Source organism: Steroidobacteraceae bacterium (assembly GCA_041395505.1).
In the GTDB taxonomy this organism is placed as follows: Bacteria; Pseudomonadota; Gammaproteobacteria; order Steroidobacterales; family Steroidobacteraceae; genus JAWLAG01.
Genome location: JAWLAG010000001.1, coordinates 2474538 through 2532208 on the forward strand (window position 1 = coordinate 2474538; position 57671 = coordinate 2532208).

Consider the following 57671-nt stretch of genomic DNA (forward strand, 5'->3'; position numbering starts at 1 on the left):
GATAAACGAGCCCCTTGGCTCCGGCAAGCACACCTTCGCAAGCGAGGCGTGGCATCAGGGTAACGCCAAGTCCTGCAGCAACCATCTGGCGCAGCGTCTCAAGGCTCGTCGCGCGCAAATCGCTTGCTTCATCCACTCCGACCGAGCGACACAGCTCGAGCGCCTGGTCGCGCAGGCAATGACCCTCATCGAGCAACAGCAGGTTTTCGCCTTGCAAATCGCGCATACGCAGGCGTCGGCGCACCGCCAGCGGGTGCCGGCGAGGCAAGGCGACCAGAAATGACTCGGCATATAGCGAGCGTGAAACCAGCCCCGTACCGGACACCGGCAGAGCCAGAACCGCCATGTCGATCTGCCCTTGATGCAATGCTTCGAGCAGCGCGTCGGTCTTCTGCTCGATGACCTTGATGGCGAGCTTCGGCAGTGACTTCCGCAGCGGCGTCGCGATTCGCGGCAGCAAATAAGGCGCAATGGTGGGAATCAGGCCAAGGCGCAGATTCCCTTCCAGCGGATCGCGCCGGCGGCGCGCCGCGTCGCGCAGCTGCTCGGCGTCGATGACGATCTGCCGCGCACGGGGTAGCAGCTCCTCGCCCGCTGCAGTCAACATGACATGACGCGGTCGACGCTCGAAGAGGGTCACGCCGAGGTACTCCTCGAGCTTGCGCAACTGTGCCGACAACGTGGGCTGGCTGACATGACAGCGCTCGGCCGCGGCGCCGAAATGCAACGTCTCGCCCAGCGCCACGAAGTACTGCAGATCCCTCAGGTTCATCGACAAATAGTTTATGTCTATCGAAATGCGAAAAACAATCGATTGGCTGGCTGGTGCACATCGCCGGTACGCCTGCGGATCGCGTGGCCTAGAGAACGGCGCGTCAGGATGTGCCAGGCGCGTGCCAGTTAAGGTGCCGGGTCGTGAGCATCGCCAGGGCAAGCGCCGCGAACAGGCCCAGCGCGCCTGTCAGCAAGGCATAGTCCTCGGATAGCACGAGCAGATAGAGCGCGCCATACAGCGTGGCGAAACCGCCGGCAGCAACGCTTCCGGTCGCACGACTGCGCATCACGCCGGCGAGGTAAACGGCAAGCAGCGTGATCATGGCAAGCGATGCCAACCCGTAGGCAATTGCGAAACCGAGCTGCTCGGAAAGCGCGATCAGCAACAGATAGAATACCGCAAGCGCGATACCAACCAGCAGGTAATGCATGGCGTGCAGGCGCGGCGCGCCGGCACGCCGGCCGAGTGTATATTCCCAAAGAAAGAGACTGCCGAAAGTGAGCGCGATGAACAGCACGGCATAGTGAATCGCGCGATAGCTGCGCTGGTAGTGATCGACCGGCCGCAGCAGTCGCACACCGAAGTCGCTCGCACCGAGCTCATCGCAGCTGATCTCCTCATCGAACCAGTTGGGCGGTACTGCGCGGGTAATCTCGGGCACAGACCAACGGGCCGTGAATCCACCGCCCGTTACCTCGCGAAACTGCGGCGCGTAGCCGCCATCGAAGGACGGATGCGGCCAAGGTGATTGCAGGTCGACCTGGACATTCGCCGCGAGCGGCATGAACGAGAAACGCCCGGTGCCGCCAAGCACCAGGTCGAGCTCGAACACCGCGGGTCCCTGCGCGTCCGCCGGGGTCGCATTAACTGCAGCGCTGATACCCGCAAGGTAATTGGTCGGCTCGGGCAGGAGCTTGACCGGAAATCCTGCGAAGTCGCTGCGCGAGAGTTCGCGTATGCCCCGTGGACTCGATATCGGCACGAGGACCTTGGCTTCCTGCCACCGGATCGTTCCCGTGCCCTGGTCCTCGGCCAATTGTGCAAGGCGCGATGGATCGAAGCTCGCGCGTAGTTTCAAAGTAGCTGCGAAAGTCATGACTTCGTAGATCCCGCGAAAGCGAGGCTCCGGCTGCAGCTGGACACTCGCCTCGAGTTCATCCGGCAGGATCCGCAGCAGCCTGCGGTGGCTGACCGTCTTGGCGCCGTAGTAGGCGGGAACGTCGACCGGCACTACGAGCAGCGCTCCGCCCAAGCGCTGCGCCTGGCCGGTGGTGGCTGCGACCGATTCGGCCGCCTCGCTCTGCAACCCGCGCCGCTCGGCCAGGAGGTTTTCCACCTGCCCAAGCGGCAGGAGCAACGCGATCAAAAGGAGTGCCATCAACAACACGCGATTCAAAAGCGGCGGCAATCGGGGCAAGGTCATGCGTTTCACCGTAACGGCTTGCTTTGTTCCGCCCTGTAGAGTGGACGCGCAATACGGCACGGCGGGGGCGCAATCATGACCAATCGAGGCAGGTTCAGGATGCGTTCATTTTCGCTGACCATAATGCGCAGGCGGTCCGCGGGCCGTCGGACGGTCGCCCGGCCTCACGGTAGGACACCACGGAGGTCAGGGCGACCGGACGTAGCTCTCAGTGACCGCCCTTGACGAAAATGCCCGCCCGGCCCAGTGCAATGGCCAGCTCCGCTTCGATCTGCGCAGCGCGCCCGCGCGGCAGCCTCCGCAAATGCATGACCGGACCCGTCAATAGTTCCAGTCCGCGGCGCAGCACCGAACCGGCCGCCCGTATGCCCGCCTTGTGCTGATCGAACCGAAGTGCCGGAGCATAGCTCGTCATGCCAACGTATGCGCCATGAGGCCCCTGGCGACTGTCGCTGTAGTCGAGCAGCACGAGATAAATATTGTGGCGGCCACCCCGACCAGGAGAAAAGGCCGCGCAGACCTCATAGGCTGTGGCTAGCCAGTCGATGTAACGCATGGGCAACCAATCGGGCACGGTGGCTGCGGCGCGACGCCAGATCCGCTCGATACCTGACTCGACGTCGGCCGCTCGCGCACCGCGCATCCATAGCTCGTGCAGATGATGCGCCGCGGCAAGTCCATCAGTCGCATCGATGGCCGCATCGAGGCCAGTTTGTAGCGTGGCCGAAGCAAGAGCGCGCAGCGGCCGCTCGCCAGGGTGCCGTTTGTCCAGATCAGGCCTGACGATGGACTTTGCTGCCCTGGCGCCCTCCCTTTGTTGTGCCACTACAACACTCCCGTGGCCACTAGGTGATCAAAACATGATGACCGGACAAACCGGGTACGGTACCTTTGCAAATTGACACGTTTGGACCGTCGACCAACACCCATAAGAATCCTAGCCGCAGACAGAGGGGGCGTCATGAGATTGACCTGTATTGTTGTAGCAACAGCCATCGCAGCGACCGGCGTCGCCGTGGCCCAGGAATCCGGACTGCAGGAGGTAGTCATCACCTCGCGTAAAGTCGAAGAGAAGCTGCAGGACGTGCCGCTGTCCGTCAAGGCCTTTACGGCTGAGGACATCGTCGAGCGCGGTATCGACGACTTGTACAAGGTCAGCACCTCCACTCCGGGATTTTCCTTCGAGAAGCTGAACCGCTTTGGCGTTCAGGGTGGCGGCAGCCGGCCCGTCATCCGCGGTCAGTCAAATATCCTCGGCGAGGCCAATGCCTCGACCTTCATCGACGGCCTGCAATACAACGATTCGATTCTCTCCTTCCCATTCGACCTGGTGGAGCGCATCGAAGTCATCAAGGGACCGCAGGCGGCGCTGTTCGGCCGCGCCACTTTCGCGGGCGCCATCAACATCATCACCAAGAAACCGACCAACGAGGTCCAGAACTCGGTATCGACGCGACTCGCGCAATACGACGAGTTCGAAGTCAATGCCATGTCGCGCGGCCCGGTCATCGAGGACAAGGTCTTCTACATGGTGCATGCGCGCTACTACAAGTTCGGCGGCATGTACCGCAACATCCTGGATGGCCAGAAAGTCGGCGACGAGCGCTCGGCCAACTTCAACACTTCACTCGAATTTCGGCCGAACGACGCCTGGATGATGCGCTTCAACATGGGCTACGGTGAGGACAATGACGGTGCTGCCGCCATCACCCTCCAGGATCGCTTCTACAACAATTGCTACCTGGAAGTTGCCCGCCAGTACTATTGCGGCGAAGTCGCCGAACTCGATTACACCGAACAGAACCTCGATCTCTTCGGCGACCGCATCGGCATGGACAAGACCGCTTACCGCTACTCGGCCCAGGTCGAATACGACCCAGGCCCTTTCAGCCTGACCTGGAACACCGGCTACTTCGACGCCGACCAGTCCTATGGCTATGACGTCGACGTGACTTCCAACTCCACGGCGCTCAACGGCGACTTCAATCGCGTCGCCGTCAGCGATCGCAAGGAGCTCTCGTCAGAACTGATCCTGCGCAGCAACGAAGAGCGGCGCGTACGCGGTATGGTCGGTGCGTATTTCTACCGCAGCCGCCGCGACTTCCGCGAGGACCGCATCAATGCGACCGGCGTCGTTCGCACGGTCAACAATGGCACGGAACGGGTCGATAACTGGGCGGTCTTCGGCGCCCTCGAGGCGGACTTCTCCGATCGCTGGACCGGTCGCGTCGAGGCTCGTCTTGCCGAAGACACCATCGGCAACAACAACCCTGGCGCGCGCCCGACACTGCCGCTCCTCGAGAAGACTTTCAACAGCTTCTCGCCGCGCGTCACGCTCGACTACAAAGTCACGCCGGATCACCTGCTGTACCTTGCCGTGGCACAGGGCAACAAGCCGGGCTTCATCAATGCCAACCCCTTGCTCGACCCGTCCTTGCTGTTTGCCGACGAGGAAAGCGCCTGGAACTACGAAATCGGCTCCAAGAACACGTTCCTGGACGGCCGCATGACCCTGAATGCTGCTGCGTACTTCATCGACTGGAGCGATCAGCAGTTGACCACCGGGGCGACGCTCTCCACGGGCGCACCGGTCACGGTGGTGGTCAATATCGGCAAGACCGAAGTGAAAGGCTTCGAACTCGAACTGAACAACAAGTTCACGGATCAGTTCAGCGGCGGACTGAGTTTCTCGTACAACGATGCAGAGATCACCGAAGCGAGCGACCCCGAGCAGCTGGCCTTCGACCTGGCCGATGGACTCACCGGGTCAACCGGCTCGGTTGCGGGCAACCAGACGCCGAACTCCCCCAAGACCCAGGCCAGTGCCTACGGCAAGTTCGAGTTCCCGGTCAATGCTTCCGTCAATGGGTTTCTCAGGCTTGACTACGCCTACACGTCGAAGAAGTACTCACAGATCTTCAACCTGGCGCACACGGGTGACCAGAATCTGCTCAACCTGAAGCTCGGCTTCGAAACCGACAAGTGGAACATCACGCTCTGGGGTGACAACCTCACTGACGATCGCACGCCTTCCACGGTCATCCGGTTCGTCGATTTCAAGAATGTCCTGCCGATCGGTACCAGCCAACGCACCTCAGCCTTCGTGCGCGGCTTCCAGTACCCGCTCGCGGACAAGCGCCAGTTCGGCATCACCGCCAGCTACAAGTTCTAGCACACCACTTGCGCAACTCATGGCGGCCGGGTCGACATCGACCCGGCCGTTTTTTCAGGCCCGGTCCTGCAGGCTGGGCGAATCCGCTCGCGCCGTGGCATCCTTGGGTGCATGTCAACACACAATCAGTACGACAGCGCCAGCATCATGACGCTGCAGGCGCATATCCTCGAACAGCAGGCCCATCACCCGGAAGCGACCGGCACTTTCAGCTGGATACTGTCGGCACTGTCGATTTCGGCCAAGGTCGTTGCGGACAAGGTGCGCAGGGCGCGGCTCGAAAACGTTCTCGGCGACATCGGCAACGAGAACGTGCAGGGCGAGGTGCAACAGAAACTCGATGTCATCGCCAATGACGTCCTGCTGCGTACGCTGGGCCGCCGCCAAGGTGTGGCAATCGTCGCCTCGGAAGAAAACGAGGAGCCGGTCATCATTCGCGACGATCACAAGGGCGAGCGGCGCTATTGCGTGCTGTTCGACCCGCTCGATGGCTCTTCCAACCTCGATGTCTGCGGCGGAGTCGGGACGATTTTCAGCATACTGCGCCACGATCGACGCGCCGCGCGCAGCCAGGATTCCCTCCTGCAGCCGGGCCGCGAGCAGGTGGCCGCAGGCTATGTGCTCTACGGTCCGTCAACCGTATTCGTATTGAGCATCGGCCGGGGTGTCGACATGTTCGTGCTCGATCCGGCGGTGGGCGCGTTCATGCGCGTGGCTGAGGGTCTGCGCATTCCGGAACGGAACAAGAGCTATTCCTGCAACGAAGGCAACCGCCGCAGCTTCCCGCAAGGCTACCAGCGCTACCTCGACTGGGCACAGGAGAACGGTTATTCCAGCCGTTATGTTGGCGCGATGGTAGCGGACCTGCACCGCATCCTGCTGAAAGGCGGCGTGTTCATGTATCCACCCACCGCCAAGGCGCCGCAAGGCAAGCTGCGCCTGATGTACGAAGCGAACCCGATGGCCATGATCATCGAACAAGCGGGCGGCACCGCCGTGGCCGGTCCCGGGCAGCCCATACTCGCGATCGAGCCGCAGGGCATCCACCAGCGCACGCCGCTGATCATCGGCAGCCGCGAGGAAGTCGCCCGCGTGGTGGCGCAGCTCAGTTGAAGTAGTTCAGGAGCCCGCGGTACGCGCCGGCGTCCGTCAAGGCAACGAACGCGAGCCCGGTGAGTGCACCATCGAGATGCGCGTCGTGATTGATCCGCCCCCGCCCCTGCCGGCCGAGATACCAGGAATAGCCGACATAGAGCACGCCGAAAAGCGGCGCCGGAATCGGCACGGGAATCAGCAGGATATTCAGGCTCATTCCAGGAAAGTAGACGATCGCCGCGAATAGCACCGCGGAAATCGCTCCCGACGCGCCGAGCGATGCGTACTCGGCATTGTCGCGGTGCTTGAAATACGTGCGCACGTCGCTCAAAACCAGGCCGAGAAGATAAAGCAGCACGAACCTGAAACTGCCGATGCGCCGCTCGAGCGGAAATGCAAAGAACCAGAATGTCAGCATGTTCATTGCCAGGTGCAGGAAGTCCCCATGCACGAAGCCGCTGGTAATGAGTGTATGCCAGTCCTTGTTGCGCGCGACGTTGTAGGGCCTGAACAGACACTGCTGGATGATCTGCGGGTTGCCGAGCAAGCCGAGCGCACTCGTCGCGATCGTGATGATGAAAATGATCCCGGCCAGCGAATTCAATAACTGCACTGCACTCCCCCGTTGGTAGTTCTTGGCCCTTTGGGCGTCACGGCCCGGCCAGGCGCTCTAGCGCTGCCCCTTCACGATGCGTTGCCAGTAGTCCCCAAGATCGCGACGCAGTTCCGGAAGCAGTATGAATACTGCCAGCAAATTGGGTATCGCCATGCAGAAATTGAGTCCGTCGGCGAGATTGACGACCTGGTGCAGCGGGAATGTACCGGCGATGCTCAGCACCCCGCACAAGAGCAGCCGGTAGCCATAACGCGACGCTTTTGTCTCACCCCACAGATAGATCCAGGCCTGTTCGCCGTAGTAACCCCAGCTCAATATGGTCGACAGAGCGAAGAGAATCACGCTGACGGCGAGCAAGACCGGAAACCATGGCACGACAGTCGCAAACGCGCGCGAAGTGAGCGCAACGCCCTCGGCATCGCCGTTGGTTGCAACGCCCGAGACGACGATGACCAGCGCGGTGGCAACACATACCACTATGGTATCGAGGAATGGCTCGAGGAGCGCCGCAAATCCCTGCGACATCGGCTCACGCGTGCGCACGGTAGCATGCGCCATGGGCGCGGAGCCAAGCCCCGCCTCGGAGGAGAACGCCGCGCGCCTGAATCCCTGCAGCAGCGCTCCGACGACACCGCCCTCGACCGCAACGGGGGAAAATGCCTCGCGGACGATGGTCGCAAGCGCGCCGGGCAGGTGTTGCCAATTGGCAAGCAACACGGTCGTTGCGCCCACCAGGTAAAGACCGCACATTGCCGGCACCAGTGCGGAGGTCCAGCGGGCAATTCGCCGCATGCCGCCGAACAGGACGGCCGCGACCCACAATGCCACACCCGTGCCGAACAGCAGGCCGGACTCGAAACCCGTGACTTCGCGAAACTGCGCGTAGGCCTGGTTGACCTGGAACAAGGTCATCGACGCGCCAATCGCGGCGATGCAGAAGAACACTGCGAGCGCGCGGCCGAGCGGCGCAAGGCCGAGTCGAGAGAACGCAACGGGCACATAGTACATCGCGCCCGCAGTGACTGTGCCGTCAGCCCGGGTGCGTCGATATTTCACGCCGAGACTCACTTCGGCAAATTTCGCGCTCATGGCAAAGAAACCAGCGACGATCATCCAAAGTGCCGCGCCTGGTCCACCAATTGCAATGGCTACCGCAACACCCGCGATATTGCCAAGACCCACCGTGCCCGATACTGCGGTCGCGAGTGCTTCGAATGGTGTCGTCTCACCCGGTTGATCGCCTCGACTGTAGCGCCCACGCAATACGGCGATGCCGTGACCGAACCCGCGCAGGTTGATAAAGCCGAACGCAAGGGTCGTGACCACACCGCCCAGTATCAGCCACAGCACGATCAAGGGAATTTGCGTACCGAAGGCCGGAATCGAAAAGAACACGACCGCGGACAGTCCTTCGGCGACTGGCCCCAGCCAGTCGTTGATCAGGGCGTCGAAATCCATCTAGTCGGACATGCCGTTTCGAAAGCTGCGAGGCGTCCTGGCTCAGGCCGGCGCCAGCACCCGCCGTCCGGCACTCGAGAGTGAGAACAGGAAAGCGGCCAACAGCATGCAAAGTGACGCCGCCAGGAAGGCTGCACCCGGGAAATGCACGGGCGCACCGGGTGCCGTGAAGTAGGCGAACAGATTGGCCATGATGAGCGGCGCCACGACCGACGTCAGGCTGCCGACGCTTGCAAGCGTGCCTTGCAGTTCGCCCTGCTCGTTGGCCGGTACGTTCTTCGACATGATGGCGTTGAGTGACGGGCCCACCAGTCCCATCATCGCGAATGGCAACATGAATGCATAGAGCTGCCAACCGCTGGTCGCGAACGCATAGCCGGCAAATCCGACGGCAGCCGACAGCGTACCCATGTAGATCGCGCCGCGCTCGCCAAAGCGTGGCACCACGATGCGGGTAAAGCCGCCGTAGACGATGGACACGCAGATGCCGATAGCGGCCAGTGACAACCCCACCTGGCCCTCGGACCAGTTGAATTTGAGCATCGTATAGTAGCTCCATACGGCCGGGTTCGAATCATGCCCCAGTCGCATGAGCACCATTACCACGATCAGCGGCAGCAGCAAGGGATAGCGACGCACCTGCATGACGGAACCGAGCGGATTCGCACGTCGCAGGTCAAACGGCCGGCGGCGTTCGGGGGGGAGCGATTCGCGCAGCACGAAGAATCCGAAAAGCGCATTGGCGAATGCGAGGCCCGCCGCCACCAGGAACGGCGCACGCGGACCGAAGTGCTCGCCGATGATGCCACCGAGCGCCGGCCCGAGCACGAAACCGACCCCGAAGGCCGCGCCTATCAACCCAAAGCGCGCGGCGCGTTTCTCGGGTGGAGACACGTCGGCGATATAGGCGTTGGCAGTCGAATAGGCGGCGCCCGACATGCCCGACAGGATACGGCCGATGAACAGCCAGCCGATCGTCGGCGCAAGACCAGTAATGACATAGTCGATACCGAGCATGGTGAGGGAGAGAATCAGCACCGGCCGACGGCCGAAGCGATCACTGAGGTTGCCGATCACCGGTGCAAACAGGAACTGCATGAGAGCATAGCTGAAGAATAACCACGAGCCGTACCGTGCCGCAGTGGAAAGATCCGTATCGGTCAAGGACTGGATCAGCTTCGGGGCGACGGGAATCGTCACACCAAGTCCGATGGTGTCGATCAGCATGGTGATGAAAACGAACGCGAGCGCATAGCGGCTCGGCGCCAAGGTTTCGGTCATCCAGAACTGCTCCTGGCGGGCTCGACGAGCCTGCCGTTTCGATAATCGTCGACGGCTTGTTCGATTTCCGCGCGTGTGTTCATGACGAATGGTCCATATTGCACGACGGGTTCGTTGAGCGCACGCCCAGCAAGCAGCAGCAACCGCGCCGCGCCATGCGATGCACGCAGTGCCAGTCGGTCACCGTCATCCAGAACAGCTGCGCCCTGCAATGGTAACGAGCGAGGCGCGCCATCGCTCCCCAGGAGCTCCACTGCACCATCATATGGATAGACAAAAGCGCTCAATTCACGCGCTATCGGCAGCTCGATGGTGGCACCGGGCAGCAAACGCAGGTCGGCGAACAGCGGTGCGGTCGATGGTTGTCCAAGCGTCGCGCCCCGCAATACCTTGCCCTCGATCGAGAGCGCTCCGGCGATCAGTCGCATCTGGCAGCCAGCCGACAGGCTGTACTCGGGAATATCGCTCGCCGGAATGTCACGGTAGGCGGCCGGCTGCATCTTCGCGCTGGCTGGCAGATTGAGCCAAAGCTGAAAGCCGCGCATTCTGCCGGCAGTTTGCTGGGGCATTTCGGAGTGAATGATGCCGCGTGCCGCGGTCATCCACTGCACGTCGCCCGGGCCCAGGTCGCCGCGATTGCCGCAGCTGTCCTCGTGACGCATGCGGCCATCCAGCATGTAGGTTACGGTTTCGAAGCCGCGATGCGGGTGGGACGGAAACCCCGCCAGGTAGTCGTTCGGATCATCGGAGAAAAACTCGTCGAGCATCAGGAACGGATCCACTCTTTGACCCGTCGGCCCCCCGAGACTGCGGCGCAGCCGCACGCCTGCCCCATCCGAGGCGGGTACCGAGGTGATGACTTCCCGTAGATCGCGGTGCCCTTGCATCGTGCGATTCCATCTGAGTCGAGACGCCAAGCATACGCTGGCGAGCTCCGCACCGGCCCTGCGGTTGCATTGGCCAACACAGGGTAATTCCGTATAGACCCTCGCTTAGAACGTGTCTAATCTCGGTTAGACCAAGTCTAAGGAGGGAGGCTTATGTCATCTGGACACCGTATTGTCGCTGCCTGCGCAGCCATCGCCGCCGCCGCTCTATCGCTCGCCGCACCCCTGGGACTACCGCCCGTGCCAGTGCCGGCCACCAACCCGCAAACACCCGAGAAAATCGCGCTCGGCGACAAGCTGTTCAATGACAAGCGATTCAGCAGCACGGGCGCTGTCGCCTGCGCGACCTGCCACGACCCGGCCAAGGCCTTTACGGACAGTCCACTCACGACATCCGAAGGAATCAACAAGCTGACCGGTACCCGCAACGCCCCGACAGTCATCAACGCGGCCTACTTCCAGTCGCAGTTCTGGGACGGCCGCTCGCCGGATCTGGAAGATCAGGCGTTGCACCCATTCGTCAACCCGGTGGAAATGGGACTTGCCGATCACGAGCCCATCCTCGCCATTGTCCGTAGCGACCCGCAGTATGTGGCTGCGTTTGCCGAAGTTTTCGGGACGAACGCCTCGGCGATCAGCATACGCGAAGTGACGCAGGCAATTGCCGCGTTCGAGCGCACGATCGTAGGCGGCGATTCGCCCTTCGATCGCTATTACTTCGGCGGCGACAAATCCGCCCTGTCGCCAACGGCGATCCGCGGTTTCGATCTATTCCTGAACAAGGCGCGTTGCGTATCCTGTCATACCATCGAGCAGGACAGCGCATTGTTCACCGACAGCCGTTTTCACAATATTGGCGTCGGTATCAATCGCATCCAGAACGAGGTCGGGCAGCTGGCGCCCGCCTTCCTCGAGGCTAAAGCCAAGGGTATCGACGTCGACAAGGCCGTGCTCGCGGACAAGCGCAGCTCGGAGCTCGGGCGCTTTGCGATTACCGACTCCCTGGACGAGATCGGTGCTTTCAAGACCTCGACCCTGCGCAATGTCGCGGTAACCGCGCCGTTCATGCACGACGGCAGTCTCAAGACCCTGCGCGAAGTCGTCGAACATTACAACAATGGCGGCGTCACCAGGAAAGAAGATCCGGTAAACGATTTCCTGAGTGGCGGTATCAGGCCGCTCGATCTGACCGACGAGGAAATCTCCGATCTGGTCGCATTCCTCGAGTCATTGACGAGCCCGCAGTTCGCACAATTGCAGGCACAACAGAACGCCCTGAATTCGGGCGCTTGCGATCCGAAGCGGCCAGCTACGGCGCAGCTCGCGAATGTGACGGCCGGCGAGCAAATCGGAGGTATCAACCCATGAACAATGCAATCGATCGCAGGACCTTCCTGAAAAAGACGGCGCTGACTGCCGGGGCAGCGACATTGCCGTTGACGTTGGTGGAAATGGCTTTTGCGAAGTCCGCCGGGAATTTCACTTTTGCCTACATTTCCGACTCGCATATTCAACACATCAAGGGCGCACAGTTCGTCCGCAACTGGGATCGTGGTCTGATCCGCGCAGTCGCTGAAACGAATCTGCTGTCACCGCGACCGGATTTCGTGATGTTCGGCGGCGACCTCGCGCAGCTTGGCACGGTGGCCGAACTCGACCACGGCGCGCAGATGCTCGGCAAGCTTCGAGGCAAACTGCACTGCGTGATGGGCGAGCATGACTATTACCTCGACCTCGGCAAGTACTGGTCCAGGCTGTTCGGACCGCAGTACTACAGCTTCGATCACAAGGGCGTGCATTTCGTGGTCCTTAACAGCATCCTCACCTACGATGACTGGACATTCAATCGCTGGCCGAGCGCCGAGCAGCGCATGCTCGAGATGGCAGGACTCGACAATCCAAATGGATCACCCTTCATGGTCGGCGAGAAGCAGCGCGCCTGGCTTGCGCGTGACTTGTCGCGCGTGCGCAAGGACACGCCCGTCGTCGTGTTCTCGCATTCGCCATTACAGAAGATCTACAAAGGCTGGAATTTCTGGACCGAGGACGCAGAGGAGATACAGAAACTGCTGGCGCCTTTCGAGCGTGTATCGGTACTGTACGGACACGTACACCAGATCCAGTACAACCAGATCGGCAATATCAGTTTCAACTCGGTGATGGCAACCGCATGGCCCTGGCCGTATCCGCAAAGTTACGCCCAGGCGGCCCAGTACCTGCCGAAGCTCACGGTTCCGATGAATCGCGCAGACCCGTTCTTCGAACGCGATGCCACGGGTTGGCAGATGATCAATGTCAATACCGGCCGCGTCGATCTCGCCTACAACCTCTACAACAACCGCAGCCGTACTGTCGCCTTCGATGCCGCCGCTGGTCAGCCGCAGGACATGGCCTTCCAGGCGCCGCAGTCACGTGTGCCGCCGCAAGATCATTACTGATTCGGGGAGAAGCAAATGTCACCACGGAAGATGCTGGGGCTATTGGCAATCGCCACACTGTTTGCGCAATCGGCCATTTCAGATGAGTTCACCGCCGAAGACCTGAAGCGCTAGGATGAGCAATTCCAGCTCGTCGTCAAACAGGGTCGTGCATTGTGGACGGACGGCAAGCTCGGGAGCAACGGTATTGCCTGCGCGCAATGCCACCCCAATGCCGCCAATACCCACCCTGAAACCTATCCGAAGTTCCAGAAACAGCTGGGCCGGGTGGCAAGCCTGTGGGAGATGATCAACTGGTGCCTGCGAAATCCACTGGAAGGCCAGCCGCTCGCGGCGGATGATCCCAAGATGGTGGCAATGCTGGCCTACGCGACCTGGGAACGGCGCGGCGTCGAACTCTCACCCGGCAAACACTGATCGCGTTGTCGGCGCGGGCGTGCGCGCCTGCACACCGGGAATATTCGGCAAATCTGATAACCGCTGCGATGCGAGCCAGGTCACGACGATAGCGGGCTGCTCCAACGCATACTGATCGAGCGCCAATGCTGTGCGATCTGGATGCGCCGCCGTGCAAGTACGTCAATTGATCCTGAACTCCTCAGACTCCCTGCCAGAGCAATTGGAAGCCCTGGCCGACCTCGAGCCACAGCTCGTTCTCGTGTTTGCGGATCCCGATCTGCTGGTCGAACTCGGACTTGCCGCGCGCGTTGCAAGCAGATTGCCGGATGCCATCACCGTCGGCTGCTCGACAGCCGGCGAAATTCACCAGCGTGGCATCGCGAGCAACAGTGCGGTCATCACTGCGGTTCGCTTCGATGATCCCCAGATCTGTACGGCAATGACCCATGTCGAGTCCATGCAGGACTCGGAGACCGCCGGCGAGCGACTGGGCGCCGGGCTCGCAAGCGACCGGCCGCATACCGTCATGGTCCTGGGCCAGGGACTTCATCTGAATGGCAGCGCCGTGATACGTGGATTGCGCAAATCGCTCGGCAACGACGTCGCACTCGTCGGCGGCCTCGCGAGCGATGGCATCAAGTTCGAGCGGACCATGGTGGTGGCAGGGGGTCAATGCGATGCGAACAAATTGGTTGTCATCGGTTTTTGTTCGCCTCGATTGCTGGTGACTGTCGGCAGCATGGGTGGCTGGCGGCCTTTCGGACCGATTCGACGCGTCACGCGCTGCGACGGAAACGTCCTCTACGAGTTGGACGGTGAGCCGGCGCTGGCTGTATACCGTCGCTATCTTGGCGACCATGCCCAGAACCTGCCGGGTTCGGCACTGCTTTTTCCATTCTCCATGTACGACGATGCCGCAAAGGAAACGGGTGTCACTCGCACGATTCTCGGCATCGACGAAGCGAGCGGCGCCATCACGCTCGCCGGCGAAATCGTTGCGGACGGTTTTCTTCGGCTCATGTGTGCATCGCCAGATGAGCTGATCAATGGCGCCGAGATGGCGGCCGAACTCGCCCGTTTGCCCGAGGAGCGGCGGCAGGCGCCGTCCTTCGCCCTGCTCGTCAGCTGCGTCGGCCGCTCCCTGGCACTTGGCGATCGCACCGAGGAGGAAGTCGAGGCGGTAGGATCCATTCTCGGTCCAAATTGTGTGCTGGCCGGATTTTACTCGAATGGTGAAGTCAGCTCCTGCACCGCCTTGCCCGAAACCCAGCTGCACAATCAGACGATGACACTTGCATGTTTCAGCGAGGCGGCCTGACATGCATCGCATCCTGCGGCGCCAGCTGCGCCGCGCACTGAAACTCGAATCCATCGACGCTGTAGAGGAAACGCTGCGGCGGTGGTTGGCCGAAGATTCCGACGCGGCCAAGGGGCCCGATGCGCCTCAGCTGCGCGAGATCCTGCGCAGCCTGATCACCTCGGTCGATCAAAGTTACCTGCAGCTCGAACGCGACCTTGATCTGCGCACCCGCAGCCTCGACATCAGTTCCGCCGAGCTGTTCGAGGTCAATACGCGCCTCAAAAGCGAACTCGATGCGCAACGCTTGGCGGCGGACAGTCTGCTTGCTGCGGCGAAACGGCTGGCGAAGAACTCGGCCCTGCCGCTGCCGACTGCGGACCAGGCCGGTATCCGGCCGTTGACGGAATTCCTGACCCGCCTCGCACACGACCGCGATAGCGCGATCAGCGCCAGGGAGCAATCCGAACAGCGATTGCGCATGGCGCTCGACGCCTCCAATCTCAGCATGTGGGACTGGGACTTCGGTTCAACGCAGATATTCTATGATCGGAATTTCGCCCGTTTCATAGGCACCAAGGAGCAGGACGCAACTTACGATCTCGGCGCCTTGTCGAGGCGCACGGTACCTGCCGACGCACAGGCACTCAGTACAGCCATTCGCGACGTCGTGCTGGGCCACAGGCCCGACTTCGAAGTCGAACTGCGGGTGCGCCACGAACAGGGCCATTGGCTGTGGCTGCAGACTTTCGGCAGCGTGACCGTGCGCGACCCGGACGGTCGCGCGCGCCGCCTGACCGGAATCGTTGCCGATATCAGCAAGCGCAAGCAGCTCGAGAATGAGATCGCGGCCAATCTGAAGCTTCTCGAGACCGTTCTCGACACCATGCCACTGCCGGTACTGATCAAGGACAGGACCGGACAAGTGCAACGTGCAAATTCCGCGTGGGACAAGATGGTGAGCGCCGGGACCGCTGGGGAATCCGGTCACGGCTTGGCCGTCAATTCGCCAGTGCTCGGATCGGTGCATCGGAAATTCGATCTCGAAGTCATTGCCAGTGGCCAACCAGCGCGCTACGAAGCCAGGATCATTGCCCCGAACCAGCGTGAATATGACGTCCTCGTCGCGAAGGCACCGCTCAAGCTCGACAATGGCGAGGTCACCGGCATTATATCGGTGATTACCGACATTTCGGAGCAAAAGCGCACGGCCGGGGAACTCGATCGCGCCCGCCTCGCCGCCGAAGCCGCTGCGCGCGCAAAATCCGGGTTTCTCGCCAACATGAGCCATGAATTGAGAACTCCACTCAACGGCGTCGTTGGCATGGCATCGCTCCTCGAAACCACGCGGCTCGATTCAAGACAAGCGCGCTTCGTGCAAACGCTGAAGTCCTCCGCTGATGCCCTCATCGCCATCATCAATGACATCCTCGATATATCCAAGATCGAGGCCGGCAAACTGGATGTTGCGACAGAACTGGTGAATGTACGCGAGGAGCTGGAACACGTCGTCAACCTGTTCAGTGCGCAGGCCTTCGCGAAAGGCATCGAAATCGCATCGCACCTCGCGCCTGGCGCACCCCCTACTATCCAAAGCGATCGATTGCGTTTGCGGCAAGTACTGTCAAACCTCGTGAGCAACGCAATCAAATTCACCGAACGCGGCGCGGTACTTGTCAGCGCAAGCCGCGGTCGTGCCGCTGCCGATACCGACGCCAACCACATCGAGTTCGCCGTGATCGACTCCGGCATTGGTATTGCGCCACAACTGCAGGAGCACGTTTTCGAAGCCTTTGCCCAGGCTGATGACAGCGCAACCCGGCGATTCGGTGGCACCGGACTCGGCCTCGCCATTTGCCAGCGCCTCGTTGAGCTGATGGGAGGATCGCTGGGGCTCGACAGCGCCCCGGGTCAAGGGAGCCGCTTCTATTTCACCTTGCCTGCAACCGGGGCCGAATCAAGCGCGTCATGGTCAGCAACCGACGATGTTGCCGCATTGGTCGTTGCGCCCGAAGCGATTATCGCCAGTGCGCTCGCCGAAACCCTGGCGTCGCGAAGCGCACTGGCATTGATCGCGTCCGACGGCATCGACGCGGTGACGCAAATCGAATCGCTGCCAGCCAACCTGCGCCATATTCAGATCGTCATCGATTCCGGCGATGATCGCGCAGAACTCGAATCCTGGGTAAGCGCCATGCGACTCGCGGCAGCGGGACGCAGCGTAACCGTTACCCTGCTGCTGCCCCATGGCTGTCAGGATCTGCCACCGATCGGCATCGACCGGTGCATCGGCAAACCTGTCTGCACGGCGGCACTATTCGAGCAAGGAAGCGACACAGGCGCCGCTGGCGCTACGACGCGCAGCCGCTCGCTGATCGGGCCGGTCGCTCGCAAACGAGTGCTCATCGTCGAGGACAATGCGGTCAATCAGGAGCTGGTGGCAGCCATGCTCGAGACCGTGCATATGGACTACTGCATCGCCGTCAATGGCCGCGAAGGCGTTGAGCTCTACGAAAAGGACGGGAATTTTGACCTGGTGCTGATGGACTGCCAGATGCCTGTGATGGATGGCTTCGCCGCCAGTCGCCGCATTCGCGAACTGGAAGACGGCACGCGGCGAGTTCCAATCATCGCGCTTACCGGCAATGCGATGGAGGGCGACCGCGACAGCTGCATTGCGGCCGGCATGGACGATTATCTGCCGAAACCGATCAACCTCGCGCTGCTACGCGACATGCTCGACCGCTGGTTGTGCCCGCCGGCGACGCAATCCGAACCAGCCGCAGGCGCCGCCTGAAGCACGATTCCCAGCTGTCGCGGTAGAATGGCCAATGATCCGGGCCGACAGTTCGTGCCGGCGACAATCGGCAACCATCCACACGGACGACGGCGTCACGCTGGGCGGAGAGTTATTCCTGCCAACCGGTGACCGCATTGGCTGCCTGCTCATCAATTCCGGCACTGGCATACCGCAACGGTTCTATTCGCGCTTCGCCGAACATGCCGCCAGTCGCGGCTGGGTGACGCTGACCTTCGACTATCGCGGTATCGGCGCATCGGCACCGCCACGCCTGCGCGGCTACAAGGCCCGATATCGCGATTGGGGCCGTCACGACATCGCCGCAGCCATCGACTATTTGCGGCAACACTACCCCAATCTGGCGATCGCTGCGCTCGGTCACTCGACGGGCGGTCAGCAGTTGGGACTCGCGCACAACGTTTCCCAGGTACGTGCTGCCCTTTTCGTAGCGGTGTCGACCGGTTACTGGCGCGGCATGGGATTCCTGTACCGCTACTTCACTTTGGCGTTATGGCGCGCCTGGATGCCGCTCGCAATTCGCCTGTACGGCTATGCGCCCGTGAGGAAGATCCGTTGGGGCGAAGACCTGCCTGCCGACGTGGCCCGCGAATGGGGCGCGTGGTGTCTGCAACCGGATTACATGGCAGCGTTCTTCGATGGTACGGGTCGCTTACGCACACCTGATGGCGCGAAATTCGGCCCCATCCATTTCGACGATGTGCGCATTCCGATTCTCTCGTACTACTTCACCGACGATCCGATTTCCGTCGCGGCCAACGTTCCGCCGCTGCTGCAAATCTACCGCCATGCCGCTATCGAAACGCGCTGGATCGATCCGCGGGAGATCGGCACCAGGCATTTGGGTCATACAGGGTTCTTCCACGACCAGCACGGCCGCCCGCTCTGGGACGAAACGCTCGACTGGCTGCAATCACGAATCGCGCGTTAGCGGCATCACGCCTCGGGCGTATCGGTATCGCCCTGCCCGGCGGCGAGCGAATTGCGCGCCTCCCTGGCCAGCACCTGGTAGCGCTTGCGAAAGGCGTCGAGCGATTCCTCTTCGAGCTCTTCGAGGTCGAGCAATGCGTTGTGCGCGCCGCGCGTTGCGCGGATCAGCTCGTCGAGCTTCACCTGCATGGCCTGGGTATCGCGATTCTGCGTGTTCTGGATCAGGAACACCATCAGGAAGGTGATGATCGTCGTGCCGGTATTGATGACCAGCTGCCAGGTATCGGAAAACGCGAACAGCGGCCCGGTGATGACCCAGACCAAGATGACGGCCACCGCAACCACGAAGGCTGCAGGGCGGCCGGAGAAACGGGCGGCGTGCTTGGCGATGGCGGTATACCAATTGCGTGCTGACATGGTTGGCCTCAGGATGTACAGGCACGGCACCGGCCGTGCATCGGAATCTGACACCCATAGTGGTTGGCGAGCCCATTATCGCCCTTGGCGGGAGAGCGGCATGGCGGAAAAAGACTACGCGCTCGGCACGCATGATGCCGAAATTGCACGTCTTGGTTTGCAACACAGGGTCTGGCGCTCACGTACCCTCGCGGCCTGGCACGAGGCGGGTTTTACGGTTGGCCAGAGCCTACTCGACCTTGGTTGCGGGCCAGGTTACGCGACGCTCGACCTGGCAGAAATCGTAGGCCCCGACGGCATGGTCATTGCCGTCGAGCGCTCGCAGCGCTTCCTCGATGCCCTGCAAAAAGCAGCGAGCACGCGCGGACTTGGCAACATCCGGATGATCGAGCAGGATGTCACCGAACTCGACCTGGGTCATGCGACGCTCGATGGTGCCTGGTGCCGCTGGCTGTTGTCCTTCGTTCACGATCCGCAAACCGTCGTTCGGCATCTGCGCACAGGACTCAAAAGGGGCGCCGCCGCCGTCTTCTTCGAGTATGTCAACTACCGCAGCTGGCGCTTTGGACCGCATCTCGCTGCGCACGAGCAGTTCGTCGCCGCGGTCGAGCAACACTGGCGCGCGGAGGGCGGTGAGCCCGATATCGGACTCGCCCTGCCCGCGTTGCTCGCCCATAATGGATTTCAGGTGGAGCGGTTGCGAGCTCATGTGGAAGCCGTGCGTCCCGGCGACTATTTCTGGGAATGGCCGAAGACCTTCCTGCGCGTTGGCGCCGAGCACATGGTCGAACGCGGGCGACTCGATGCAACCGTTGCCCGTCAACTTGACGATGCGCTCGCGGCCGCGGAGTCGGACCCAGGGGCATTCGTGCTGACGCCCGTCGTGCTCGAGGTAATCGCGCGGGCCGTCTAGCCGTCATCGTGGTTGCGGCCGCGTACCATCAACAAACCCGTCATCGCAAGCAGGGCGAAGCTGCCGCCGGCAACAAATGCTGCTGGTGCGCCGAATTTCGCCCAAAGCGCACCCGCAATGGCACTCGCCAGCAGCACCGCCGCAGCGCCGATGAAATTGAATACACCGAAGGCCGTGCCGCGCAAGTCGGCCGGAGCGTGATCGGCGATCAACTTGGCAAAGAGCCCCTGGGTCATTGCCATATGCAGGCCCCAAAGCGCCGCCCCGAGAAGTGCAACCCAGGTCGCTGACGCCGCTGCCAGCACCATGTCGGCGATGACCAGCACGCCCAGGCCGGCGGCGAGAAGAGTACTCGGGCGCATGCGGTCAGCCCAGGCTCCTGCCAGCCAGGCGAAACCGGCATAGGCCAGGTTCATGACGACCAGCACAGCGGGAACGTACGCGAGCGCAATACCAAGACCTTGCACGCGCAATACCAGAAATGCCTCACTGAAGCGCGCCAGCGTGAATACACCGCCGAGCGCCGCGACGCGCCAGAATTTCGCGGGCAACCGAAGCATCGCGGCGCCGCTGACCGGTGCGCCAGTCGCCGCACGCTGCGAAGTCGCCCGTGGTTCGTGCACGGCGAACAACAACACTCCGACCGCAATCCATGCAGGCAGGGTGGCGAGCCAGAGTACGCTGCGAAATTCGCCCGCCAGCCATACCATGAGCGCTATGGCGAATAATGGTCCAAGGAATGCGCCAACGCTGTCCAGGGATTGACGCAGGCCGAATGCCGCACCGCGCAAGTGTGCGGGCGTGAGGTCGGCTACGAGCGCATCGCGCGGCGCACCGCGTATGCCCTTGCCGATTCGATCGATGAAACGGGCCGCGAATACCGTGCCTACCGTAGTCGCGAGCGGGAAGATTGGTTTGCTGAGCGCAGCAAGCGCATAACCTGCCAGTGCAACCGCCTTGCGTCGGCGCAGCCGATCGCTGAGGGCACCGGAGAAGACCCGCACAAGTGCCGCCACCGATTCTGCTGCGCCTTCGATCAGACCGACGCTCACGAGCGATGCACCCAGCGTGACCGTCAGATAGACTGGCAGCAGGCTGTGGATCAGTTCGGAGGAGACATCCATGCACAGCGAAACCGCACCGAGCGCCCAGACACCGCGCGGCAATGTCCGCGCCCGACGGTACGCGGGCTCCAGTTGGAACATGCAGTTGGCAACCAATTCGCTGCACGGCACAGCCAGTTACCATTGTCGCGCGATTTGTCAGCATGCGGCATGATTTCTTGCTGCCATCGTCAAACGGGTGACCGCGTAGCGCTCCTGCCCGCAGGTCACCAACGACCGTGACCTGCATCACATCCCCGCAGGCGCATTGCACCAGGACGGGCTTGAAGTCGCAGACGATTGCGCGGCGTTAGCTTAGTTTCACGCTCGTGCACCCAGGAGGACTCATGGCGCCGGTTTCGAATCGAAGTCTAGTTTGTTTCATCACCTCACTGGTCGTTCTTTTTGCTGGCGACGCCGTCTACGCCCAGTCGACGGGCGCCCCCATCCTGCTCGAACGCGCGCCGCTGCGATCGGCTACCAATGTCGATACCGGATTCGCGAAAGTGACTCTGACGATTGCCGGCCATAATCGCGTGTTCTATCTGCACCGCCCTGCTCCACTGCCGCCGGCGCCCATGCCCCTGGTGCTGGTGTTCCACGGCGGCGCGGGCAATGGCGCGCAGATTGCCAAAATGACGGGCATGGACCGGGCAGCGAACCTGCACGGCTTTGCCGCCGCTTATCCGGAAACGGACCAACACTGGCAGGACGGTCGGGAGACAACCGGCCTTGGCGCGGCCGACATCGACTTCGTGCGCGCCATCATCGACTGGTCCATCAAGACGCAGGGGATCGATCGCAGCCGGATTTTCGCCACAGGCATCAGCAACGGTGGGATATTCACGCTGCGCCTCGCATGCGAGATGAGCCGTGAGATCGCAGGTTTCGCTGCAGTGGCCGGCTCGATGGGCTCGATGCTCGCACCCCGTTGCCGGCCGCAGCGCGCGGTGCCCCTCATGCTGATCCATGGCGATAAGGACGAGTGGGTACGTTGGCAGGGCGGCGCCGTCAAGCAGCTCGCTGGCGGCGGCGCCGGCGGCGACGTAATCCCCGTACCGCAGACGCTCGATTTCTGGCGCGGCATCAACCACTGTGCCGCCAAAGCACCGACAATCGAGAAAATCAATCGCGACAGCCGTGACGGTACGCGCGTCGAAATCCACCGTTACGGCAACTGCGAGAAACCCACCGAGCTCGTGCTGATCAAAGGCGGCGGCCACACCTGGCCGGGCGCGGACAACGGTAATTCGCGGCTATTGCGCCGACTGGTGGGCCGCACCAGCCAGGACATCAACGCCACCGAAACGATACTGGCGTTCTTTGAAAATTCCGGGCGCTACATCCGTTAACCGCCACGAACTATTGCCCGCGTCTTTTGTCGAAGTATACTGGGGCCCACTGTTCGGCCCCGGCGCGAGGCAGGCTTGCTGACGACTCGGCAGCATCTCAAGATCAAGGCGATTCTGCTCGCATTGGTGCTCGTCACTGCGCAGGCGTCTGCGCTGGCGCATACGTATACGCACCTGCGCAGCGGCACGCAGACCTCAACAGAACCCAGCCTGCCCGATCGCCAACTCTGCGGCGACTGCCTCACCGGCAACGCCCTGTTGGGCGCAGCCCCGCCGCCCGCGGATATCACGATCGCCCTGACGCCGCTGCGCTCGACGTATGCACGGCGCGAGACAGCGACCCGTCCCGTCCAACCTGTCTTCAGTTTTCAGGCACGCGCGCCACCACTGCTTCCCGTCGTTTGACTGACTGACCGACTGGCCAAGGGCCAGGCGGTGACCATTGCATCCGATTTGGGAGCCATTCCATGACGATCATGCCGAGCGCATCGATGCGCACCGCAGTGGCGCTTTTGATGGCGCTTGTTACAACCGTTTCTACCACTGCCGAAGCGGCACAGGATGAGGCCGCGAGCTTGCGCGCAGAGCTCGACGCCGTTCGCAGCGAATACACGTCGCGGCTTGCGGCGCTGGAACAACGCATCCTGCAGCTGGAACAGGCCGCCGCAACCGCACCACCGGACTCAGGCGCACCTGCTCCGGTCGCAGCGCAGGCGACGGCCAGCGCCTTCAACCCGGCGACGTCGGTCATTCTGACCGGCAATTACGCAGCCCTGTCAGCCGATCCAGCAAGTTATGCGATCGCGGGTTTCATTCCATCTGGAGGCGAGACTGGGCCGCCCGAGCGAGGATTCAATCTGGCCGAATCGGAACTGACCCTCGCGGCCAATGTTGACCCTTACCTTTATGCCAATCTGACCGCAGCGATTGGCGCAGACAACGAGATTGGCGTCGAGGAAGCCTATCTGCGCAGCCTTGCACTGCCGGCCGGCTTTGGTATCAAGGCGGGGCGATTCTTCTCTGCGCTCGGGTATCTGAACGAAGTGCATGCGCACGCCTGGGACTTCGTTGATCAGCCGCTCGTCTATCAGGCTCTGCTCGCCGGCCAGCGAAGCCAGGACGGTGTCCAGTTGAAGTGGATTGCGCCCTCGGATTTGTTCATCGAAATCGGCGCCGAGCTCGGCAATGGCGCTGCCTTCCCCGGAACACGCCGCAATCGAAATGGCGTAAACGACACGACGCTGTTTGCACATGTGGGTGGCGACATCAGGGATTCCATCAGCTGGCAATCGGGTCTGTCGTGGGCCGACCTGCGCACGCAGGATCGTCAATTTGCAGACGTTGATCTGGCCGGCGATTCCGTTCTCAATGCCTTCACGGGGCGGTCCCGACTGGCGGCAGTCGATGCCGTATTCAAATGGTCACCCGTCGCAGGCAACACGAGTCGACAAGTCAAACTTCAGGCCGAGTACCTGCAACGGCGCGAGAGCGGCACGCTGACCTACGACATCGGTGGCTTGGCGCTGCCTGGCGACTATGCAAGCCGTCAGAGTGGCTGGTACCTGCAAGCTGTCTACCAGTTCAAGCCGCGCTGGCGCGCGGGCCTGCGCTACGACGCGCTCGATTCGGGCACGACGCGCCTGGAACTGGTAGATAGCGGTCAGTTGGCGCTTGCGGATTTTCCGGCATTGCTCGCCGCCTCCCCCGTCCGGTACACGTTGATGCTCGATTGGAATCCGAGCGAGTTTTCACGCCTGCGCGCGCAATTCGCTCTCGATGAGGCGCGAGCGAGCGAGCGAGACCGTCAGCTATTACTGCAATACATCCTCAGCATCGGCGCCCACGGCGCCCACAAATTCTAGGAAACCGACATGAGAAAGATACTTCGCACGGCGCTCATCGCACTATTTGTCGTCGGGACACACTCCGCCTCGGCCGCGGTCAAGATCCTCGCGACCACGACGGATTGGGCGGCACTTGCCAGGGAGATCGGCGGCGACCAAGTCGACATCTACACAGCGACCTCGGCATTGCAGGACGTTCACCGCGTCGAAGCCAAACCCAGCCTGATCGCCCGGGCGCGTTCGGCCGATCTCGTGTTCGCAACCGGCGCTCAGCTCGAGATAGGCTGGCTCCCCGTATTGCTTCAGGAATCGGGCAACGCGCGCATTCAGCCCGGCCAGCCGGGCTACTTCGAGGCCGCATCGCAAGTGGCACTTCTTGAAAAACCCAGCGCTGTCGATCGCGCCATGGGCGATATACACCCTCAGGGCAATCCGCACCTGCAGCTCGATCCGCGCAATATCGCCGCAATTGCGCGTGCACTTTCTGCGCGCCTGGCCGCGATCGACTCGGCCAATGCAGGTCTGTACGCGACTCGCGGCGATGATTTTGCGAAGCGCTGGCAGAGCGCAATGGCGCGCTGGCAAGACTCCGCCGCAAGATTGAAGGGCGTACCAGTGGTGGTCATCCACCGCGATCAGGTCTACTTGTGCCACTGGCTGGGTCTCGAGGAGGTCGCTGCGATCGAGCCCAAGCCGGGGGTGCCACCAAGCGCCGGCTACCTCGCACAGCTGGTCGCGCGACTCAAATCATCGCCGCCGCGGATGATCCTGCGCAGCGCCTACAGCGACGGCAAATCGGCAGAATGGCTCGCCGGAAAAATTGGCGTACCGGTCGTACTCCTGCCCTTCTCCGTCGGCGGCACCAAGGAGGCCGACAACCTCTTTGCATTGTTCGACGACACAATCAACCGCTTGCTGGGAGCCGCCAAATGAACCTGCTCGATCTGCAGAATCTGACCATCCTCATTCCGGCGCTGGTTGCAGGGTTCCTGGTACTTCTCTCCCACGTGCCGCTCGGCCAGGAAGTGCTGCGCAGGGGCATCATTTTCATCGATCTCGCGATTGCCCAGGTCGTGGGTCTCGGTGTCATCGCAAGCCATACCCTGGGCATCGAGCCCGAGGGCTGGGCAGCGCAATTTGCGGCCATGACCGCCGCCTTGCTCGGCGCGTTGCTCCTGACCTGGACCGAACGCAAGACGCCTGAATTACAGGAAGCCCTTATCGGCGTTCTGTTCGTGCTCGCGGCCACCGCACAAATTCTCCTCCTCGCGAGCGATCCCCATGGGAGTGAGGACCTGAAGGACCTGCTGGCAGGGCAGATACTATGGGTCTCGAGCGAACATTTGACTCGCGCCAGTGTTTTGACTGCCCTGTTCCTGATCGTCTGGTTTCGCTGGCGCGAACATCTCGGTCGAGTCGGCTTCTATGTGGCGTTCGCCCTCATGGTCACGGTGTCCGTGCAACTCGTCGGTGTCTATCTGGTCTTTACCACGCTGATCGTACCGGCCATCGCGACCTCGCGCACAACGCCTAAACGCCGTCTGGTCGCGGGCTATGCCATGAGCGCTCTCGGCTATCTGGTTGGCCTCGGGCTATCGGCAGTCTACGACCTGCCGTCGGGCCCGGTAGTCGTTGTCACACTCGCGATCTTCGGCATTGCGGCCTATGCAGTCATGCGCCCCGTGGCGCAGATCCAGGCCACACCGGCGGGAGCTGGCACACACCACTACTGACTGGTGTAGCCGCCATCGACCACGAGTTCGGAACCTGTCATGAATCGTGACTGCTCCGAAGCCAGGAATACGATCGCGTCGGCGATTTCCTCGGGTTTTGCCATCTGGCCGATCGGATGCGCGCGGTCGATCGCTGCACGCGCCTCCTCGGGCGAGGGTGCAAAGCCAACCTCCCCCAACTCCTTCAGGCACTGCGCCGCAAAAGCGGTATCGACGCTGCCCGGATGGATGGAATTTACGCGGATGCGCAATTTCAGGGCAGCCAGTTCCAGTGCAAGGGCCTTGCTGAACATGCGCACCGCGCCTTTGGTCGCGCAATAGGCGGTCTGAAACGGGACGCCAATCAGCCCGCAGATCGAGGACATGTTGATGATGCTCGCGTGCTGGTCATTCGCCAACGCCCAGGCATGCATGTCGCGCGCCAATACCTTTGCGCCGAGGAACATCCCCTTCATATTGACGCGAAAAAGGCGATCCCAGTCCTCGCCCGTCGTCGCAAAGATGTCCTTGACGACGTCGATTCCCGCGTTGTTGACCAGTATCGCGGGCTGTTGTCCCATCGCCGCCAGCACATCTCGCAACCGGTGCCAGGATTGCTCGTCCGAGACATCGAGCGGTTGAAAACTGACCGCCAGATTCTCCGACTGGCAGTCCGACGCAAAGCGCGCGCCAGCCTCAGTCGCAATATCTGCACAAACGACTGCCCTGCCCGTCCTGGCAAGAGCGCGACAGGTCGCCGCACCAATGCCGCCGGCGCCACCCGTAACAACCGCAATGCCTGCCACCGTCGCCTACCTCCCGTTGCCCGAATTTTCGAATACTGCCACGAATCGAGTCGGAGTCGCTCTAATGCCGCCCGGCCGGTGGCGCGCCGTCGGCGTCACCGGCCGGCGCAATCCGGCGCCAGGCCGCAAGAATCGAATTGGCAAGAATCTCCATGTGCGCAATCTCCGTCTCGCCCGAAACCACGGAGACCCGCATGATACGTAGCCCTTTCCAGCTCGCCGGCCCCACGTAGGACCGATTCTCGCGCTGGATTGCCTCGATGACCGCGTCCGTGAGGCGTGCCTGCTCGGACTCCGGTGCGCCAACTGCGAATGCGATTGCCAGTTGATTGAGGACGACGTCATTCAGGATTTTGATGCCTGATTCTACAGCGAGCCTGTCGCGCAAATACCCCGCGCAACGACAATGGTGCATTACCAGTTCGGCGAGGCCGTCACGCCCCAGGGTCTGCAGCATCGTCCAGACAGTGAATCCGCGCGCCCGGCGCGACAATTCGAGCACCAGACTGGAAGGGTTGTAGGCGCCCTCGGGTGGTTGATCGAGATAGCTCGCCGCAATCTGCAATGATTCCTGCTGCGCCTTGGTGTCGCGAACGATTGCGAACGCGCAATCGTAGGGAACCTGCAGCCACTTGTGCCCATCGACCGACCAGGAATCGGCGAGTTCGGCGCCGCGGCACTGTGATTTGAGTGCGGGTGCCGCGCGCGCCCATAGCCCGAAAGCACCATCGATATGCAGCCAGGCTGCGTGCGCTCGAGCGAGCTCGGCAATGCTCTCGAGTGGATCGCAGGCACCCGAATTGATATGTCCGGCTTGCGCCACGACGATCTTGGGTCCGCGGCGATCCGCAAGCTGTTGCGCGAGATGTGCGGCGATCATCCGCCCCTGGTCATCGACGGCAACCCGCAGCAGGTTGCACTCACCAAAACCCAGGTAGCGCAGTGCGGCAAAGATTGTCGAATGGGCCTCCTCACCAAGCAACACCGTGACCGCGGGCGCCCCGAACATGCCACGCTCGCGCAAATTCCAACCCGCGGCCGCGAGCACGCGATCGCGCGCGACGAGCAAGCAGGTGAGCCCCGCCGTGGTTGCGCCGGTGGCAAAGCCGATGAGGCTTTGCCGAGGCAGGTCGAGAAGATCCAGTATCCAGCGACCCGCCACGATTTCGGCCACTGCGGCCGCGGGCGACGTACGGTAGAGGCCGGCATTCTGGCCCCAGGCCGAGGTCAGCCAGTCCGCCGCCACGCCCGACGGATGCGATGCGCCTTGCACCCAACCGAAGAAATTCGGACCTGCATTGGCCATGAGACCGGGCTCTGCGGCGCGAATCAAATCCCTGACGACCTCCTCTGCGCTACGTCGCTGTTGCGGCAGGGGCAAGTCAAATGCCGCCTCGAGCTCGGCAAACTCAACGGCTGGTCGCGGCGCCCGCTGCGCGATGCGCGCGCGATAATCGAGCGCCGAGCTTCTCGCCAGCTCGAGCGCCGCAACCAGATCGCGGTTCAAAGCTGCGATTCCGTCATCGCGACAACAGTGTCAGCAGCTTGTGCCAATGATCGAGTGCAAACGGCACGGCATCGACGGGGACGCGTTCATTGAGTCCATGGGCAAAATTGTCCGATGATTTCATGAAGATTCCGGAGACTCCATAACTCGCGATACCCTCGCGACGAAAGAACACGCTGTCGGTCGTTCCGGGCGACATGCTGGGAATGATGGCGAGTTTGCGCTGCCGCAGGTCGACCGCGGCCCGCACGGCCTTCAGCAACCTGGCATCGAGCGGCGATACTTCGCTTTTTGGAAATTCGGCTGGCAGGCTGACATCGCCCGCATCACCGACGAGTTCCTGCAGTTTCCTGCGGATCGCCTCGGGTGCATTACCAGGAAATATCCGGCAATTGATGTTGGCGACCACCCGCTGCGGCAGGGCATTTTCCGCATGGCCTCCATTGATCATGGTCGGCACGCAGGTCGTGCGTATCTGGCCCACATACTCGGGGCGGGAACTCAATTCGGCCACGGCGGCCGCATCGTCGGGATCGGCCGCAAATCGAGCCATCGCCGCACCCAGCTCGCCGGGGACCTGCCGTGCCGTTTCGCGAAAATACGCTTGCGTGAGTTCGCTTCGCTCAGCCGGAAACTGGAAGGCCGCAACCCGCGACAGTGCGCCGGCCATATCGACGATGGCATTGTGCGCAGTTGGCCGGCTGGAATGTCCGCCGGGATTGGTTACAGTGACCTTGAAATCCGCATAGGTCTTCTCGCCCGCCTGCAAGCTGTAATAGAGTGGCTGGCCATCGTCGCCAAGCGTCCCGCCGCCGGCATCGGCATTAAGCACGAATCGCGCACCCTTGAAGCGTGGCGCAATGGCCGCAGCAGTGGCCTGTGTCGTCTCTTCGTCGCCGGTCAATACCAGAATCAGATCGTGCGCCGGAACGAAATGTTCATTCTTGAGAGTGATGAGTGTCGTCACCAGCATCGTCAATCCGAATTTGTTGTCGAGGACGCCGCGACCATAGAAGTACTGACCGTCCGTTTCCATCACGAATGGGTTGCGTATCCAGTCCTTGGGGTCTGCCTCCACAACATCCATGTGGGCATTGAGCACAATGGGCGCAGTATGACTTCGCCCTCGCAGATAGGCCGTCAACGTCGCGGTCTCGCCAAAGGGTTCGACTTGCACGTCGCCCGGGGCAAAACCGGCTGCCAGCAGCTCATCGCGCAGATACGCCGCATAGGCTGGCACCTTGCCACGCCCGGCCACGGTATCGAAACCGACGGAGCGTCCAAGAATCTCGACTGCCTTGTCGACCGTTCCCTGCGCTGCGGCATGCGCGTGGACCGACCAACCGAGAAACCACAGCAGCACACCGAAAACCTGTACGACACGTTTGAACATGGGAATGGGTCCTGTTGCCTGTCTGCCAGGATGGCGGCGGATGAGCTTAGCAGGGACCCGTCGTTTCGCCCATCCGCCGCTCAGGGTGGTCTGGACACTGAGCCCGGCTGCGCGGGCTCGTCGCGGTCTGCCTTGCGCGAGGGCACACAGTCTGGGGTATCCGGAACCGAGCCCACGATCCGATCAGCCTTGTTCAGGTCATCGAACAAACGTCCGTTCGCCGGCGGCTTTGCATCGAGTTTGCATCCAAAGAAGCCGAGGCCCACGACGCAGCGGTCCTTGATGATCACATAGGGCAAACCGTGGTAGAGACCCGCCTTGCGTGGTTCAGGGTCCCACTCGAAGCTGCTCGCGCGTCGCTTGCACGGTTGATAAGGTGACACGGGCGTCGCACCAAAGCGCTGCGGTCCACGGTTGTCAGCCGTCAAAGCGCGCTCCCGCGCAAGATGCGCTTCTTCCGTCCAGTCAATCGGGGCATGCGACAGCGAAATGGTTGTCGACGTCGATGACGGCGGCGTTTGCGAGCGGTCGCGCGGCGCGGACGTTGCCACGGACCGGTTCGTGGCGTTGCGCGTGGGTTCGCGCGGGTTTTTCAATTGGCTCGTCGCGATGCGCTCTGTGTCGAGCCATTCGGTCACCACGATAGCAGACTCGCCGCGCATGGCAACCGGAAACATCCAGCGTTTCCAGAGCAGGATGCAGGCGCCATGCCCCGCCAGCACGATGATCGTGACCAACAACCGCGAGCGGTTGGACACGCCGGCATATTGTTGTTGTGTGCGTGCCAATGCGCATAGGACTTGCGGTTCGCGGATTGGTTCCCTCGCTCTGCGCGAATTCGAATGGCAAGAGCGCGGCGAGCTAGTCGAAGGAGCCGCGACCGCGCGGAAACTGCGCCTCCCAGTTGCGGCCATCGATCTGCCGCAACGTCATGCCGGTGATCGTGCCGGGATCCATGCAGTTCGCATTCACACTGATTCCATCGGGATGCGATCGCGGCACGTAGAACGACTTGATGCCGCAGGTCGAACAGAAAAGATGCCGGGCAGTGCGTGTATTGAACTGGTAGCTCGTGAGCCCATCGTCTCCCGACAACAGGCGAAACTGACTCGCTGGAACGATCAGATGACGATACCCGGAACACTGGCAGATCGAGCAGTTGCAGACATCGATCGTGAGATGCTCCGGAGCATCCACCTCGAAACGCACGCGTCCGCAATGGCAACCACCCTTGTGGGTTATCACGAACCGCCTCCGCCGTCATCGTTCGTACGCTGCAGATGCAACTCAAGAAATGACAACGCGAGAGACCAGCTTCGGCGGGTGGCCTCCGCATCGAAGCGAAATCCATCTAGACCGTAGCTGTCAATGGCCGGATTCGTGAACGAATGACCAACGCCGCCAAAGACATGCAACTCCCAGCGCGCACGGGCCGCTGTCATGCTACGCGCGAACTCCTCCCGATCGGCCTGTGGCGCAATCGGATCTAGATCGCCCATCATCATCAGGACGTTGGCGGTGATCGGGCCATCAGGGCTGCCGGCCGGTCGCTTGAGCCCCGGATGAAACCCAATGACACACTGCAGCGGATCCCCGTGGCGCGCGAGTTCGAGCACTGTAACACCGCCCAGGCAAAAACCGATCGCCGCCAATCGCGTCGAGTCAACGTGCTCCTGTGCCGCCAGCACCTCGAGCGCCGCATGAGCGCGTTGATACATGACGCCCGGAGTCGTCATGACCTCCGCCGACAGGCGGCGCGCGTCGTCCAATTCGAGATCGTGGCGGCCAAACAGGTCGAGGGCAAACGCTACGTAGCCCAGTGCCGCGAGCGCTGCGGCACGCTCCTTCGAGTGCGCGGTCAAACCCGGCGACTCGTGAGCCACGAGCACTCCGGCTGTCCGTCGACCCCCGGAGCCATCGGCAAGGAAACCCGTCAGGGCTCGATCGCCGGCCCGGTATTGAATCGGCAGCAATTGCATACGCGCCACCATAGCGCAACCACCATCCGCGCGAGAATGCCCAACCAAAAAAAAGGGGCGTCCAATTGGACGCCCCCACTCAACGATTCAAGGATCCTAACCTGTACTCAAAGTGGGCTCGGGTCCACAATTACCGGTCACGACACCAGAACACTTCGACATCGTCGACGTACCAGCCGACGTTGCCGCCGCAGCCATCGTTGCCGATATCGAAGCGCAGACGAATCTTGTCCTTCGCCTTGGCATAAGGCGACAGGTCGATGATCGTCTGGCCCCAGCTTCCTTCAACACTGCCGCCATCCGTGCCCGTAAAGGCCGGCTCTCCGGCAATCGGGTTGGTATTACCCTGGGCGGCGGTGAACAACGTCGCGTTGTAGGGGTTGTAGATAATGTCCGAGGCATTGATGATCTGCCAGGGACCGCGGTTGACACTGATCTTGATGTTGCCGCCATCCCAGCCCGCTTCTGTGGCTACCCAATGATCGAATGCGAGTCGCGGTGATTTCACCTTGTCTTCCAGCTCGATGGTCGGGCTGTCAAGATGCAGTACGGCTGTCTCGTCGCCACCGGGAGCACAGGTGCCGAATGTCGGATCCGCACCAAAGAACGCCTTGCCACGTCGGTCACCCGGCAATTGCGTCGCAATCACCCAGTCACGCCTGGTGAAGTCGACCGTGGTGCCGTCATGGCTCGCACGCCAGTCCGTATCACGCAGCTCGCGCGGATTGGCCTTGTTGACGTCCTGCAGGTAGATGCGCCGATAGCGCGTGCCCGCCGGACAAAGCGCCGGAGGCTCCTTGGCCAGCAATGGCTGGAAGCCGCACTGCACGGGCGGCGACCGCATTTCCACCGCCAGCATGGACTTGGCAACCTGTGCGCAGTCGTCTGCTGTAATCGACTCGCCCGATGGTGCGCCGGTCGTCAAGGAAGCGAGATTGACGCCCACCAGATCCGAACAGGATTGCTCGAGCGCGTCGGCATGGTCCGCGAAGTCGGTCGCCGGCCCTTGATACTGCGTCTTCGCACGGAAATAAACGTGCGCCGCCTTGGTCAGGCCAATACCGCGAATCGACTGGCCATTGTAATCACCGCCGTCGACCATCAGGGCATAGGCGTGGTTGTCGACGCCGGAGTTGTTGTGCACGCCGCCATTGTCGGCCGCGCTGCACGAATACTCGGGCGCCGATACCTTGCCCGGGTTGCCATAGCACGCGGGGGTCCACATGTCGCGCAGTGCGCCTTCGAGACCAACGGCCGTATCGTCTTCGCCGACCAGCCAACGTACCGAGTTGTCGGTACCAACACCGAGCTCGATCGTTGCCGATGCAGGCAGACCGCCCTTGATCCTGGCGCCATCCTCGTAGGTGACTTCGACACTCGCGATCGCCGTGCTGGCACCAAGATTCAGAAGGCCGGCGGGAGGCGCGACGAAGATGATGCCCGTCGCACCCGCGGCCAGCGCGTTGGCCGCGCGCGTCCCTGACCCGCATTCATTGCCACCTGCTGCGTTCAAGGTCCAATCAACGATGGCAATGCTGCCCGCTACGCCGGTCACAGCCGTACAGGCGCCAGCAGGACTTGCCAGGGCCATCGGCGTTGGTCCGACAGTGAACGGTCGCGGCGGTTCGTTGACCGACGCGCGCGCGTAGTAGCTACCGGCCGCGCTGCCACCGGAGATTGTCAGTGTCGGTGGCGGCGTGCCGCCGAACACCGTGCAGGCATCCGCACTGCGCGCGTTGTCCGGTGTATCCGTGCCGCGCCCGTTGAGGCGATCGATCGTCTCGCCAAAAATATCCGACGATGCCTCGTTCAGTGCGCCAGGCTGCCAAGCATAAATAAGACCATCCGTATATTCCGTATAGGCATGGCTCCATTCGTGCCCGGTCACGTCGTCACTGGTCATGCCTGGGCAAAACGAAATGAAAATGCCGTTCCACGAGGCATTGGGACAGGCATAGCCACGGTTGAATATCGAGTCCATGGTCGCGCCAGCGCCGTCGAAGGAATCGCGGCCGAATCCACGGAAATAAAAATCGTAGGTATCCTTCGAAGCGGCGATCATGTTGTCCGCTTCCGCAACGCCGGTCGGTAAGGCCTGGCCCTCCACCCAGAACGGGGTTCCAGGATAGGTGGGCGGCACGAACGGCAGGTTCTGGCCATCGTAGGCACGACGGTTCATGGCATCGGGCGTGCCTGTCAACTGCTCGATCACCTTGCCGCTATGCGCATCGACATAGACGAATTCGCGCACATTGTCGCCATTGCCAACCTCGACCTCATAAGCGAGATGATTGGCGCCGTCGACGCCCTTTGCGAGGCCCTCGCGGTAGATCAAAAGGCGACTGTTGCGCGCCGAAAGATCCTTGGCCCGTGTCGGTCCTGCAACGAATTTGACGGCGGCAGCCGATGCTTGTGCTGCGCTACGCGATGGTGCCGAAGAGACATCGATGTCAGGCACCATCGTACCTGTCACTGCGACGACCTCGCCATTCGCGTCAAGGTGCGTCTTCAGAACTGCACCGAACACGGGCAAGCCCGCGTACTCCTGCGTGTAGGTCAGGTGGGCAAGGCCCAGGTCGTCCCGGTAGGCGCGACGCAGCTTGAGTTCCGCCGCACCAGTGCGCAGACCGAGCGCGCTCGCGTGACTCGATATGAACGCGCTGGAGTTGTTGCGCAGTGTCTGGTCACTCGTCGCAGTGCGCGCCCCCGAGGGTGCGCGTGCAGCAGCCGCGGAACGCGGCCGGCGCATGAATCGCACCGTGCCGGTCGCGGGACTGACGCTGACTTCCGTACCAGCCTTTTCGGCCGCAAGACTGCGTATCGCGTCGGGATTTCGAACGGGCGCGGCCGATTCAGCATAGGCCGTGGCACCGATCAAAAGGAAAGCCAGAGCGGGAACCGCCCGTCGAGACAAAGTCCGATCCATGACACTCCCCTAAGAGTTTGGAATTTGGCGCGTATTCTGCTCCCGATTCATGACAGATGTGCAACTACTTTACAGTGCCCGCTCCCATTGGTCCCCGCCGACTCGGGTTTTTCCTCCGTGTCGCCGGGTGCATCAGGTAGCCCAGGCAGTCCTGGCGGACCGCACGATGATCACGTGTCAGCATGCCGGGAGTCACTGGCTGGCGCAAAACGATATCCCTGCCCTGCAGGGCCAGATAGTCGCTTGTCAAATCGGTATCGTATTCGTCGAGCAAACGGATTGGCAGCGCATCACCCTCGCACCGGCCCAGAATCTCTCCGGCCTGCAGATCTCGAAAATTCAGGCTATCGAGATCCGAACGGAACACAGCTTCCGTCGCACCGTCACCAAACGAAAAACTGACTTCCGGATCGATGACCATTCGTCCCGCAGTTTCGAACAGGGAGAAATCCGAAGCACTGATGTCGAGGGGCGGAATTCGGCGAACCGCCATCACTCGCTGCAAATATTCGAGCACATGCGAAGCGCCGTCGGTATCAGTACTCAAGCCGCACTCGAGTGCCAGGGCGGGACAGAATTGGCCGAAGGCCATCGATTGCGTCGTAAGTGGAGTTCGCGTGCTCACCGCAATCGGCGCGAACCATCGTGCGAGCTCCAGGTGTGGCGGCTGCGGAACATTGATACAGCCATAATGCGGATTGCGGCCGGTGTTGTTGTGAATATCCACACTTGCGTAGGGCTGGGCGTTGCGCGCAATGCGCGTGACTTCGGCCGCGATCGCGTGAAAACCCGTGCCGCCGCCCGACCAGATCCGGTTGAAATCGGGTTGGCCCCCGAGCAGGCGCTCACCCGCCGCAGCGGCTTCGACATTGCCCACGAAAATCAACAGCTCACGCGGCGGCCGGGCGATGGCAAAGCGACGCGCCAGCGCTTGCAGGACGGCGAAACTCGTCGTCTCGTTGCCATGCAGCAACGTCGAAACGAACAAAGGCGGACCCTCCTCGCCGGCGACGCTGATGAGTGTCGGGTTCGGCAGGGCACTCTGGATATCGTGCAATTCGATTTCCGCAAGACGCGCTGGGATGGCACGCAGTTGATCAAGTCTCATGCAAACACGCGCTCAAATCGTCCAGGTGTGTACGGGCACGCCGGAGCGCTGCCAATGGACATAGCGCTCAGTCAGAGCCTGAAAACTCGCTGCCTGGGTGTGCCTGAAAGCGCGCTGCCAGGTACTGCCAGTGCGGCCGGACAGGATACGAGGCAGCAGAATATCGTCGAAGTAATAGTCAAGATCAGATCTGGCAATATCGCGTCGCGCCAATGCCTCGCGGGCCGCCGGCAGAAGAAAGCCGTGCAGCAGCTGCTGCACTCGAGTTGTGCTGCCACGCCAGATGACCTCTGCCTCGAGGCCGAACCTTGCGCAACGATAAAAATTCTGCCGCGCCTGCTCGAATGTGGCCAATTGCTCTGCGGGAGTCTCGTCATCGGCGATCGCAAGAGTCAGACCGCAACAAAACGCCACATTCGCCATGGTATCGTCCACCGACGGCCCGGCCGGCATGACACGATGCTCGATACGCAAATGTGCCTGGCCATCGGCGCCATATCCGATGATCGGCCTGTTCCAGCGCCATATAGTGCCGTTGTGCAGGCGCAAATGACCGAGTCTGTCGCAATTCTCATCGAGCGAGGGCAACAACGCCGGGTATGCGAGGTTTTCCAGGAACAGCTCGAACATGGACTTGCGCAGATATCCGCTGCCAAGCGTCACACGCAGTACCTCGTTGCCGTGTGCATCACGAAATCCATGCGCCGCGGTGGCTTGCTCGAAGGCGGGAATGCGGGTCTCAGCCCAGAGCGATCGGCCGTACAGGAACGGTGAATTGGTGGCCGCCGCTAGCAGCGGCGCAGCGCCAAGTATTGCAGCATTGTAGCAATCGACAGCGTCGTCCTGATTGACCTGCAGATGAACCTGCAGTGACGTACAGGCCGCCTCCAGCATGATGTGATTGCAATGAAGATCAAGTATATCGTCACCCTCGATTCGCACATGCAATGGCTTTTCGCCGCGCAGCCGCATGAGCTCCTGACCCAACGCGCGGTAGCGCGCGGAATCTGACATCCAGTCCGGCTGCAGCATGTCATCGCGGATCGTCGGCAGCGTGCCGATCGCAACTGGCAAAATGGAAAGTTGCCTCGCGGTGCTGTCGCACTGTGTCCAAAGACTGCGCAACTCATCATGCATGCCCGTGAGGCAACGCCCCTGCAGGACCTGCGGCGCGACATTGAGTTCGAAGTTGAATCGTGACAATTCAGGAACCACCCGCTCATCACCGCAGGCCGCGATGAACGACGCGTTCTGTGGTGTCGGCATGTGATCCGCATCGACCAACCAGGCCTCAAGCTCGATGCCGACGCTGTGGTTCGAATCGGCCGCGAAACGGCGCTCGTCAAACCAGCGCTTCAGGTGTTTCGTCTCGTCGCGCAGACGCTCGCGGAACACCGTGTGATGGCGGACCGTGAACGCTTCCTCAATTACCTCCTGACCCAAATGCGCGACCCCCGATGGTCACTGGAAAAGAATCGAACCCAGCAGAGCAAATCTGTCTCGACATTGCAACTTCAGTGCAATCCCCGGCCACTGCAGGGCAATGAGTATGCCCCGAATTGCGCGAACCGACCGACCGGGGAATGCTCAACGAATAACTGGAGTGGGATCACGACCCAGAAGCTCGGGCAAGCGATTGATCCGCGGCACGTTGTCCCGGCGCAGCAGCTCCCAATGACCGAAAGAGAATGGTGTCAGTCGGAGCAAGTCACAAACGTGTGCGGCCAACCTCGCCGCGATGCCAGGTATGGGAATCGCAATGGACCGGCGCCTCGAATAACGCCGGCGCAAGCCACGGATATACTGCTCGAAAATGAAAGACTGTGTTCCGCCGAGCTCGAATATGCGTGAGTCGGCGAGTCCCAGTTCGGTGTCCGATGCGAGACACAATTGCGCGAGCGCTAATCCGGCGTCACCGGCCATTAGCGCCGCAATCCGACCTCGCGCATCGGCCGGCACCGCGAAAATTGGCAGGCGCGCGACGCCGCGGAGCCAGGCAGCACCGTAGCCGCCATCGCCATCCAGAAGCGACGGACGCACGATTATCCAATTGGCCGCAAAAGACTGGATCGCCTGTTCGCCATTCCTTTTGGAGGTGAGAAATCCGCTGCGATCTCGCGAACCGAGGCCGAGCGCCGAGACATGCACGAACCGGGTCCTGCTGCCAGTACAAGCCTCGGCAATGGCAGAAGGTGCCTGGTGATGAATGCGATCATAGGTTGCGTCGCGAACAGGCCGAAGTATCCCGACGCAGTTCAGGATTACGTCGAACTCGGCTACAAGTTCGCACCAATCCGAAGCGCGAAGTCTTTCTTCAAGTCGAATCGGCATTTCGCCGTTGATCCCTTGACCCAACCGTGCAGTGCGCGTGCCAATCGTGACCGGGACGCCACGAGTATTGAGAGCGGCAACCGCGTGTCGGCCGATGAACCCATGGCCGCCCAGCACGAGAATTCGTGGCAAGGAATTCAACTGCCCCCTGTCGTCGGCAAGCGCCGCGCCTCTACCATGATCGTCACGGTAGCCGCCCGATCAATGTCAGCAGCTAGCGGTCGTCGCGCGGAGTCGAGCCGAATTTGATAATACGGCGAGTCTTGTGGAAATCGCGCAAGAAATCTTTCCAGCTTGGTCCGAATGGCGGGCTTATCGTCAACAGTTACATCGGCACGGTAAGCGTGGGGCTTCCCCGCAATTGTCAGTATGACTTCGGCGCCATCCTGCAGATTTCGCCACCACTGGTTGGTCCTTGCTGTGAAGCAGCGAACGGTGTCGGCATCCCTCATGTATCGCACAGGCGTCGTATACATGCGGCCGCTGCGCCGACCGCGAAAAGTCACCAACATCAGATTCGATGACCAAAGCGGGTGAAACGGCGAACGCAACAACCAACGCACGAGAGGGTTGATTACCTTGAAAGCGGAGTCAGGAAAGCGCGGCGGCATGCACGATACGGGAAATCAGGTCGCAAATTTCAGCCGGCCATGTTCTGCGCTGCCAGAGGAGATTGCAAGGCAATGCGGCCGTGCCGACGAAGCGTGCGGGGAGCAACAGACAATACTATTGCGGCGAAACCTGCGACCAGTGACCGTCCCAGCTGTCGAGATCGTAGCGGTTCGTGACCGGGAATCCCGGCGGCCGGCGCTGCTCAAAACGCGGGTCGTAGCGAACTTTCATCGCGTAGCGTGGCTCACTGACCGAAACCGTACCCGCGCTCAGACTACCGAATATCGATAGTGTCGAAGAACTGCGTGTATATGGCCGGCGCACAACGAAGCGTTGCCGGGCATAGACCGCAGCATCGACCATCAAATCGCCAGGTCCGGTCACGTCCGGGTCGGCGATATGTACGTCGCGGTCCGAGGCCAGGCCGAGGAAATCGTCGCTCGGTTCGCCTCGGCGCACGTTGCGGGCGTATACCGTATCGCCGGTGATCTCTATCTCATCACGTGAAAACACCAGCACCCGGCCGCGTACCCGGCCACGTACACGTAGCTTCACACCCGGTTTCGCCATGAGAAAGAGCGGCGTGTCGCCGACGGTCTCGCGCTGTTCCGGCACGTCATTGGCAAAATCCTGCCAACCGTAGCTGCCATCCGAGTAGAACACGATCTGGGTATCGCGATCAAAAACGCGTTGCCGCGACTCACTTGAGTTGCGATTCGAACCGTCACCTGGAAGTTCGAGTTTCGGCAATGGAATCGGTGCGGCGCGCAATCTGATGCCGTCTGGAAAAAGATCGGCGACCCGACTGCCCAAACCTTGCCGTGTAACGACGTACTGCCGGGCGGCGCTCGAAACCGAACCATGGAAGCGCGGTCCGACCCCGTTGATCCAACCGAGTTGTATGGGTGAATTGCTGTGGAAGCGTCCGAAGAACTCGTCATCATGCAACTGCATGGTCTCGTCCCACTCGTCGACAAGATGGGTGAAATTCGAGAACGCCAGTCGCTTCATCTGCATGCGCGTTTCAAGCATCTGACCGGCGACGTCGGTCGTTACAATGACGGTAACGCGTTCCAGATCCATGAGCTCGGTCGCTGGCGGGCGTTCAAGACGTACCGTGTACCGCCGGCCATCGCGCCGCCACGTCACGGGTTGCGCGGGATTGGCCCGGTTCCCCCATTTACGGACGATCTCGCGGGACTTCTCGATGAGCATGTTCTTTTCCGTCTCCGCCACAGCCGTAGTCTGCGACGCAGAATCCGCCGAGGTGAATTCAGCTACTGCGGTCGTGGTGAGAGCATCGCTTTCAGTAGCGACAGCTGAGGCGGGCGCCGGCCCGGTATCGATCGCCGGGTCGGAAGTTGGCATTGATTCGTCCGCAACCAACGGTTCCGTCATTGGCGCGACCGCCGCCGGCGGGGCTGTGGACGTGACAGGCATCGACTCACCGACCTCCGCCATGGGAGCCGCGCGGGGCTGCGGCTCGGCCGTCGATGCAGAAGATCGAACATCGGCCACCTCGTTGTGATCGATGCTCTCCTCGCCCGGGGCCTCCAGCCACAAACGCAAATCGATGGGAACGGTCGCGTCAGCCGTCAACGATGTCGGCACGCGCCATAATGCAATCAATGAGGCATGCAGAAGCAGCGACACGGCAACCGCGCGCTTTATGATGCGACGATCGTTGGCTCCCATCTCCGACATGGCCTGTAAGTTCCGACGGGATCTTGGCCGGACGCTAGCACCGCTGTACACCGCTGTCGAGGTACGAACTGCCCGGCGCTTGACGGAATGCCGCAAACGTTCGACGATGGCCTTCCATTGCAGGAGGACGTCTCATGGCAACTGGAACTTTGGGAAAGTCGTTGCTGCTCGCGGCCTGTGCCGTGCTGACAACATCGGCCGCGATCTCCGGCGAGCCGCAGGGCTATGGGGAGACTCGATTTGTCGGTGAAGTCAGTCTCATACCCAGGAATTACATGGGGTTATGGCGTATAGCTTCACGTCAGATTACGTCTGATGCGCTTACCGAAATCATCGCCATGCGCGGGCCCATCATCGTCGGTGCCTGTGTGCAGGTCGATATGCGCCGCGAAAAAGTAATCAAGATCGAGACCCTGCGCCAGGACGAGTGCTGAGCCCCGGCCCATTTCGATTCTGACCGGCCCGCCCACGGCTAGGCCCACGCCGCGCCTGGCATTGGCGCCCGCCAAAGCCGGCGCTGGCATACAATGCGCGGCGTCCAGCCTCCTTCTGCGCGCTCGCGCATAACGAAGAACCATGAAAGACCTCACCAAGGGACCGATCGGGGCCAATATTCTGGCCATGGCGATACCGATACTCGCCGGCATGTTGCTGCAGACTCTCTATTACATAGTTGATTTGTTCTTCGTCTCGCGCCTGGGCGATGCGGCGATCGCGGGAGTGAGCGCCGCTGGCAACGTGATGTTGATCATTTTCGCCATGACCCAGACCCTCGGCGTCGGGGTCGTGGCGTTGGTGTCACAGGCTGTCGGTCGAGGGGACAAGGCCGAAGCGAATCTGGTGTTCAACCAGTCGCTGGCCATTGCGGCCTTTTGCGCCGCCATGACCCTGATCTTCGGTATTGGCGGTTCGCGCCTGTACATGAATGCGATGGGCGCGGACCTCGCGACTGCACGCGCCGGCACGGAATACCTCTACTGGTTCGTGCCGGGTCTCGCGCTGCAATTCGCCATGGTGTCGATGGGATCGGCGCTGCGCGGCACGGGCATTGTCAAACCAACCATGGTCGTGCAGGCGGCAACCGTCCTCATGAACGTCATATTGGCGCCTGTTCTCATCGCTGGCTGGGGAACCGGGCACGCCCTCGGTGTCGCTGGCGCAGGCCTCGCGAGTTCGATCGCCATCGGCACGGGCGTCCTGCTGCTCACCGCGTACTTCATCAAGCTTGAAAAGTACGTTTCCCTGCAGCGCGCATTATGGGCACCGCGATTCGCTACCTGGGGCCGCATTCTGCGCGTCGGTTTGCCAGCGGGCGGCGAATTCGCGTTCATGTTCATCTATTTCGTTCTTATCTACATTGTAACCCGTCAGTTCGGCACCGAGGCCCAGGCGGGTTTCGGCATAGGTTCGCGCGTGATGCAATCCATTTTCCTGCCCGCCATGGCCATCGCATTCGCGGTCGCGCCTGTGGTCGGCCAGAATTTCGGCGGAGGACATTTCTCGCGAGTTCGCCAGGCGTTCCGCGCCGCCGCCGCGATGAGTTCCGTCGTCATGCTGGCGCTGACCCTCGTATGCCAGATTCACCCGGATTGGTTCATACGGATTTTCTCGACAGAGCCGGATGTCGTCGCGGTGGGCACGCTGTTCTTGCAGGTTATTGCCTGGAACTTCGTCGGCTCAGGGATTGTCTTTACGTGCTCGAGTACATTTCAGGGTCTTGGCAATACACTGCCCTCGCTCGCAAGCAGCGCATCACGCATGTTGACCTTCGCCTTGCCGCTGTGGTGGCTGGCGCGCCAGCCGTGGTTTGAGTTGCGCCATCTGTGGTATCTGTCGATTGCCAGTCTCGCACTGCAGGCCTTGTTGAGCCTCATGCTGGTACGACGCGAATTCCGACTGCGCCTTGCCTGAGGCAGGCCCGCCGTATCGAACGGCGCGCCCACCTCGGCAATTGCGACTCTAGGTTCGGCCCGAGTCCGTTGCGTGCATAGAAGCAAGCACGGTGCTATCGACCTGCTGCACGGCACGCGAGATGGCGGCGCGGCGACATTGGTCGATTTGCTGTTGCCGATGCAATTCGGTACGACCTACCGATGGACAGACAAGCCGGGCCGCTGCTTTGATGCGTCCATATAGCGTCTTTGCGCCTTCGACCGAGGCCAGGTTCAGATCCGCATAGCTTACCGTGATGGTTGGTGCACCCTCCGCCGTCTCACCCGCCTGCAGCAGTATGGGCGCCGGTGAAATCGCGCAACCCAGCACCATACTGACGAGCGCCGTATTGAGGCCTTTCGATGACATGTTGCTCTCCTTCATCGCCTGTGTTTTGACCGACGACTTATGAAACCCCATGTGCGACATGGATCGCCATGTCCGGCTCTCGAGCTCATCCCCGGTACCGACGAACCGGGCCGCGCGGCGCGCAGGTTCTTCGATCGCAGGTGCGCGCTTGCACTCGGCTGCCGCAGGCCCCGTCCCCGCATAGGACGAGATGGTCCCCGTGATCGAGCCAACTGCGTCGCGAAGCACGGCCAACGGGTTATTCTTGCGGTCAAGCCATGACGACCCCAGTCAATCAATCGGCCGCGTACGCCCGCTACCAACTGCAATGGCCAGTACTCCTTGGCATCACGACCATCTACTGGCTGTACGCGGGCGTATCTGCGGTGCTGTATGTCTATGGTTTGAATGAATCGGTCATGGCCGTGGCGACGGAACGCGTATTCGCCACCTGGGACGCACGCCTGCTGCAGTACCTGCTGCTTCTACCTGCCTTGATTGGCTGTTACTGGCTATCGCTTCGCATCGGCTGGCGGCCACTTTGGCGCCGCCTGCCGTTGCAGTTGCTTCTGGGCCTCGGCTTCACCCTGCTCGCGCGACCTGCACTGCTCATCGCCACGATGTTGTGCGATCTCGACAAGCTTGCGGCCATGTTTGCCGAGGAGGCATTGCACGGCCACGCAAGCCGTTTCGACATGCTGCGCAGCTACCTTTTGACCTCAGGACTGTCGACCATGGCCGACTTCCTGGTGCGCTATGGATTTGGCCTCGCACTTGTGACAGCCGCGGCGATCTACAAGAATTACCGCGACATCGAGGTTCATATGCAGGCGCTGCAGCGACAATGGAGCAGTGCACGCCTGTCCGCTTTGCGCATGCAGCTCTCGCCGCACGCGCTGTTCAATCTGCTTCATGTCATCCGCGGGCAGATCAGTTGGGATCCGCCCGCGGCCCAACGCATGGTCGTGCAACTGGGGGACATGCTGCGGCGACTATTGCGCGCGGGCGAACAGGAATTCTGCAGGTTACAGGACGAAGTCGAGTTTGCGCGCGTGTACCTGGCACTGCAGCAGCAGCGCTTCGTCGATCGACTGACATTCGAGCTACCGACAACTGAAGAATTGCCCGACGCGTGGGTTCCGAGCCTGATCCTGCAACCACTGATCGAAAATGCGGTGACTCATGGGTTGGCCGGCCATAGCGGCCCGAATCGGGTCAGTCTGGAGGCAATTGCCGAGGGTGACAGACTTCAGCTAAGGGTCTGCAACGACATCGCAGAGTCGCCCCGCATATCCGAAGAGCGCATTGGCACGAGCAACACTCGCGAGCGTCTCGCTGTGCACTTTGGCGAGCGCGGGCAGCTGATGTCGGGCGCAAGTGGCGACCACCGCTGGTGCGCCACCATAGACATGCCGATGCTGCGCGACCTGCCGGGTGCCAGTTGAGCGACAAGCGCAAAACAGCGCAAGCCAGGATCACCGGACGGCTTCGGGTTGTCATTGTCGATGACGAACCTGCGGGACGGCGCGCCATCCGTGATGGCTGCGGGCTATTCGACGATATCGAGATCATCGGCGAGTTCGGCGATCCGCGCGCCGCACTCGTTGCGATTCGCAGCGAAAATCCCGACGTCGTATTCCTCGATATCAAGATGGACACCATGAGCGGCATCGACCTCGCCGCGGGACTTCAGAACCCGTCACCGCCCATTGTTGTCTTCGTGACCGCCTTCGACGAATTTGCACTGCAGGCGTTCGAAGTGAGCGCTGCGGATTATCTGACGAAACCATTCGACGATATCCGGTTTCGAAAAATGGTCGAGCGGGTACGGCATCGCCACAGCGCCGAGTCCGCGATGGATCGTGAGCAGGCTCTCGCCAGCGTACTTGAACGCTTGAACATGCCGCCGCAGGCGAACGCGCCCGGTCCACAACGCCTGCTCGCCGAAGCGAACGGGCGTTTTCAGATGCTGGAGGTGAGCGCCATCGAGGTTGTCGAAGCGAACCGCAACTACGTGAGGATCACTGTCGGAAACGAGAGTTTTCATGCTCGTAGCACGCTTCAGCACGCCGAAGAGACACTACGCAGCGAGCCCATGCTGCGTATCAGTCGTTCGTGCCTGATCAACACCAGGCATCTGCGCGAGGTCAATAAGACATTGCGGGGCGATTTCATTCTCGTACTCTCGGGAGGCACGACTGTTACCAGCAGCGAAGGTTTCCGCGAACGCGTCCGCGAGTTTCTGGATGGGCTACGACTCCAGCCGGGTCGCGGCTGACGAAGCGAAGCGTCAGGCTGTGAGCGCGGCCTGCGCTTCGGTATCACCCTTTTGAATTGCCAGGTAGTTCGGGCCGGAATCGAAATCGTTCAAAGAGTAGTGAAACTCCTCGAATTTGAGCGGCCAACGCCGCACACGAGCAATGACATAACCATATCCACCGAGCAGTTTGTAGAAATCCCGCATCAGGAAATGCACGTCGCCGTTCGTGTAACCATATTCGAATTGCAGACAGCGAATTGAACCCGACGCGAGCATGCCGGCGAATCCCTTCAATACCAGATGCTCGGCTCCCTCCACGTCGATCTTCAGGAAATCGATGGCCTCGATGCCGTGCGCCTTCGCGTAGAGGTCGCCTGTGGTGACATTCGCGCTGATCTCCTTGGGCGTGATACGCGCATCGTGGTAGTCCGCCTGCGTCAATATGGTATTTACGCCCGAATTCGCGCCGTAATCCTTGTAGGTGAGCGTACCCGTCTGATCCGAGAGCGCGCAGTGGTTGTGACGAAACCGACTGTCGTTGAGATTCTCCACCAGGCTCGCGTAGGTCGCCGCGGAGAGTTCGAATGTATGGAAATTCGCCTGCGGGAGGTAGCGAGCCGCGATTTTCGACCAGTCACCGACATTGGCGCCTACATCGAATATGGTCCGGACAGGTAATTGCGCCAATCTGCGCAAAACGTTCTGCTCGCCGCCTCGAACGAAGTCGTATGAGTAGCCGTTCTGGTGCCTGAGATACTGCCGGCACAGTCGCGCCATCATGCGCGATACCGGATTTCGACGCTCAATCGACATGGCAAGGCAATATACCGCACTCAGGGCGCAGGCGGGACAGCTCAACGTATTGCTTGATAACGAAGCAATGCGGCAGCATCTGCCTCCGACCAACGTTGCCCCGCCAATGCCTTGGCGCGCAACATGGCCGTCGCGGCCGCGACCGCCTCGCCGTGTACATCGGCCCATGCGGCGCGAAGGCGCATGAGCTCATAGGATTCCGGCGCATCGACCAGCGTGCCGAGCAACGGCTCGGCTTTGGACAGCGCGCCGTCTTCCATGTACGACTCCGCGAGTGCAATCGATGTACTGACTACCTTCCCCTGGTGCCCGACACTGCGCGCACGTTCGAGCGCCTCGACCTGCCGTCCGATCTGAATCGACCTCTCGCCTCGATCACGGGCAATGCTGGCGAGCACGGCCAGCAGATCGATCTCGGCAACATCCTGTTTCTCTGCCTGCGCCTCGCGCAGGAGTCTCACCCCGGCTCGTTGCGCTTTGGCGAACCTGCCCTGCCTGCGGTCTATTTCCAGGCGTTTCGCGGACAGTTGCAAAACGTAGGCCCGGTTGCCGAGCTCCTGAAATATGCGAACTGCTTCGTCGATGTCTCTTTGGGCGAGATCCAGGCGCCCCACCGCAAGATGGATGTCGCCTCTGTCAGCAATCGTCACTGCTTCGAAAAACCGGTCATTGCCCTCGCGGGCGATTGCCAGCGATTTTTCGATACGCGGCATTGCGAGATCAAATTGGCCGCGAGCCAGGTACAACAAGGCCAGCATGTTCTCTACCCGGCCGAGACCCTGGCGATCGCCGATGGCTTCCCGGATTTCGGCCGATGCCTTGTGCAATGCCTCGGCGTCATCCAGCTTGCCCTGCTCGCGCTTCAATAACCCCTGATTATTGAGCATCATGGCTTCGTTGCGACGATCGCCGACCAAGCGGAAATTCTGTACCGCCAGCTGGTAATTGCGATCCGCGTCATCTAGCCTGCCTTCGTCGATCGCGATATTGGCCAGTGCCCCGTAGAGATTGCCGGGGACGATCTCGCGCCTCGCCTCCTGAAAGAGACCCAGAGCCCGCATGAGGTGCTCGCGCGCCAAAGCGAACTGACTACGATCCTCGGCGATGTAAGCTCGGTTCACAAGTATGTGAGCGACCAGATCGAGATCATCGAGTTCGCGAGCGATCGCTTCTGCATCGGCATAAGTTGCGTCGGATTCATCGATTCGCCCGGTGCGATTGAGCAGGATGCCGAGACGCAGGAGAACATTGGCACGCAGATGGCGTGTGGCAGGCGCGCGGGCGTCGCGCTCATCGAGCTGTTGCAGCAACTCGCGGAACATCTTCTCGGCGATCGCCGTCTCGCCAAGAATGCGTGCGCAAGAGGCATAGAACATCTTGGGTTCGAGCAGTTTTGGTTGTTGAACCATTGCCGCACTCAAGAGCGCCTTGGCGTCGGTGCATCTGCCTTCGAGCTCGAGTGCCCGTCCGCGAGCATAGGATTCGTTGACGAATGGATCATCGGAGATCGCTTCGCCAACCGCGGGTAATCGCTGTGAGGCAGCCATCTCCGCAGCAACCCTGGTTGCAGCATTGCGTGCAAGTTGCAGCAAATCGGCTCCGGCGAACATGGCATCCCCCGCCGAGCGGTCATCGCCGCGTAGCTCGGTGCGCATGCGGTAGACATCGCCCTGCTTCTCGAGCCGCGCTGCGACCAGGAAATTGGCACCGTGGGCCTGTCGTAGTGTCTGCGCCAACCAGGCTGCAGTCCGCGTACTCGCGTTGGCCTGTTGCACACTGCTGAGGCGAACGACGTCGCCATCGTCAACGACCCGAAAGTTGGCATTTCGCAGGCCATCGGCGAGTACGCTCATCAATCCGAGTCGAGTCCAGTCAAGATCTGCATCACCCGTCTGATTCTCGACCGGCAGCACAGCGATCCGTACCGGGGCCTGTTGTGCGGTCTCGACACCACGCCGGAACGAGCCGTAACCGACGACGAGTGCCATTACCGCAGCGGCAAGCCACAGGGGCCAGCGCTTGGGCGCAGGCGGACCTGGGGGAGGCAGGGATCCGGGTCCTGCAGGCGCGTCAGGCGGCAACGTGCCGCGCTGCGGGGCACGACTGGCGTCCGTGAGTTCGGCCACGAATCGATAGCCATGGCCGTGCACCGTGCCGATAACGCCCTGGCGGTCGGCATCATCGCCCACGGCAAGTCTCGCCCGGCGCACGGCCTTGGTCAGGGACGCCTCGGTCACGATGACATCAGACCAGATGGCGGACTGTAGTTCGTCCTTGTCGACTGCCCGCTCGCGGTGCTCGATCAAATACACAAGCAAATCAAAGGCTTTTGGCTGCAGTTCGACCGCCTCGCCGTCCCGGCGTATTTCGCGCCGACCCGCGTCGACGACGTAATCGGCGAAGCGGTAGATCCGTTCTGCGCCAGCGTTACCAGGGTCGGTCATCGTGAAAATGAAGCCAGTCCGAAAAGGGTCCGTGAATGATCCGGACGTGGTCCGTACTTGTAAAGCCGGTTCGGCGACGCTTACGCCGTGGCACCGCCACGCAATGCCCGCTGATCACAAGGACCTCAGCATGACTCGACCTTCACCCTCTGCCTGGGCCCGGCCAGAACCCCTACCCGCACTTGGAGCCACCCGGCAATCAAGCCGGACACAGTGGGGCAAAACCCGCCTCGCACCGCCGTCAGCCGACGGCTGCAGCCTGCCTCGCTTGCGAGCACGCGATCGATCGCATTTTCTGCACCCATTCACGAATCACCGCCGCATGCGCGAGCAGGGCACTCAGGTCTTCGTGCGCGGTGAGGGAATACACCTCATCGATGCCAATGGCCGCCGATACATCGACGGCATGTCTGGCCTGTGGTGCGTAACACTCGGCTACAGCCAGAGCGAAATCGTTGCCGCAGCAACCGCAAAGCTGAACGAGCTACCGTTCTGCAGCAGCTTCTTCGGCGCGACCCACCCGGCCGCCATCGAACTCGCCGATACCATCGCCTCGCTGACCCCGACGGGACTTGATCAGGTGTTCTTCAGCAATTCCGGATCCGAAGCGAATGACACTGCGATTCGAGCCGTACGCCACTATTGGGAACTGCGCGCGCAGCCGAGGCGGCGGGTCATTATCTCTCGTCACAACGCCTACCACGGCAGTACCTACATCGGCGCGAGCCTCGGAGGCTTCGCCTGCATGCATGCGCAGGGTGGTTTGCCACTGCCGGAGATCATGCATATTCGCCAACCGTACCACTTTGCCGAAGGTAAGGGCGAGGCACCGGAGCAATTCGGCCTGACAGCCGCCCGCGCTCTCGAAGAGGCAATCCTGCGCTGCGGGCCCGATCGCGTGGCCGCGTTCATCGCCGAACCCATCCAGGCTGCGGGCGGCGTGATCATACCGCCGGCGACCTACTGGCCTGCCATAGAACGCATCGCGCAGCGCTACGGTGTTCTGGTGATCGCCGACGAAGTTGTCTGCGGATTCGGCCGCACCGGCGTGTGGTTCGGTTGCCAACACCAACACTTCACGCCCGATGTCATGACCATGTCCAAAGGACTGACGTCCGGCTATGCGCCGCTCGCGGCGACCGTGCTGTCACATGAAATAGCCGAGGTCATTCGCGACCATGACGGCGAATTCGAACACGGATTCACCTGCTCCGCGCATCCCGTCTCGTGCGCGGTTGCCAACAAAACAATAGAAATTCTCCACCGCGAACGAGTGGTAGAAACCATTCGCCGCGAGACCGGACCTTATCTGGCCATGCGATTGGGAAACCTCGGCGCACACGCGAGTGTTGGCGAGGTGCGCTCGGTCGGCCTGATGGCCGCGATCGAACTGCGGCGGCAGGACGCAAGCAGCGGTAACGACACACCTGCCGGGCTCCTTGGGCAGACTTTTCGCAGGCTGTGCGCGGATGCCGACCTGATCGTCCGCGCCGAAGGCGACACGGTCATGCTAGCGCCGCCTTTGATCAGCACTCGCAATGATATCGACAATATCGTGGCGCGACTCGACAGCGTCTGTCGAAAGCTCACACGGACCGCGGGCCGATCGTAACGACTGCGGATTACCTCAACCTGTCAATCGAACTCGCAATAACGGAGATATTTCGATGTGGAACAACATTTCGCAAAACATGTCCAGTCCATATGCCGGCATAGTCCTTGCCATCGTGCTCAGTGTCCTCGGCGCAGCTGCAGACACTTGTCTCAAGGCAGCCAGCCACCAATCCCATCCGTTCATGAATTTCTGGTTTGTCCTCGGCACCGTGGCAACGCTTGCCTTTGCCGTCGGTTGGGTTTTCCTGATGCAGATGATGAAACTGGGCACAGCGGGAGTCCTGTACGCGGTGAGCAGCAGCCTGTTGCTGGTCGGCATCGGCTACCTGATATTCGGGGAACGCCTGACGACAGCGGAGGTGACCGGCGTCGCCATGGCCGTCGGGTCCTTTGTGCTGTTGGGCCGACTTATTTGAGCCTTTACTTGCGCTAGAACGACTTCGTAACGCCAAGAAATGCAATGATCAACAACGTCGCGTAAAGCGCGAGCACGTAGCGGATGGCGCTATTGATACCCGCGCTGATGTCGGTCTCGATTTCCGGCTTGCTTCCCTCGACGGCAAGCCGGGCGAAAGCCGGTGCGACAGGTCGAAACGCATGGTCGATCCCGATCGCCAGCGCGAAGATGGTTGCGAAGAGCGTCACCTTCAGGGCGAGCCAGGCAGGCGGAAATGGTCCCGAACCGAGCAGCGATGCCACTCCCGCGCCGCCTATGCCAAGCATTGCGAGCGCCTGAAAAGCGAGGTGCAGGCGATTGAGACGCTCGGCGCGCGCGGTGCCAGCGCTTTTCCCCAATTGAACCAGCAGGACAATCCAGGTTGCGGCAATCAACCACGCCAGCGCCTGCCAGACGGCAGGTATATCGACATAGCCGCCGGCGTCACACAGAGCGAGGCCTACGGGGAACATCAGCGCGAAGCAGATGCGCGGCGTCGTATCGATAACCAGCGCCATCTTCAGGGAAAATGCCCGTTCGGCGAAGGACAAACTTGCTGTGCGCGCGACGCGTGCGAGCAAAAATACGCCGAGATCCGCACCGAGCCAATAAACGAACAGCAGGATATGAATGAACACCCAGATCTTGTACTCGGACATGTCTGCTCCACACGCCCGACAAAGACGCTTGAGTTAATGTGCGGGCGGGCCTGAAAAGTAGAAATCGTACTCTTTTTTGAGTTCGAGCAGCTTGCTGTCCTTGGCCGCGGCGATCGTGAATTCACCAGCCGTAGACTTCACCCAATCGAGCCCCTCCTGGCCAAGACCATAGGTGGGATCGTTCTGATTCGCCCAAATGTTGATCGCGCGCGTGAACCCTTTCTGGTACTCATAGGAAGCGACGGGTTCGCCATGGACCAGCACCTCGTAGCTGACGATCAAGCTGTTCTTGGTTACCACCGGCAACAGACCAAGGGTGCCGCCCGCAAGCACTGCGGACAATGCGCCGGCCGCCTTGCCGCCGGCCGTCGGCTGTAGAGTGTGCGTGATGCGCAACGTTATCGGACTGCCCACCAGTTCCTTGTCCAGATTCCTGAACGCCGCGTGGGTCTTGATGATATCCAGCAGCTCCTGGCTTGCGACGGAACTGGCATAGTTCATCGCCGGCAGGCCCGCGTCGGACTCCTCTGCGCCGACCGGGCAGGCCGAGACCGCCAAGGCCACGAAGAGGATGGAGATTTTCATTCTGCGCATGTTCTGTATGCAGTTGTTCATTGATAGCAACTCAGTTGCACGACTGCGCCGAGCGCCGCGTCATTGGCGGTGCGCATGCCGCCGGCCTCAGCGGGCGCCACTTCCGTGAATTCGATATTCGATTTCCTGAGGAACATCGCGGCGTACCGTGCGTCCAGTGCGAAATTGACGTTCTGCGGCAGGACGCCATCCTTGATCAGACGAGCGGCATTCAAGGTGCCAACCGTCACTCCAAGCAATTCTCCGGCATCGGAGACGACCGGTCCGCCGCTCGCACCGGGCTGGATCGGCGCAGAGAACTGGAATATCCCCATGGAGCCTTTCAGCCCGCCGCTTGCACTCACATTGCCGCGCGTCAGATTGGGCGAAGCAGCAAGGAGACCCTGTAACGGATAGCCGACGTTGGTGACAGCCTCGCCGAGCATGACCTCTTCCCCCTGCCGAAAAGGCAGGGCCTTGTCCGTCGCCTGTCCAGAGTCGACCACTGCGAGATCGAGCAAGCGACTCTCGGCACGCAACAAGACCGGAAATTTCTTGTCGTCTTTCTTGCCTTCGATGACGAGGCAGTTGTCGAGCACATGGGCCGCCGTCAACAGCTGGCCACCCGAATTGATGAAAAATGCCGTGCCGGTGCTGACAGGATCATCGCGATTGACAATGAGATCGCGATTGATTGCGCTCATCTTTGCATTCGCGGGAAATTTCTCTGCCGATGGCTTCAGCTCGGTCAACAGATGCACGAGTATCTGTTGCATCGCCTTGCCCGATGCGGCGTGGAAGCCACCGCCCGGCCCCCCGGCGTTGATACCGACGGATTGGGTTTCGGTGCCAGTGAGTACTTCCTTGGCATCCGCCGCGAACACCTTGTACGCCATTTCGAGGCGCAGGGTTCCGCCTTGCACACTCCATTTTGGATCGAGGTCGACCAGCAGGCCGTAACCGTCGTCCTGGGTAAAGTCAACCGCTGCGGTTTGCGAGAAGAACCGCTGGCTTTCGGAGTCCCGCGCATTTCGAAGTGCGCGGCCCGGTTCGACCCACAGGCCAAGGCTACTGACGTAGAAACGCGTTTCGAGCTCGCCCGCAGGCAGATAAATGGCAAGCCGCGTGTCATTGGGAACGACGACATCCTTCGGCAATTTCACGCCTTTCGGCAATGTACTCTGAGTAGCAGCAAACAACGGCGCTACGCCGAGGAGACAAAGGCAAACCAAAAGGCTATGTGTTCGAGATCGGGGCATTGATGACTCGGTGACCGGTTCGACGCTGGGCTGTGTACTTAGTTATCATATCTGTCCCACGCCTGCCCGCTATGTGGGCCAGGTCACAGACGGACCGCCTAGCAATGCAACTAGCGCACACTCGATCAGGCACTGCAGCAGGATTGTCATTTGCACCATGCCTGTCGGGTGTCTTTCTCGTGCTTGCAAGCGGGTGCCAGAGCCAACCGCGAATGCCGCAGGCCGATGTTGTGTTGCGCGGCGAGCACATCATTACCATGGAGCCGGACCCGAACAAGGTCCGTGTCGTCGCAGTGAAGGACGATCGCATCGTCTACACGGGCGCCGACCCGATGGCGCAATGGCGCGTCGGCCCCGGAACCCGGATTGTGGATCTCGATGAACAGGCACTGGTGCCCGGACTGATCGATGCGCACGGGCACTTCAGTGCGACGGCCAGCACCATCGATTTCGTCAATCTCGCATCACCGCCAGTGGGTCGGGTTCGCTCGATTGGCGAGGTGATCGCAGCGCTCAAGGATCGGCTGGCGACCAAGCCGCCGGCACCGGGAAAATGGCTTCTCGGTTTTGGCTACGACGATTCACTGCTTCAGGAGTTGCGTCACCCCGATCGCGACGATCTCGACCAGGTTTCCGCGGAGGTGCCCATTCTGATCATGCATGTCTCAGGTCATCTGGCAGCGGTCAATTCCGCGGCCCTGGCGGCAGCGGGCATCGATGCGAAAACACCCGATCCTGCCGGCGGTGTCATCCGACGCCGTGCTGGCAACCTTGAACCGAACGGCGTCCTCGAAGAGGCTGCAGCCATGAATCTCATGCGCGCGAGAACGCTCGACGCAGCGGGGAGCGAGTTCGCTCGGCAGCTGGACGATGCGGCCGAACTCTATGCGAGCCATGGAATTACCACGGCGCAGGACGGTGCAATCTCTCCCGCCGCCGTTGCCGCGTATCGTGCGACGCTCGAGGGTCACACATTGCCAATCGACGTGGTCGGCTACGTGCACAGTGCGACGCTCGATCGCCGCACGTTTGAGGACTTGCGCGTCGAATCGACTTACCACAATGGTTTTCGCGTGGGCGGCATCAAGTTCACGCTGGATGGCTCGCCGCAAGGACGCACGGCATGGCTGAGCCAACCCTACGACGAAGGCCCGCCCGGCGTGCCGTCGAACTATGTAGCCTACCCCACCATGCTCCCAGACGAGTATCGTGCGCGGGTTGCACAATGTCTGCACCGCAAGTTACCCGTATTGGTCCACGCCAATGGTGATGCAGCCATCGACTTGTTGATCGACGGCGTTCGCAGGGCAATCACCGCCGAACCCGCGCCCGATCATCGCACCGTCGCCATCCATGCGCAGTTGATGCGTGCCGATCAGCTCGATGCGGCGAAGGAGCTCGGGATCGTGCCGTCGTTTTTCTCCGCGCACACTTTTTTCTGGGGCGACTGGCATTTGCGCAGTTTTGGCACGAAGCGCGGTGAGAATATCAGTCCCACCGGTTGGGCCCGGCAACGCGGTATGCGCTTTACCGTGCACAATGATGCGCCTGTCGTGCCGCCGGACATGATGCGTCTTCTGTGGGCGACCGTGAATCGGCAGACACGCTCGGGTCATCTCATAGGAGCAGAGCAACGCATATCTGCGCTCGAGGCGCTGCGCGCGATGACACTCGACGCAGCATGGCAGTATTTCGAGGAGGATGAGAAAGGCTCTATTGCCGTCGGTAAACGGGCTGACCTGGTAATCCTGGGCGCCGATCCGACGGACGTGGCGCCCGACCAGCTCGCCGACATCGAGGTCATTGAGACCTTTGCACGCGGGCGAAGCGTCTATCGCCGTCCGCACTAGCGGCGCCGAGACCCGGGGGTTACGCATTACCCGGTACCGCAGTTGGACGACGCTTGCGCCATTAATTATTTATCTGTATAAATAATTAATGGACTCCAGTACATCGGCGCGTTCGCAGCGTCGACGCGGACCGCGTGGCCAGGACGCGGCGATCAAGACGGCCCTGTTGGAGGCCGGCGCGTCGCTCTACGCAACCAAAGGCCTGGCGCCCATATCCCTGCGGGAAATCGCCGATGGCGCCCGCGTCAACCCGGCCATGGTGCGCTACTACTTCAAGGACCGGCACGGCTTTCTCGGCGCGTTGCTTGACTACGGCTACGAGGCGGTCCTGCGCGAAGCACGCACCCACGCCGAAGTGGCACCGTCGGATCTCGAGAACCTCTTGAGCGGAATTTTCCGGGCCGTATCAGACAGGCCGTGGTTGCCGATTCTGCTCATGCAGACCGTACTTGGCGGCAGTGAATTGCGCGACGCGTTCATCAATCAGCACGTCCCCCGAATGCGCGCGACCTTGCGTGATGCCCTGCAGCGTGCGGCCGGAGCGGGCGATTTGCGTCGCGACCTGGATCCTGATCTCGCGTTGCTCACGCTGGTGTCCATGATGTTCTTTCCCCAGGTCGCACGCCCTGTGGTCAGTCGCGCATTTGGAGTCACGGTTGATCGCCAATTCGGCGAACGTCTTGCAGGTTTTGCAACGCAATTGCTCTGCAGCAATTCGGCGGGCGGGCGGCGATGTTGAAACACACCCGCGTGTTGGGCGCACTCGCCCTGGCAGGGGCCCTGATGGCCTGCAGCGCGTCCGATGATCAAGCCGTTGCGGTTGGTACGCTGGAACGCGATCGAATTGACATCGTGGCAGATTCGAATGAACCCATCATCGCCATGAATGTCCGGGAAGGTGATCACGTCACGGCAGGTATGCCGCTGCTGCAACAGGATACGGCTCGGCTGGATGTGGCGCTCGCGCAGGCAGTGGCGACGCGGGATGCCGCCAGAGCACGCCTGACCGAAGCCGAGCGAGGTCCGCGCGCGAAGGAAATCGCTCAAGGAAGGGCCCGGCTCGCGCAGGCCACGAGTGCCGCTGCAACTGCAAAGTCAGAACTGGACCGCGAGCGTTCCCTGTTAGCGCAGCGGCTGACCTCTGCCAATCGACTCGACCAGTTGCAAGGCAACTACGAGCAGGCTCGCGCCCAGCAGCGCGAAGTCCAGGCCGCACTCGACATTCTGCTTGAAGGCACGCGCAGCGAAGTCGTCGATCAGGCGCGCGATGATCTGGCTGCAGCGGAGGCCGCGGCAAAATTGCTGGCTATCAGCGTGGAACGTGCAACATCGCGAGCCACGCGCGACGGAGTTGTCGAGGCCCTGCCCTATCAAGTTGGCGAGCGACCGACCGTCGGTTCGCCCGTAGCGCGCGTCCTTGCCGCCGATCGGATCTATGCCCGTGTCCACATACCGGAGATCGTGCGCACGCGGCTCTCCATCGGTGCAGTCGCCGAAGTGACCGTCGACGGTCACGACGACAATTACCGAGGCACGATACATTGGATTGCATCGGAGGCCTCGTTTACACCCTACTATGCACTCACGGAGCATGACCGCGGCCGGCTGAGCTACCTTGCCGAGATCGATCTCGATCCCGACGTGGGCGCAAACCTCCCGAGTGGAATACCGGTGCAGGTCCACTTCCCGCAGCCGTGAAATGCAGGCCGATTATGCAGTCGAAGCGCATGGATTGACGCGCCGCTTTGGCGATCTCACGGCTGTCGATGCGGTCGACCTTCAAATGTCGCGCGGACAGATCCATGGTTTCCTGGGACCCAACGGCTCCGGCAAATCAACCACCATCCGCATGCTTTGCGGCCTGCTGACACCGAGCGCGGGCCGTGCACGGGTACTCGGATTGGACGTTCCGGCGGACGCCGAGCGGCTGCGCCGCCAAATCGGCTACATGACACAGAAATTCTCGCTGTACGACGATCTGACAGTTCGTGAGAACCTCGCATTTCTCGCAGACATCTACCAATTGCCGTCGTCGCGGCGACGCACTCGTATCGACGCGCAAATGACGCGATACGATCTGACCAGCCAGGCACGACAACTTGCTGGCACCCTGAGCGGAGGCCAGAAGCAGCGACTTGCGCTCGCCGCCGCCACTTTGCATGAACCCGAATTGCTGTTTCTCGATGAGCCCACCAGCGCAGTCGACCCCGAGAGTCGTCGACAGTTCTGGGAAGCATTGTTTGAAATGGCCGATCGCGGAATCACTTTGCTCGTCTCGACACATTTCATGGATGAAGCCGAGCGTTGCCACACCCTCGCCATTCTCGATCGCGGCCGCCTGGTGCGCTCCGGCGCACCGCAAGCGCTGATGAACGAGATCGATGCGACCATCATAGAAATCGACGCACCGCGGCCGCGGACCCTGCGCGAGTTCCTGGTTGGCCAGCCGGGCGTGATCAGCATCGCGCAACTCGGCAATCGACTGCGCGTATTGATCGACAAGGGCATGGCGGAACCGCTCGTAGTTCTGCGAGGCGCGATTGCCCAGTCCACCCAGGACGCCCACCTCGAGATCGTGCGACCGAATCTCGAGGATGTCTTCATCATGGCGACCCGCCATGGGTTGTCCGGGTCATGAGCGCATTCTCGCTGGCGCGCACGCTGGCAATTGCCCGCAAGGAGTTTCGCCACCTGCGTCGCGACCGACTTACGGGCGGAATGATCGCTGGCATCCCGATCGTCATGACGCTGCTTTTTGGTTTTGCGATCAACAATGACGTGCGCCACCTGCGCGCCGCCGCGGTTGACGACGCCGGTACATCAGCGTCGAGAGCGTTGATCGCAGACACGGCGGCAAGCCAGGTCGTTGATTTCATCGCGTCAGCGCAGTCAGTCGCGGATCTCGAAGACATGCTGGCAGAGGGCACGATCGCGGTCGGCCTGTATATTCCCCCGGACTTCGAAATGCGTCGCTTGCGCGGCGATCGTCCGCTGGCGCAGCTGTTGATCGATGGCAGCGATCCAATCATTTCGGGCGCGGCCCGTGGCCTCGAGCGCATGCCGGTCGATCGCGGACGTGCCGTACAACTGTTCGAGTCACGTCTGTTCTACAACCCGGAGCGACGCTCTGCCATCTTCATCGTGCCGGGACTTCTGGGCGTGATCCTTACACTGACGATGGTACTGT

At 61.4% G+C, this 57671-nt stretch carries 51 protein-coding genes (2 of these 51 cut by a window edge); 25 read left to right on the forward strand and 26 right to left on the reverse strand.

Translation table 11 applies throughout. The features are described from left to right. The 3 genes from R3E77_11585 to R3E77_11595 all read right to left on the reverse strand — a co-directional run. Nucleotides 1-772, reverse strand: partial view of a LysR substrate-binding domain-containing protein gene (locus R3E77_11585; GenBank protein ID MEZ5500053.1) — the 5' portion only. Its footprint begins 116 nt before the window's first position; the window shows 772 of its 888 coding nt (coding positions 1-772); it begins with the start codon at nt 770-772; the stop codon falls past the left edge of the window. A 103-nt stretch (nt 773-875) separates the two neighbouring features. After that, entirely contained in the window at nt 876-2198 is a 1323-nt protein-coding gene (gene creD, locus R3E77_11590) for a cell envelope integrity protein CreD (protein ID MEZ5500054.1), read from the reverse strand. A gap of 208 nt (nt 2199-2406) precedes the next feature. Beyond that, nucleotides 2407-3024, reverse strand: a complete 618-nt coding sequence (locus tag R3E77_11595) for a hypothetical protein (protein MEZ5500055.1) — start codon at nt 3022-3024, stop codon at nt 2407-2409. A 135-nt stretch (nt 3025-3159) separates the two neighbouring features. On the opposite strand from R3E77_11595, the gene R3E77_11600 reads away from it, so the two are divergent. Both R3E77_11600 and fbp read left to right on the forward strand, forming a co-directional pair. Further along, nucleotides 3160-5370 carry a TonB-dependent receptor gene (locus tag R3E77_11600; protein ID MEZ5500056.1) on the forward strand — a complete coding sequence of 737 codons (2211 nt, stop codon included), beginning with the start codon at nt 3160-3162 and terminating at the stop codon, nt 5368-5370. 111 nt (nt 5371-5481) lie between these two features. Next, the gene (fbp, locus tag R3E77_11605) at nt 5482-6483 is read left to right on the forward strand and encodes a class 1 fructose-bisphosphatase (GenBank protein ID MEZ5500057.1); all 1002 of its coding nucleotides are present in this window, start codon (nt 5482-5484) and stop codon (nt 6481-6483) included. Here the strand turns inward: fbp and R3E77_11610 are convergent. Genes R3E77_11610 through R3E77_11625 form a run of 4 tightly spaced genes read right to left on the reverse strand, consistent with a single transcriptional unit; the run spans nt 6476 to nt 10707 of the window. After that, nucleotides 6476-7078 (reverse strand): rhomboid family intramembrane serine protease, encoded by a 603-nt coding sequence (locus tag R3E77_11610; protein MEZ5500058.1) that lies wholly within the window; start codon nt 7076-7078, stop codon nt 6476-6478. The two genes, fbp and R3E77_11610, sit on opposite strands and share 8 nt — an antisense overlap. 57 nt (nt 7079-7135) lie before the next feature. Further along, a complete protein-coding gene (locus R3E77_11615; protein ID MEZ5500059.1) occupies nt 7136-8539 on the reverse strand; it encodes an alanine/glycine:cation symporter family protein in 1404 nt (467 codons plus the stop codon). Nucleotides 8540-8581: 42 nt separating this feature from the next. Then, nucleotides 8582-9820 (reverse strand): TCR/Tet family MFS transporter, encoded by a 1239-nt coding sequence (locus tag R3E77_11620; GenBank protein ID MEZ5500060.1) that lies wholly within the window; start codon nt 9818-9820, stop codon nt 8582-8584. Further along, nucleotides 9817-10707 (reverse strand): pirin family protein, encoded by an 891-nt coding sequence (locus R3E77_11625; protein MEZ5500061.1) that lies wholly within the window; start codon nt 10705-10707, stop codon nt 9817-9819. Before R3E77_11625 ends, R3E77_11620 begins: the two co-directional genes overlap by 4 nt. Nucleotides 10708-10860: 153 nt before the next feature. Here R3E77_11625 and R3E77_11630 point away from each other — a divergent pair, with 153 nt between their 5' ends. The 6 genes from R3E77_11630 to R3E77_11655 all read left to right on the forward strand — a co-directional run bounded on the left by R3E77_11630 (nt 10861) and on the right by R3E77_11655 (nt 18590). Then, nucleotides 10861-12075: a cytochrome c peroxidase gene (locus R3E77_11630; protein ID MEZ5500062.1), complete on the forward strand. Its 1215-nt coding sequence runs from the start codon at nt 10861-10863 to the stop codon at nt 12073-12075. Further along, complete coding sequence (locus R3E77_11635) at nt 12072-13145, forward strand: metallophosphoesterase (protein MEZ5500063.1); 1074 nt, start codon at nt 12072-12074, stop codon at nt 13143-13145. The genes R3E77_11630 and R3E77_11635 overlap by 4 nt, the downstream gene beginning before the upstream one ends. A 153-nt stretch (nt 13146-13298) precedes the next feature. After that, nucleotides 13299-13562, forward strand: coding sequence for a hypothetical protein (locus tag R3E77_11640; GenBank protein ID MEZ5500064.1), 264 nt, complete (start codon nt 13299-13301; stop codon nt 13560-13562). Nucleotides 13563-13713: 151 nt separating this feature from the next. Further along, nucleotides 13714-14862 (forward strand): FIST N-terminal domain-containing protein, encoded by a 1149-nt coding sequence (locus tag R3E77_11645; protein ID MEZ5500065.1) that lies wholly within the window; start codon nt 13714-13716, stop codon nt 14860-14862. Between the two features lies 1 nt (nt 14863). After that, on the forward strand, nt 14864-17638 hold the full coding sequence (locus R3E77_11650) for an ATP-binding protein (protein MEZ5500066.1): 2775 nt from the start codon (nt 14864-14866) through the stop codon (nt 17636-17638). A gap of 34 nt (nt 17639-17672) precedes the next feature. Further along, nucleotides 17673-18590, forward strand: coding sequence for an alpha/beta fold hydrolase (locus R3E77_11655; protein MEZ5500067.1), 918 nt, complete (start codon nt 17673-17675; stop codon nt 18588-18590). A 5-nt stretch (nt 18591-18595) separates the two neighbouring features. On the opposite strand, the gene R3E77_11660 is transcribed toward R3E77_11655, so the two are convergent. After that, nucleotides 18596-19006, reverse strand: coding sequence for a low affinity iron permease family protein (locus R3E77_11660; GenBank protein ID MEZ5500068.1), 411 nt, complete (start codon nt 19004-19006; stop codon nt 18596-18598). A gap of 100 nt (nt 19007-19106) precedes the next feature. Between R3E77_11660 and R3E77_11665 the strand changes: the two genes are divergently transcribed. Next, entirely contained in the window at nt 19107-19919 is an 813-nt protein-coding gene (locus R3E77_11665) for a methyltransferase domain-containing protein (GenBank protein ID MEZ5500069.1), read from the forward strand. On the opposite strand, the gene R3E77_11670 is transcribed toward R3E77_11665, so the two are convergent. Beyond that, nucleotides 19916-21124: an MFS transporter gene (locus tag R3E77_11670; protein ID MEZ5500070.1), complete on the reverse strand. Its 1209-nt coding sequence runs from the start codon at nt 21122-21124 to the stop codon at nt 19916-19918. The genes R3E77_11665 and R3E77_11670 overlap by 4 nt on opposite strands. Before the next feature lie 245 nt (nt 21125-21369). Here R3E77_11670 and R3E77_11675 point away from each other — a divergent pair, with 245 nt between their 5' ends. From R3E77_11675 to R3E77_11695, 5 genes are all read left to right on the forward strand, one after another. Continuing rightward, complete coding sequence (locus R3E77_11675) at nt 21370-22374, forward strand: PHB depolymerase family esterase (protein MEZ5500071.1); 1005 nt, start codon at nt 21370-21372, stop codon at nt 22372-22374. A 75-nt stretch (nt 22375-22449) separates the two neighbouring features. Beyond that, a complete protein-coding gene (locus R3E77_11680; protein MEZ5500072.1) occupies nt 22450-22779 on the forward strand; it encodes a hypothetical protein in 330 nt (109 codons plus the stop codon). Between the two features lie 62 nt (nt 22780-22841). Further along, nucleotides 22842-24236 carry a TonB-dependent receptor gene (locus tag R3E77_11685; GenBank protein MEZ5500073.1) on the forward strand — a complete coding sequence of 465 codons (1395 nt, stop codon included), beginning with the start codon at nt 22842-22844 and terminating at the stop codon, nt 24234-24236. A 9-nt stretch (nt 24237-24245) separates the two neighbouring features. Then, entirely contained in the window at nt 24246-25151 is a 906-nt protein-coding gene (locus tag R3E77_11690) for a zinc ABC transporter substrate-binding protein (protein ID MEZ5500074.1), read from the forward strand. Continuing rightward, nucleotides 25148-25951 (forward strand): metal ABC transporter permease, encoded by an 804-nt coding sequence (locus R3E77_11695; protein ID MEZ5500075.1) that lies wholly within the window; start codon nt 25148-25150, stop codon nt 25949-25951. The genes R3E77_11690 and R3E77_11695 overlap by 4 nt, the downstream gene beginning before the upstream one ends. Here R3E77_11695 and R3E77_11700 read toward each other — a convergent pair. The 11 genes from R3E77_11700 to R3E77_11750 form a co-directional block, all read right to left on the reverse strand. Then, nucleotides 25945-26736 carry an SDR family oxidoreductase gene (locus R3E77_11700; GenBank protein ID MEZ5500076.1) on the reverse strand — a complete coding sequence of 264 codons (792 nt, stop codon included), beginning with the start codon at nt 26734-26736 and terminating at the stop codon, nt 25945-25947. The two genes, R3E77_11695 and R3E77_11700, sit on opposite strands and share 7 nt — an antisense overlap. Before the next feature lie 61 nt (nt 26737-26797). Then, entirely contained in the window at nt 26798-28243 is a 1446-nt protein-coding gene (locus R3E77_11705; GenBank protein ID MEZ5500077.1) for an aminotransferase class V-fold PLP-dependent enzyme, read from the reverse strand. Nucleotides 28244-28256: 13 nt separating this feature from the next. Further along, nucleotides 28257-29636 carry a M20/M25/M40 family metallo-hydrolase gene (locus R3E77_11710; protein MEZ5500078.1) on the reverse strand — a complete coding sequence of 460 codons (1380 nt, stop codon included), beginning with the start codon at nt 29634-29636 and terminating at the stop codon, nt 28257-28259. Nucleotides 29637-29716: 80 nt separating this feature from the next. Beyond that, nucleotides 29717-30394 (reverse strand): hypothetical protein, encoded by a 678-nt coding sequence (locus R3E77_11715; protein ID MEZ5500079.1) that lies wholly within the window; start codon nt 30392-30394, stop codon nt 29717-29719. A gap of 103 nt (nt 30395-30497) precedes the next feature. Further along, complete coding sequence (locus R3E77_11720) at nt 30498-30881, reverse strand: GFA family protein (protein MEZ5500080.1); 384 nt, start codon at nt 30879-30881, stop codon at nt 30498-30500. After that, nucleotides 30878-31615 carry a dienelactone hydrolase family protein gene (locus R3E77_11725; protein ID MEZ5500081.1) on the reverse strand — a complete coding sequence of 246 codons (738 nt, stop codon included), beginning with the start codon at nt 31613-31615 and terminating at the stop codon, nt 30878-30880. The genes R3E77_11720 and R3E77_11725 overlap by 4 nt, the downstream gene beginning before the upstream one ends. 130 nt (nt 31616-31745) lie before the next feature. Next, nucleotides 31746-34541 (reverse strand): M4 family metallopeptidase, encoded by a 2796-nt coding sequence (locus R3E77_11730; protein ID MEZ5500082.1) that lies wholly within the window; start codon nt 34539-34541, stop codon nt 31746-31748. A gap of 64 nt (nt 34542-34605) precedes the next feature. Then, nucleotides 34606-35649, reverse strand: a complete 1044-nt coding sequence (locus tag R3E77_11735) for a succinylglutamate desuccinylase/aspartoacylase family protein (GenBank protein MEZ5500083.1) — start codon at nt 35647-35649, stop codon at nt 34606-34608. Nucleotides 35650-35661: 12 nt separating this feature from the next. After that, a complete protein-coding gene (locus tag R3E77_11740) occupies nt 35662-37092 on the reverse strand; it encodes a hypothetical protein (protein MEZ5500084.1) in 1431 nt (476 codons plus the stop codon). A 144-nt stretch (nt 37093-37236) separates the two neighbouring features. Then, nucleotides 37237-38097, reverse strand: coding sequence for an NAD(P)H-binding protein (locus tag R3E77_11745; GenBank protein MEZ5500085.1), 861 nt, complete (start codon nt 38095-38097; stop codon nt 37237-37239). A 609-nt stretch (nt 38098-38706) separates the two neighbouring features. Next, nucleotides 38707-40203, reverse strand: a complete 1497-nt coding sequence (locus R3E77_11750; GenBank protein MEZ5500086.1) for a hypothetical protein — start codon at nt 40201-40203, stop codon at nt 38707-38709. Nucleotides 40204-40430: 227 nt separating this feature from the next. Between R3E77_11750 and R3E77_11755 the strand changes: the two genes are divergently transcribed. Together R3E77_11755 and R3E77_11760 are read left to right on the forward strand one after the other, a co-directional pair. Beyond that, nucleotides 40431-40730 carry a hypothetical protein gene (locus tag R3E77_11755; protein ID MEZ5500087.1) on the forward strand — a complete coding sequence of 100 codons (300 nt, stop codon included), beginning with the start codon at nt 40431-40433 and terminating at the stop codon, nt 40728-40730. Nucleotides 40731-40872: 142 nt separating this feature from the next. Beyond that, nucleotides 40873-42207, forward strand: coding sequence for an MATE family efflux transporter (locus tag R3E77_11760; protein MEZ5500088.1), 1335 nt, complete (start codon nt 40873-40875; stop codon nt 42205-42207). 48 nt (nt 42208-42255) lie between these two features. Here R3E77_11760 and R3E77_11765 read toward each other — a convergent pair whose 3' ends face one another. After that, on the reverse strand, nt 42256-42825 hold the full coding sequence (locus R3E77_11765) for a UrcA family protein (GenBank protein ID MEZ5500089.1): 570 nt from the start codon (nt 42823-42825) through the stop codon (nt 42256-42258). 29 nt (nt 42826-42854) lie between these two features. Here R3E77_11765 and R3E77_11770 point away from each other — a divergent pair, with 29 nt between their 5' ends. Together R3E77_11770 and R3E77_11775 are read left to right on the forward strand one after the other, a co-directional pair. Beyond that, nucleotides 42855-44021, forward strand: a complete 1167-nt coding sequence (locus R3E77_11770) for a histidine kinase (GenBank protein ID MEZ5500090.1) — start codon at nt 42855-42857, stop codon at nt 44019-44021. Continuing rightward, complete coding sequence (locus tag R3E77_11775) at nt 44018-44854, forward strand: LytTR family DNA-binding domain-containing protein (GenBank protein MEZ5500091.1); 837 nt, start codon at nt 44018-44020, stop codon at nt 44852-44854. The genes R3E77_11770 and R3E77_11775 overlap by 4 nt, the downstream gene beginning before the upstream one ends. A 12-nt stretch (nt 44855-44866) precedes the next feature. On the opposite strand, the gene R3E77_11780 is transcribed toward R3E77_11775, so the two are convergent. Together R3E77_11780 and R3E77_11785 are read right to left on the reverse strand one after the other, a co-directional pair. Continuing rightward, nucleotides 44867-45649 carry an FkbM family methyltransferase gene (locus tag R3E77_11780; protein MEZ5500092.1) on the reverse strand — a complete coding sequence of 261 codons (783 nt, stop codon included), beginning with the start codon at nt 45647-45649 and terminating at the stop codon, nt 44867-44869. A gap of 41 nt (nt 45650-45690) precedes the next feature. Beyond that, nucleotides 45691-48093 (reverse strand): tetratricopeptide repeat protein, encoded by a 2403-nt coding sequence (locus tag R3E77_11785; GenBank protein MEZ5500093.1) that lies wholly within the window; start codon nt 48091-48093, stop codon nt 45691-45693. A 130-nt stretch (nt 48094-48223) separates the two neighbouring features. Between R3E77_11785 and R3E77_11790 the strand changes: the two genes are divergently transcribed. Further along, nucleotides 48224-49705 (forward strand): aminotransferase, encoded by a 1482-nt coding sequence (locus R3E77_11790; protein MEZ5500094.1) that lies wholly within the window; start codon nt 48224-48226, stop codon nt 49703-49705. A 79-nt stretch (nt 49706-49784) separates the two neighbouring features. Further along, nucleotides 49785-50123 carry a hypothetical protein gene (locus tag R3E77_11795; protein ID MEZ5500095.1) on the forward strand — a complete coding sequence of 113 codons (339 nt, stop codon included), beginning with the start codon at nt 49785-49787 and terminating at the stop codon, nt 50121-50123. A 13-nt stretch (nt 50124-50136) separates the two neighbouring features. On the opposite strand, the gene R3E77_11800 is transcribed toward R3E77_11795, so the two are convergent. From R3E77_11800 to R3E77_11810, 3 genes are read right to left on the reverse strand one after another with little or no spacing between them, the layout of a single operon-like run. Then, nucleotides 50137-50802 (reverse strand): hypothetical protein, encoded by a 666-nt coding sequence (locus R3E77_11800; GenBank protein ID MEZ5500096.1) that lies wholly within the window; start codon nt 50800-50802, stop codon nt 50137-50139. Nucleotides 50803-50835: 33 nt separating this feature from the next. Continuing rightward, nucleotides 50836-51387 carry a hypothetical protein gene (locus R3E77_11805; protein MEZ5500097.1) on the reverse strand — a complete coding sequence of 184 codons (552 nt, stop codon included), beginning with the start codon at nt 51385-51387 and terminating at the stop codon, nt 50836-50838. Nucleotides 51388-51413: 26 nt separating this feature from the next. Further along, complete coding sequence (locus tag R3E77_11810; GenBank protein MEZ5500098.1) at nt 51414-52538, reverse strand: serine protease; 1125 nt, start codon at nt 52536-52538, stop codon at nt 51414-51416. A gap of 308 nt (nt 52539-52846) precedes the next feature. Between R3E77_11810 and R3E77_11815 the strand changes: the two genes are divergently transcribed. From R3E77_11815 to R3E77_11835, 5 genes are all read left to right on the forward strand, one after another. After that, entirely contained in the window at nt 52847-54484 is a 1638-nt protein-coding gene (locus R3E77_11815) for an amidohydrolase (GenBank protein MEZ5500099.1), read from the forward strand. 88 nt (nt 54485-54572) lie between these two features. Further along, nucleotides 54573-55223: a TetR/AcrR family transcriptional regulator gene (locus tag R3E77_11820; protein ID MEZ5500100.1), complete on the forward strand. Its 651-nt coding sequence runs from the start codon at nt 54573-54575 to the stop codon at nt 55221-55223. Continuing rightward, nucleotides 55217-56182, forward strand: coding sequence for an HlyD family efflux transporter periplasmic adaptor subunit (locus R3E77_11825; protein MEZ5500101.1), 966 nt, complete (start codon nt 55217-55219; stop codon nt 56180-56182). Before R3E77_11820 ends, R3E77_11825 begins: the two co-directional genes overlap by 7 nt. A 1-nt stretch (nt 56183) precedes the next feature. Further along, nucleotides 56184-57122 carry an ABC transporter ATP-binding protein gene (locus R3E77_11830; GenBank protein MEZ5500102.1) on the forward strand — a complete coding sequence of 313 codons (939 nt, stop codon included), beginning with the start codon at nt 56184-56186 and terminating at the stop codon, nt 57120-57122. After that, nucleotides 57119-57671 carry the 5' portion of an ABC transporter permease gene (locus tag R3E77_11835; protein ID MEZ5500103.1) on the forward strand. Its footprint extends 536 nt past the window's final position, so only the first 553 of its 1089 coding nucleotides appear in the window; the start codon lies at nt 57119-57121; its stop codon lies off the right edge, out of view. The genes R3E77_11830 and R3E77_11835 overlap by 4 nt, the downstream gene beginning before the upstream one ends.

What these genes read in the sequence shown, in the direction of transcription:
- creD (MEZ5500054.1), bottom strand. Translation starts at nt 2,198, where the DNA reads ATGACCTTGCCCCGATTGCCGCCGCTTTTGAATCGCGTGTTGTTGATG.
- R3E77_11600 (MEZ5500056.1), top strand. Translation starts at nt 3,160, where the DNA reads ATGAGATTGACCTGTATTGTTGTAGCAACAGCCATCGCAGCGACCGGC.
- fbp (MEZ5500057.1), top strand. Translation starts at nt 5,482, where the DNA reads ATGTCAACACACAATCAGTACGACAGCGCCAGCATCATGACGCTGCAG.
- R3E77_11615 (MEZ5500059.1), bottom strand. Translation starts at nt 8,539, where the DNA reads ATGGATTTCGACGCCCTGATCAACGACTGGCTGGGGCCAGTCGCCGAA.
- R3E77_11620 (MEZ5500060.1), bottom strand. Translation starts at nt 9,820, where the DNA reads ATGACCGAAACCTTGGCGCCGAGCCGCTATGCGCTCGCGTTCGTTTTC.
- R3E77_11625 (MEZ5500061.1), bottom strand. Translation starts at nt 10,707, where the DNA reads ATGCAAGGGCACCGCGATCTACGGGAAGTCATCACCTCGGTACCCGCC.
- R3E77_11630 (MEZ5500062.1), top strand. Translation starts at nt 10,861, where the DNA reads ATGTCATCTGGACACCGTATTGTCGCTGCCTGCGCAGCCATCGCCGCC.
- R3E77_11635 (MEZ5500063.1), top strand. Translation starts at nt 12,072, where the DNA reads ATGAACAATGCAATCGATCGCAGGACCTTCCTGAAAAAGACGGCGCTG.
- R3E77_11650 (MEZ5500066.1), top strand. Translation starts at nt 14,864, where the DNA reads ATGCATCGCATCCTGCGGCGCCAGCTGCGCCGCGCACTGAAACTCGAA.
- R3E77_11655 (MEZ5500067.1), top strand. Translation starts at nt 17,673, where the DNA reads ATGATCCGGGCCGACAGTTCGTGCCGGCGACAATCGGCAACCATCCAC.
- R3E77_11660 (MEZ5500068.1), bottom strand. Translation starts at nt 19,006, where the DNA reads ATGTCAGCACGCAATTGGTATACCGCCATCGCCAAGCACGCCGCCCGT.
- R3E77_11665 (MEZ5500069.1), top strand. Translation starts at nt 19,107, where the DNA reads ATGGCGGAAAAAGACTACGCGCTCGGCACGCATGATGCCGAAATTGCA.
- R3E77_11670 (MEZ5500070.1), bottom strand. Translation starts at nt 21,124, where the DNA reads ATGTTCCAACTGGAGCCCGCGTACCGTCGGGCGCGGACATTGCCGCGC.
- R3E77_11675 (MEZ5500071.1), top strand. Translation starts at nt 21,370, where the DNA reads ATGGCGCCGGTTTCGAATCGAAGTCTAGTTTGTTTCATCACCTCACTG.
- R3E77_11685 (MEZ5500073.1), top strand. Translation starts at nt 22,842, where the DNA reads ATGACGATCATGCCGAGCGCATCGATGCGCACCGCAGTGGCGCTTTTG.
- R3E77_11690 (MEZ5500074.1), top strand. Translation starts at nt 24,246, where the DNA reads ATGAGAAAGATACTTCGCACGGCGCTCATCGCACTATTTGTCGTCGGG.
- R3E77_11695 (MEZ5500075.1), top strand. Translation starts at nt 25,148, where the DNA reads ATGAACCTGCTCGATCTGCAGAATCTGACCATCCTCATTCCGGCGCTG.
- R3E77_11710 (MEZ5500078.1), bottom strand. Translation starts at nt 29,636, where the DNA reads ATGTTCAAACGTGTCGTACAGGTTTTCGGTGTGCTGCTGTGGTTTCTC.
- R3E77_11725 (MEZ5500081.1), bottom strand. Translation starts at nt 31,615, where the DNA reads ATGCAATTGCTGCCGATTCAATACCGGGCCGGCGATCGAGCCCTGACG.
- R3E77_11730 (MEZ5500082.1), bottom strand. Translation starts at nt 34,541, where the DNA reads ATGGATCGGACTTTGTCTCGACGGGCGGTTCCCGCTCTGGCTTTCCTT.
- R3E77_11735 (MEZ5500083.1), bottom strand. Translation starts at nt 35,649, where the DNA reads ATGAGACTTGATCAACTGCGTGCCATCCCAGCGCGTCTTGCGGAAATC.
- R3E77_11755 (MEZ5500087.1), top strand. Translation starts at nt 40,431, where the DNA reads ATGGCAACTGGAACTTTGGGAAAGTCGTTGCTGCTCGCGGCCTGTGCC.
- R3E77_11760 (MEZ5500088.1), top strand. Translation starts at nt 40,873, where the DNA reads ATGAAAGACCTCACCAAGGGACCGATCGGGGCCAATATTCTGGCCATG.
- R3E77_11770 (MEZ5500090.1), top strand. Translation starts at nt 42,855, where the DNA reads ATGACGACCCCAGTCAATCAATCGGCCGCGTACGCCCGCTACCAACTG.
- R3E77_11780 (MEZ5500092.1), bottom strand. Translation starts at nt 45,649, where the DNA reads ATGTCGATTGAGCGTCGAAATCCGGTATCGCGCATGATGGCGCGACTG.
- R3E77_11785 (MEZ5500093.1), bottom strand. Translation starts at nt 48,093, where the DNA reads ATGACCGACCCTGGTAACGCTGGCGCAGAACGGATCTACCGCTTCGCC.
- R3E77_11790 (MEZ5500094.1), top strand. Translation starts at nt 48,224, where the DNA reads ATGACTCGACCTTCACCCTCTGCCTGGGCCCGGCCAGAACCCCTACCC.
- R3E77_11795 (MEZ5500095.1), top strand. Translation starts at nt 49,785, where the DNA reads ATGTCCAGTCCATATGCCGGCATAGTCCTTGCCATCGTGCTCAGTGTC.
- R3E77_11800 (MEZ5500096.1), bottom strand. Translation starts at nt 50,802, where the DNA reads ATGTCCGAGTACAAGATCTGGGTGTTCATTCATATCCTGCTGTTCGTT.
- R3E77_11805 (MEZ5500097.1), bottom strand. Translation starts at nt 51,387, where the DNA reads ATGAAAATCTCCATCCTCTTCGTGGCCTTGGCGGTCTCGGCCTGCCCG.
- R3E77_11815 (MEZ5500099.1), top strand. Translation starts at nt 52,847, where the DNA reads ATGCCGCAGGCCGATGTTGTGTTGCGCGGCGAGCACATCATTACCATG.
- R3E77_11820 (MEZ5500100.1), top strand. Translation starts at nt 54,573, where the DNA reads ATGGACTCCAGTACATCGGCGCGTTCGCAGCGTCGACGCGGACCGCGT.
- R3E77_11825 (MEZ5500101.1), top strand. Translation starts at nt 55,217, where the DNA reads ATGTTGAAACACACCCGCGTGTTGGGCGCACTCGCCCTGGCAGGGGCC.
- R3E77_11830 (MEZ5500102.1), top strand. Translation starts at nt 56,184, where the DNA reads ATGCAGGCCGATTATGCAGTCGAAGCGCATGGATTGACGCGCCGCTTT.